The 49,252-nt window shown below is 72.2% G+C and carries 35 protein-coding genes; 10 read left to right on the top strand and 25 right to left on the bottom strand.

Annotated features, from left to right (window positions below; genetic code table 11):
• Nucleotides 1–149 precede the first annotated feature (149 nt).
• On the bottom strand, nucleotides 150–2,213 hold the full coding sequence (locus ACFVZW_RS00180) for a phosphocholine-specific phospholipase C (protein WP_384514399.1): 2,064 nt from the start codon (nucleotides 2,211–2,213) through the stop codon (nucleotides 150–152).
• A 297-nt stretch (nucleotides 2,214–2,510) separates the two neighbouring features.
• Between ACFVZW_RS00180 and ACFVZW_RS00175 the strand changes: the two genes are divergently transcribed.
• Together ACFVZW_RS00175 and ACFVZW_RS00170 are read left to right on the top strand one after the other, a co-directional pair.
• Nucleotides 2,511–4,154, top strand: a complete 1,644-nt coding sequence (locus ACFVZW_RS00175) for a protein kinase (RefSeq protein WP_384514396.1) — start codon at nucleotides 2,511–2,513, stop codon at nucleotides 4,152–4,154.
• A complete protein-coding gene (locus ACFVZW_RS00170; RefSeq protein ID WP_384514394.1) occupies nucleotides 4,151–4,792 on the top strand; it encodes a hypothetical protein in 642 nt (213 codons plus the stop codon). Before ACFVZW_RS00175 ends, ACFVZW_RS00170 begins: the two co-directional genes overlap by 4 nt.
• Nucleotides 4,793–4,917: 125 nt before the next feature.
• On the opposite strand, the gene ACFVZW_RS00165 is transcribed toward ACFVZW_RS00170, so the two are convergent.
• Both ACFVZW_RS00165 and ACFVZW_RS00160 read right to left on the bottom strand, forming a co-directional pair.
• Nucleotides 4,918–6,354 (bottom strand): DEAD/DEAH box helicase, encoded by a 1,437-nt coding sequence (locus ACFVZW_RS00165; RefSeq protein ID WP_384514392.1) that lies wholly within the window; start codon nucleotides 6,352–6,354, stop codon nucleotides 4,918–4,920.
• 148 nt (nucleotides 6,355–6,502) lie between these two features.
• Nucleotides 6,503–6,706, bottom strand: coding sequence for a cold-shock protein (locus tag ACFVZW_RS00160; RefSeq protein WP_033201600.1), 204 nt, complete (start codon nucleotides 6,704–6,706; stop codon nucleotides 6,503–6,505).
• Nucleotides 6,707–7,036: 330 nt separating this feature from the next.
• Between ACFVZW_RS00160 and ACFVZW_RS00155 the strand changes: the two genes are divergently transcribed.
• From ACFVZW_RS00155 to ACFVZW_RS00145, 3 genes are all read left to right on the top strand, one after another.
• The gene (locus tag ACFVZW_RS00155) at nucleotides 7,037–7,702 is read left to right on the top strand and encodes a GntR family transcriptional regulator (RefSeq protein ID WP_384514389.1); all 666 of its coding nucleotides are present in this window, start codon (nucleotides 7,037–7,039) and stop codon (nucleotides 7,700–7,702) included.
• 157 nt (nucleotides 7,703–7,859) lie between these two features.
• The gene (locus tag ACFVZW_RS00150) at nucleotides 7,860–9,164 is read left to right on the top strand and encodes an amidohydrolase family protein (protein WP_384514386.1); all 1,305 of its coding nucleotides are present in this window, start codon (nucleotides 7,860–7,862) and stop codon (nucleotides 9,162–9,164) included.
• A 470-nt stretch (nucleotides 9,165–9,634) separates the two neighbouring features.
• Nucleotides 9,635–10,990 carry an amidohydrolase gene (locus ACFVZW_RS00145; RefSeq protein WP_384514384.1) on the top strand — a complete coding sequence of 452 codons (1,356 nt, stop codon included), beginning with the start codon at nucleotides 9,635–9,637 and terminating at the stop codon, nucleotides 10,988–10,990.
• Nucleotides 10,991–10,993: 3 nt separating this feature from the next.
• On the opposite strand, the gene ACFVZW_RS00140 is transcribed toward ACFVZW_RS00145, so the two are convergent.
• The 14 genes from ACFVZW_RS00140 to ACFVZW_RS00075 form a co-directional block, all read right to left on the bottom strand.
• Complete coding sequence (locus tag ACFVZW_RS00140; RefSeq protein WP_384514381.1) at nucleotides 10,994–11,380, bottom strand: barstar family protein; 387 nt, start codon at nucleotides 11,378–11,380, stop codon at nucleotides 10,994–10,996.
• A 61-nt stretch (nucleotides 11,381–11,441) separates the two neighbouring features.
• Nucleotides 11,442–13,823 (bottom strand): ATP-binding cassette domain-containing protein, encoded by a 2,382-nt coding sequence (locus ACFVZW_RS00135; RefSeq protein WP_384514378.1) that lies wholly within the window; start codon nucleotides 13,821–13,823, stop codon nucleotides 11,442–11,444.
• 160 nt (nucleotides 13,824–13,983) lie between these two features.
• The gene (locus ACFVZW_RS00130) at nucleotides 13,984–15,234 is read right to left on the bottom strand and encodes an amidohydrolase (protein WP_384514376.1); all 1,251 of its coding nucleotides are present in this window, start codon (nucleotides 15,232–15,234) and stop codon (nucleotides 13,984–13,986) included.
• 77 nt (nucleotides 15,235–15,311) lie between these two features.
• Nucleotides 15,312–17,267 (bottom strand): TOMM precursor leader peptide-binding protein, encoded by a 1,956-nt coding sequence (locus tag ACFVZW_RS00125; RefSeq protein ID WP_384514373.1) that lies wholly within the window; start codon nucleotides 17,265–17,267, stop codon nucleotides 15,312–15,314.
• Nucleotides 17,264–18,019, bottom strand: a complete 756-nt coding sequence (locus tag ACFVZW_RS00120) for an ABC transporter permease (protein ID WP_384514371.1) — start codon at nucleotides 18,017–18,019, stop codon at nucleotides 17,264–17,266. Before ACFVZW_RS00120 ends, ACFVZW_RS00125 begins: the two co-directional genes overlap by 4 nt.
• On the bottom strand, nucleotides 18,016–18,978 hold the full coding sequence (locus ACFVZW_RS00115; protein ID WP_384514369.1) for an ABC transporter ATP-binding protein: 963 nt from the start codon (nucleotides 18,976–18,978) through the stop codon (nucleotides 18,016–18,018). Before ACFVZW_RS00115 ends, ACFVZW_RS00120 begins: the two co-directional genes overlap by 4 nt.
• Nucleotides 18,979–19,035: 57 nt before the next feature.
• Complete coding sequence (locus tag ACFVZW_RS00110) at nucleotides 19,036–20,157, bottom strand: peptidase M50 (protein ID WP_384514366.1); 1,122 nt, start codon at nucleotides 20,155–20,157, stop codon at nucleotides 19,036–19,038.
• Nucleotides 20,154–21,299 carry a lantibiotic dehydratase C-terminal domain-containing protein gene (locus tag ACFVZW_RS00105; RefSeq protein ID WP_384514364.1) on the bottom strand — a complete coding sequence of 382 codons (1,146 nt, stop codon included), beginning with the start codon at nucleotides 21,297–21,299 and terminating at the stop codon, nucleotides 20,154–20,156. Before ACFVZW_RS00105 ends, ACFVZW_RS00110 begins: the two co-directional genes overlap by 4 nt.
• Nucleotides 21,287–24,100, bottom strand: coding sequence for a lantibiotic dehydratase (locus ACFVZW_RS00100; protein WP_384514361.1), 2,814 nt, complete (start codon nucleotides 24,098–24,100; stop codon nucleotides 21,287–21,289). Before ACFVZW_RS00100 ends, ACFVZW_RS00105 begins: the two co-directional genes overlap by 13 nt.
• 19 nt (nucleotides 24,101–24,119) lie before the next feature.
• Complete coding sequence (locus ACFVZW_RS00095) at nucleotides 24,120–25,856, bottom strand: nitroreductase family protein (RefSeq protein WP_384514359.1); 1,737 nt, start codon at nucleotides 25,854–25,856, stop codon at nucleotides 24,120–24,122.
• Nucleotides 25,857–25,913: 57 nt separating this feature from the next.
• Nucleotides 25,914–27,878 carry a TOMM precursor leader peptide-binding protein gene (locus ACFVZW_RS00090; RefSeq protein WP_384514356.1) on the bottom strand — a complete coding sequence of 655 codons (1,965 nt, stop codon included), beginning with the start codon at nucleotides 27,876–27,878 and terminating at the stop codon, nucleotides 25,914–25,916.
• Nucleotides 27,868–30,135 carry a TOMM precursor leader peptide-binding protein gene (locus ACFVZW_RS00085; protein ID WP_384514353.1) on the bottom strand — a complete coding sequence of 756 codons (2,268 nt, stop codon included), beginning with the start codon at nucleotides 30,133–30,135 and terminating at the stop codon, nucleotides 27,868–27,870. The genes ACFVZW_RS00090 and ACFVZW_RS00085 overlap by 11 nt, the downstream gene beginning before the upstream one ends.
• 115 nt (nucleotides 30,136–30,250) lie before the next feature.
• Nucleotides 30,251–32,188, bottom strand: coding sequence for a BTAD domain-containing putative transcriptional regulator (locus ACFVZW_RS00080; protein WP_384514350.1), 1,938 nt, complete (start codon nucleotides 32,186–32,188; stop codon nucleotides 30,251–30,253).
• 511 nt (nucleotides 32,189–32,699) lie between these two features.
• Entirely contained in the window at nucleotides 32,700–32,870 is a 171-nt protein-coding gene (locus ACFVZW_RS00075) for a thiazolylpeptide-type bacteriocin (protein ID WP_376431800.1), read from the bottom strand.
• A 248-nt stretch (nucleotides 32,871–33,118) separates the two neighbouring features.
• Between ACFVZW_RS00075 and ACFVZW_RS00070 the strand changes: the two genes are divergently transcribed.
• From ACFVZW_RS00070 to ACFVZW_RS00060, 3 genes are all read left to right on the top strand, one after another.
• On the top strand, nucleotides 33,119–33,490 hold the full coding sequence (locus ACFVZW_RS00070) for a DUF2255 family protein (protein ID WP_384514347.1): 372 nt from the start codon (nucleotides 33,119–33,121) through the stop codon (nucleotides 33,488–33,490).
• A 217-nt stretch (nucleotides 33,491–33,707) separates the two neighbouring features.
• The gene (locus ACFVZW_RS00065; protein WP_384514344.1) at nucleotides 33,708–34,511 is read left to right on the top strand and encodes a VOC family protein; all 804 of its coding nucleotides are present in this window, start codon (nucleotides 33,708–33,710) and stop codon (nucleotides 34,509–34,511) included.
• 239 nt (nucleotides 34,512–34,750) lie between these two features.
• Nucleotides 34,751–35,614 (top strand): helix-turn-helix domain-containing protein, encoded by an 864-nt coding sequence (locus tag ACFVZW_RS00060; RefSeq protein WP_384514341.1) that lies wholly within the window; start codon nucleotides 34,751–34,753, stop codon nucleotides 35,612–35,614.
• Between the two features lie 235 nt (nucleotides 35,615–35,849).
• Here ACFVZW_RS00060 and ACFVZW_RS00055 read toward each other — a convergent pair whose 3' ends face one another.
• The 5 genes from ACFVZW_RS00055 to ACFVZW_RS00035 all read right to left on the bottom strand — a co-directional run bounded on the left by ACFVZW_RS00055 (nucleotide 35,850) and on the right by ACFVZW_RS00035 (nucleotide 42,656).
• Complete coding sequence (locus ACFVZW_RS00055; protein WP_384514338.1) at nucleotides 35,850–39,326, bottom strand: glycosyltransferase; 3,477 nt, start codon at nucleotides 39,324–39,326, stop codon at nucleotides 35,850–35,852.
• Nucleotides 39,327–39,533: 207 nt separating this feature from the next.
• Nucleotides 39,534–40,619, bottom strand: a complete 1,086-nt coding sequence (locus tag ACFVZW_RS00050; RefSeq protein WP_384515018.1) for a prephenate dehydrogenase — start codon at nucleotides 40,617–40,619, stop codon at nucleotides 39,534–39,536.
• Nucleotides 40,620–40,750: 131 nt separating this feature from the next.
• Nucleotides 40,751–41,785, bottom strand: a complete 1,035-nt coding sequence (locus tag ACFVZW_RS00045; RefSeq protein ID WP_384514336.1) for a ParB/RepB/Spo0J family partition protein — start codon at nucleotides 41,783–41,785, stop codon at nucleotides 40,751–40,753.
• A 47-nt stretch (nucleotides 41,786–41,832) separates the two neighbouring features.
• On the bottom strand, nucleotides 41,833–42,171 hold the full coding sequence (locus ACFVZW_RS00040) for a hypothetical protein (protein WP_384514333.1): 339 nt from the start codon (nucleotides 42,169–42,171) through the stop codon (nucleotides 41,833–41,835).
• A gap of 182 nt (nucleotides 42,172–42,353) precedes the next feature.
• The gene (locus ACFVZW_RS00035; protein ID WP_384514330.1) at nucleotides 42,354–42,656 is read right to left on the bottom strand and encodes a hypothetical protein; all 303 of its coding nucleotides are present in this window, start codon (nucleotides 42,654–42,656) and stop codon (nucleotides 42,354–42,356) included.
• Nucleotides 42,657–43,016: 360 nt separating this feature from the next.
• On the opposite strand from ACFVZW_RS00035, the gene ACFVZW_RS00030 reads away from it, so the two are divergent.
• Together ACFVZW_RS00030 and ACFVZW_RS00025 are read left to right on the top strand one after the other, a co-directional pair.
• On the top strand, nucleotides 43,017–44,015 hold the full coding sequence (locus tag ACFVZW_RS00030) for a LuxR C-terminal-related transcriptional regulator (RefSeq protein ID WP_384514327.1): 999 nt from the start codon (nucleotides 43,017–43,019) through the stop codon (nucleotides 44,013–44,015).
• Between the two features lie 497 nt (nucleotides 44,016–44,512).
• The gene (locus tag ACFVZW_RS00025) at nucleotides 44,513–45,550 is read left to right on the top strand and encodes a threonine/serine dehydratase (protein ID WP_384514324.1); all 1,038 of its coding nucleotides are present in this window, start codon (nucleotides 44,513–44,515) and stop codon (nucleotides 45,548–45,550) included.
• Between the two features lie 81 nt (nucleotides 45,551–45,631).
• On the opposite strand, the gene ACFVZW_RS00020 is transcribed toward ACFVZW_RS00025, so the two are convergent.
• From ACFVZW_RS00020 to ACFVZW_RS00010, 3 genes are all read right to left on the bottom strand, one after another.
• Nucleotides 45,632–45,844: an MbtH family protein gene (locus tag ACFVZW_RS00020; protein ID WP_362356640.1), complete on the bottom strand. Its 213-nt coding sequence runs from the start codon at nucleotides 45,842–45,844 to the stop codon at nucleotides 45,632–45,634.
• 366 nt (nucleotides 45,845–46,210) lie between these two features.
• Nucleotides 46,211–48,094: an ABC transporter ATP-binding protein gene (locus tag ACFVZW_RS00015; RefSeq protein WP_384514320.1), complete on the bottom strand. Its 1,884-nt coding sequence runs from the start codon at nucleotides 48,092–48,094 to the stop codon at nucleotides 46,211–46,213.
• Between the two features lie 467 nt (nucleotides 48,095–48,561).
• On the bottom strand, nucleotides 48,562–48,951 hold the full coding sequence (locus ACFVZW_RS00010) for a hypothetical protein (protein ID WP_384514317.1): 390 nt from the start codon (nucleotides 48,949–48,951) through the stop codon (nucleotides 48,562–48,564).
• Between the last annotated feature and the right edge of the window lie 301 nt (nucleotides 48,952–49,252).

Genomic DNA, 49,252 nt, shown 5'->3' with positions numbered 1-49,252 from the left:
CCCCCCCCCCCCGCCCCCGGGGGGGCCGGGGGGGGGCCGGACGGGGGTCCCCGGGGGGGGGGGGTGGGGGAGGTGCCGGCGGGGGGGGGGGGGGACGTCACCGGCTCCCCCGCCCCCCGTCCGCCCCGCCGCACCGCCCCCGTCCCGTGCTAGCCCGTGATGATGCCGGGGTCGCTGACGCCGGGGGCACCGGTCTCCACATGGCCGGCGAAGCGGCGCAGGAAGGTGCTGTCGCCGCTGGAGACGACCGACAGGTCGTACCAGCGCCCGCTGCCGCTCAGGTCCACGGTGTGCGTCACGGTGGCGCCCTGGGCCACGGTGAAGGTCCGAGACTGTCCCCCGTAGGCCGGGGCGTTGGTGACGGTGAGGGTGACGCCCGCGGCGCCCGCGTTCTTCATCGTCAGCACCAGGTTGCCGCCGACACCGTCATGACGGGCGGTCACCTCGGGGCCGGCCTTCGTGCCGGGTCCCCGGAAGCGGCGCAGGAAGCCCTGCGGGCCGGTGGCGGTGAGGTCGTATGTCCCCGCGGAGTACGACGTGTTCCAGGTGTCCGGCAGACTCGTGCCGGCCGCGGTGGTGTACGTCCACGGCCCGTCGGTGCGGTTCGGCGCGGTGATGTAGAAGTGGGCCCCGGCCTTGGCGCCCGCGCCGAAGGTCAGGGTGTAGCGGCCGGTGGACGGGGTGGCCGAGCCGTCGACGTACAGCTCGTACGGCAGCGGCCTGGTCGGGCGTGCCCCCGCCTCCTGGACGGGCAGGACCGGCTTGGTCGGCGGCTTCGGCACGTAGCTGGGGTGCCGCTCCTTGTCCGGCGGCTCGTAGGCCGAGGTGTCGGGCAGTTCGGTCGGCGCGGTGTCCTCGAGCGAGAAGTCGAAGGCCGAGGTGAGGTCGCCGCAGACGGCCCTCCGCCAGGGCGAGATCTGTGGCTCCTGCACACCGAAACGGCGCTCCATGAACCGGATGATCGACGTGTGGTCGAAGACCTCGGAGCAGACGTAACCGCCCTTGCTCCAGGGCGAGACGACGAGCATCGGGACGCGCTGGCCCAGACCGTAGGCGCCGGCGGCGTAGCCGGCGTTGCCGGTGAACCAGTCGAGGGACGTGTCGACGGTGGAGCGGCCCTGGGCGGCGGAGGCCGGCGGATAGGGCGGGACGACGTGGTCGAAGTAGCCGTCGTTCTCGTCGTACGTGATGAACAGCGCCGTCCTGCTCCACACCTCCGGGTTGGAGGTGAGCGCGTCGAGGACCTGGGAGATGTACCAGGCGCCGTAGTTCGAGGGGAAGTTGGGGTGCTCGGTGAAGGCCTCCGGTGCGGCGATCCAGGAGATCTTCGGAAGCCGGTTCGCGGCGACGTCGGCGCGCAGGATGTCGAAGAAACCGCCCCCGTTCTTGACGTCGGTGCCGGTGCGCGCCTTGTCGTAGAGCGGGTTGCCCGGCTGGGCGTTGCGGTACTGGTTGAAGTAGAGCAGCGAGTTGTCGCCGTAGTTGCCGCGGTAGGCGTCGTTGATCCAGCCCCAGTGGCCCGCCGCGTTCAGACCGTCGCCGATGTCCTGGTAGATCTTCCAGGAGATCCCGGCCTGCTCGAGCCGCTCGGGGTACGTCTTCCAGCTGTATCCGGCCTCTTCGTTGCCGAGGACGGGACCGCCTCCGGTGCGGTCGTTGCCGGTGTGGCCGGTCCACATGTAGTAGCGGTTCGGGTCGGTGGCCCCGATGAACGAGCAGTGGTAGGCGTCGCAGACGGTGAACGCGTCGGCGAGCGCGTAGTGGAACGGGATGTCGTTGCGGTTCAGGTACGCCATGGTGCCCGCGGACTTGGCGGGGATCCACTGGTCGTACTTGCCGTTGTTGAACGCCCGGTGGCCGCCCGCCCAGTCGTGGTTGAGCCCGGCGATGAACTGCATCCCGAGGTCGTCGGCCGTCGGGTGGTACGGCAGCACGGTCTTGGTGCCGTCCTGCTGGTGCCAGACCGACTTGCCGCTGGGCAGGGTGATCGGGCGGGGGTCGCCGAAGCCCCGGACGCCGTTCAGCGCGCCGAAGTAGTGGTCGAAGGAGCGGTTCTCCTGCATCAGGACGACGATGTGCTCGACGTCGGCGAGGGTCCCGCTCGCGCGGGCGGCGGGAATGGCGGCGGCCCGGGCGATGCTGCTGCCGAGGGCGGAGAAGCCGGCGGTGGCACCGGCTATCTGGAGAAAGCGGCGCCGATTGAGTTCCGTCATGGGTCTGAGCACCTCTGATGGATTCCGGGGGAGCGGTGGTCCGAGCGAGCCCAAGATCAGTGGGTGAGGGGACGGGGGCGTGTCGTCGACGCGTGGGGGCGCGGTACAGGACATGAACGCGGAGCATGGCGGGCGTCCCCACGGCCCGACATACCGTAGGGTCCGGCGGTGCGCGGCCGAGTGCCGTGGACGAAGAGTCCATGGAGTCGTGCGAGAAGTCCATGCGCCGCCCGTGCGCCCTTCCCGGGAACCGGCCGTGGCCGGAATCTGTCCCCATGAGGGAGGAAGGGGGGCGGAATGGACGCTTGGGTGGTCCCCGGGTACACGGAGTACCGGGAACTGGGTTCGGGCGGCAGCGGGCGGGTGGTCCTCGCCGTCCATGACGCGACCGGTGTGCCGGTGGCCGTGAAGTACCTCGGCGAACGGCTGCGGACGGACGCCGCGTTCATCCGGGGCTTCCGGGCGGAGGCACGTCTGCTCGGCGGCCTCGACTCGCCGTACGTCGTGGGTCTGTACGAGTACGTGGAGGCTCCGCGCGGCGCGGCCATCGTCATGGAGCTGGTCGACGGGCTCGCCCTGCGCGCGCTGCTGGCCCGAGAGGGCGCGACCGGCCCCGAGGCGGCGCTCGTGGTGCTCAAGGGCTCCCTGCTGGGTCTTGCCGCCGCGCACCGGGCGGGGGTCGTGCACCGCGACTACAAGCCCGAGAACGTCCTGGTCGCGGCCGACGGCTCCTCCAAGCTCGTCGACTTCGGCATCGCGACGGACCGCGGCAGCCGGCCCGGTGTCGCCGGCACCCCGGCGTACATGGCTCCCGAGCAGTGGAACGGCGAGCCCGCCTCCCCCGCCGCCGATGTGTACGCGGCGACCGCGACCTTCTACGAATGCCTCACCGGGCACAAGCCGTTCACCGGCCAGAACATCGCCGAACTGGCGCTCCAGCACCTCGACGCCCCCGTCCCCGACGCGGCCGCTCCGGAACCGTTGCGGCCGCTGATCCGGCGCGGTCTCGCCAAGGCTCCGGAGCAGCGGCCGGCGAACGCGGCGGCGTTCGTGACCGAGTTGGAGACGGTCGCCACGGCCGCGTACGGGCTCGACTGGGAGGAGCGCGGTCAGCGCAGACTCGCCGCGCTCGCGGCCCTTCTCCCGCTGCTGCTCCCCTCGAACGGCGGCGGGCAGGCCGCGGGCACGACCGCCCTCCACACGACCACCCTGCCGCCGAGCGGGGGCCGGGGTCGCGGGACGCGGCTGTGGCCGAGGGTGCTGCCTGCCGGCGTGGGGGCGCTGATCCTGGCCCTGCTGGCCGCCGTCGCCGCGCGGGCCGGGGACGAAGGAGCGGGCCGTACGACGGCCGAGGCCTTCGCCACCACGAGCGCGCTGCCGGAGGCCTCCGAGTCCCCCACCACCGCGCCTTCGGAGACACCGTCTCCGGAGACGACACCGTCGGACGCCACACCCTCGGCGTCCACCGAACCGACTCCGTCCACTCCCCCGCCGTCGCCCACGGAGACGCCGACGGCCACTCCGACCGCGACGGCGACGGTGACGCCGACGACGGCTCCGACCACGACCGCGCCTTCGACGGATCCGGTGACCAGCCCGCCCACGACCGCGCGACCGGTCGGCGTGAAGTCGGTGTCCGTCACCGGCCTGCGGCAGACCGGCGCGGGCACCGCGCAGGCGACGTTCGAGGTCGTCACGGACGGGACCGGCCCGGTGACGGTCCTCATCGGCTGGTTCACGAGTGACACCAAGGGAGCGCCGGGCGTCGCCGACGGCTCCGAGAGCCTTCGGCGCAGTGGAGCGACCCGCTACACCTTCACGCTGCCCCATGCCTTCCAGGGCGGGGGGTGCTACTGGGGTGTGCGGGCGACGACCGATCCCTCGGCCGCGAACGGCGGTTCCACGCAGCAGATCCTCACCCGGGGGTGCACGGTCTCATGAGCGATCCACGCCAGCGTCCGTACGACTCGGACGAGTACAGCGCCACGGTGCTCGGCAGCCAGTGGTTCGAACGGCCGGCGGACGACGTGCCGCCCGACCGTGTCGAGGGCGAGGTCCTGCGCTTCGGCCCCGGTGTGACCGCGGCCGTCCGGCGACAGGCCGCCGACGGTCCGACGACGGCGCAGATCTGGCACGGCGCGCTGCCCGGGCGGGCCCCCGGCGGACCGCCCCCGCGCCCGCGCCGTCGCGGGCTGGGTCGGTACGCCCTGGCCGGTGTCGTGCTGCTGGCCGTGCTGGCCTTCCTGGCCTGGCAGCGGCTGGGGCCGACGGTGTCCGTGCGCGGGGTGGCGGTCACCGCACCGTCCGAGCCGCTCGCGTGCGACGGTACGGCGGACGTCGTGGCGGTGGTGGACACGGACGGGCGGCCGGGCACGGTGACGTACCGCTGGGAGCGCAGCGACGGCACCACGTCCGAACCGCTGCGGGAGCGGCTCGCCCGCCATCAGACCCAGGCGCGCCTGCATCTGCTGTGGACCTTCCGCGGCCGGGGCGAGCACCGGGCGACGGCCAGGCTGGTGATCGTCTCACCGGCCCCGGAGCGCACCGCGGAGACCCGGTTCACGTACCGGTGCGACTGAAGACAGGCGCGACTGAAGACAGGTACGCCAGGCGCGGCAGACGCCTGGTGCGGCTGACGCGCGGCGTCGGGTGCCACTGATGCGCCAGGCGCCGGGCGCGACTGACGCCCGGCGCGGCCGAGGCGTCAGCGTCCGCGGCGGACGCGGGCGGCCTTGCGGGCCTCGGCCATCTTGCGGTCCTCGGCCGACCGCCGGGACTCGTTCTTGGCGCGGCCCGGCTTGCCGGGGACCGTGCCCATCCCGCGGAAGGGCTTGCCGCCGCGCTTGGGGCCTTCGCTGCTGGGCGCGTTCCCGGCGACGGGGACACCGGAGGGGGCCTTGGCGCCGGTGATCCGGCTGAGTTCGGCCTCGCCGGAACGGACCTGGGTGACCTGGGGGCGGAGCCCCGCGTCGGCCATGAGGCGGACCACGTCGCGCCGCTGGTCGGGCAGGACCAGCGTGACCACGCTGCCGGACTCGCCGGCGCGCGCGGTGCGCCCGCCGCGGTGCAGGTAGTCCTTGTGGTCGGCGGGCGGATCGACGTTGACGACGAGGTCGAGGTCGTCGACGTGGATGCCGCGCGCCGCGACGTTGGTGGCCACGAGGACCGTGACGTCGCCGTTCCGGAAGCGCTCCAGGGTGCGGGTGCGCAGCGGCTGGGACTTGTCGCCGTGCAGGGCGGCGGCCCGTACACCGCTGCCCAGCAGGTGCGCGGTGAAGCGGTCGACCGAGGCCTTGGTGGCCAGGAACATGATCACGCGCCCGTCGCGAGCGGCGATCTCGGTGGCGGTGGCGTACTTGTCGGCGCCGTGGACCTGGAGGACGTGGTGCTCCATGGTGGCGACGGCGGCGGCCGAGGGGTCGACCGAGTGGACCACCGCGTCGTGGAGGTAGCGCCGCACCAGCAGGTCGACGTTCTTGTCGAGTGTGGCGGAGAACAGCATGCGCTGGCCGTCGGCGCGTACGAGGTCGAGCAGTGCGGTGACCTGGTCCATGAAGCCCATGTCGGCCATCTGGTCGGCCTCGTCGAGGACGGTGATGTCCACCCGGTCCAGCCGGGCGTCTTTGCGCTCGACGAGATCCATGAGGCGTCCGGGTGTCGCGACGACGACCTCGGCCCCGTCGCGCAGCGCGGTCGCCTGCCGCCCGATCGACATGCCGCCGACCACGGTGGCCATCCGCAGCTTCAGTGCCCGGGCGTACGGCGTGAGCTCGTCGGTGACCTGCTGGGCCAGCTCGCGGGTGGGGACGAGCACGAGCGCCCGCGGCTTGCGCGCCTCGGCCCTGCGGCCGGCGGTCCGGACGAGCAGCGGGAGCCCGAAGGCGAGCGTCTTGCCGGATCCGGTGCGGCCCCGCCCCAGGACGTCCCGCCCGGCGAGGGCGTTCGGCAGGGTGGCGGCCTGGATCGGGAAGGGCGTGTCGACCCCGTGGGCGGTGAGCAGCTCTCGTACCTCGGCGGGCAGGCCGAGTTCGTCGAAGGACGCGACGGCGGGAAGGGCCGGTGTGTGGCTGACCGGCTGCGCGAATTCGTCCTTGGACGTGGAGGTACGACGGGTGCGGTCCGGGCGGACTGAGCTGCTCATGAAAACCTTTGCATGGAACCTTCGTGCCGGGAAATGGCCGGGATGTGGCGGGAAACGGCCGACAAGTCGAGAACGGCGGCCGGAAACGTAACGAGCCGGGGCCCTCACCTCTCGGGTGAGGACCCCAGCTGCGTCAGACGTGTGAAGGTCAGGCGGGGAGGATGTTCTCCGCCTGCGGGCCCTTCTGGCCCTGCGTGACGTCGAAGGTCACCTTCTGGCCCTCCTGCAGCTCACGGAAGCCGGAGGTCGCGATGTTGGAGTAGTGGGCGAACACGTCCGGGCCGCCACCCTCCTGCTCGATGAAGCCGAAACCCTTTTCCGAGTTGAACCACTTCACGGTGCCAGTAGCCATGCCATATCTCCTTCGGGGCATTACCCGGGAATCCGCACTGTGCGAATCCCGGCGTCGCGCGATGATTTCCCCGTCCGGAAACAGCACCGAAAATACAAAAAGTGCCCGACGATTCATCATCGTCAAAGGCACTTGAAGTCTATGGGAACCACAACTGCAACTGATCTCGACTGTAGCACGGCGTGGTCATCTGTGCACGGAATTCCCCATTCCGTCTTGCTCCCGGTGGAAGATCCTCCAGCGGCGAGCCAGACCCGGCCGGAGAGCCGGTGCCGCGCAGGTCGCCGGACGTATCCTCGCCCGGGACACGCCGAACGGAGGGCCGGGAACGTGGCGGACGACAGGAGGACCGGCTCGACGGCCTCGCTGAGCGCGCGGGCGCGCGAGGCCGTGCTGCAGCGGATCGTCGACCGGCGGTACGCACAGGGCGCCCGGCTCGTGGAACGCGAGGTGGCCGAGGAGCTGGGCATGTCCCGCGTGCCGGTGCGCGAGGCGCTGCGGGCGCTGGTCGCCGAAGGACTCCTCGAACTGCTCCCGCACAGCGGTGTACGCGTTCGCCGCCTGGAGCGCGCCGACGTGGAGCACCTGTACGAGGTGTGGGAACCGCTCGCCGTCCAGGCGTCGCGGCTCGCGGCGCGGGCCGCGGCGGCGGGACGCGCCGAAGGGCTCGCCGCCCTGGAGGCGACGCTGCGCCAGGCCGAGTCGGCGGCCGCGGCGGACGAGGGGACGCGCGAGGTGGCCGCGTACACCGCGTTCCACGAGGGCGTCGTGGAGCTGTCGGGCAATCCGCTGCTCGCGCGCACCATGGAGCAGCTGAGCTGGCAGCTGCGTCTGCTGTTCGGCCTGCGCGCGGAGCCCGCGCACATGAGGGCCCAGCACGCGGAGATGTACCGGCACATCGCGGCCGGTGACGCGGAGGCCGCGGGGGCGAGCACGCTCCTGCACGTGCGGGACAGCAGGGCCGTCGCGCTGCGCTCGCTCTTCGGCGAGGCCTAGGCTCTTTGTATACCAAGCCTGCGTAGGCCGTCCATCACGTCGTTCGGCCGTGCCACCTTCCAGGCATTACTCCCTCGCGAGAGCTTCACCCTGCCCCGCCTCTCGCGCTTGGTATACAAAACCGGGAGTCGCCCCTCCTACTCCCCAAGGAGCTCCCATGTGCGTCGGAGCCACGCCGCCGCCCCCCAGCAGGCTGACCCGCCGTGGCGTCCTCGCCGGTGCGGCAGCGTTCGCCGGCACCATGGCCGCGGCCGGTTCCGCGGTGGCCTCCGCCGCCGACCGCGACGGGGACTCGCCCGCCGCGGGCCGGGTCGGCGCGGGCGCCGCCGTTCGGGGCGGAAGCCTCGTCATCGAGGGCGGTACGCTCCTCGACCCGGCCACGGGTGAGGTCACCGAGAACGCCGTCGTCGTCATCGAGGACGGGACCGTGCGCGCGGGCGGCCGCCGGGGCCGGGTCACCGTGCCGCGGGACGCCGAGGTCCTCGATGCCCACGGCCGCTGGATCCTGCCGGGCCTCGTCGACGCGCACATCCACCTCAGCACCGCCGCCGAGGCCCGCGCCGCCGTCCTCAAGGGCGCGACCAGCGCGCGCAGCGGATCGACCTCCTTCTACCAGGACATCGCCGTCCGCGACCTCGCCCGGCACAGCCCCGCCCTCGCGCCCCGGCTGACCGCCGCCGGAGTCTTCGTCACCCCGGACCTCGGCGACAGCCTGCTCGCCGGCCCCGAACTCACTCCGCTCGTACGCCTCAAGGAAGGCGTGCGCTCCGCCGAGGCGCTGCGCCGTGTCGTCGAGGTGAACCTGGACCGCGGCGCGGACGTGATCAAGACGCGCGTCAACGAGCGCGCCGGGCTGCCCGAGCAGGACCCGCTCGCCCAGGTGTACTCGCACGAACAGCTCGCCGAGATCGTCGCGGCGGCCCGACGGCGCGGCAAGGGCGTGCTGTGCCACAGCTACAGCGAGCAGGGCTGCCACGACGCCGTCACGGCTGGCATCCGCTCGCTGGAGCACGGCGCGTTCGTCGGCGAGCGCACCCTGCGCGAGATGCGCCGCCGGGGGACGTACTTCACGCCCACGCTGACGGCCATCGCCGGCCTGGCGGAGTCCACGAACCCGGTCCTCGCCGAGCGGGGGCGCGCGTACCTCCCCGTCCTCAAGCGGGCCGTCCTCGCCGCACACGAACTGGGCGTCCCGCTCGCCGCCGGGACCGACTCCTCGGGCGGCATCGTGCGCCCGATCGGTCGCGAGGTGGAGCTGATGCGGGCGGCCGGGCTGCCGGCGCTCGACGCGATCCGCACCGCCACGACCGGCGCCGCGCGCCTCCTCGGTCACGAACGCACCGTGGGCCGCCTCGCGCGTGGCTTCGCGGGCGACGCGATCCTCGTGGACGGCGACCCGCTGGCCGACGTCACGACTCTGATGCGGCCGGTCCGAGTCGTACGGGCGGGCATCCCGGTCTGACCTCGACAGCGGCGCGCCGGGTCCCCGCCGGACCGCGGCCGCACGCCGGCTGAGCGGCACGGCGGCACGGCGGCACTGCAAGGCAGCACGGCAAGGCGGCCGGCGCGGCAGCGCGGGAGCGCGGCAGGGCAGCACCGGCGGCGGCACGGCGCGGCACCACAGCTCGGCGTCCGCCCCGGACGCCGCCGGCGTGTCGTGTGCCGGACACCGGCGTGTCGGTGCCCAGGCCAAGCGGCCCCCGCGCCCGCACGTTGGCCCGTACGGAGGGGCCAACGCCCGCACGATGTCCCATGGCCGCCGTGCCGACGGCCCACGTCCCAAGCCGCCGCAGGGCCGTGCGCCGTACCCCGACCCGCGACGCCGCATCCCCCACGTACACCCGTCGTCCCCGCATGCACCGCGGCCGTCCACCGCTCCCCGTCGACACCCCCGAACCCCCTTCCCCGCACCATCCCTCCGAAGGAGTCCCCATGCAGCCGTCCCCGACCGCCCCCAGCGCCCTTTCCCGTCGCACGATGCTGGCCGGCGCCGCCGCCCTGGCGAGCACCACCGCCACATGGGCCGTCGGCGCCCCCGCCGAGGCCGCGACCGTCACCGCCGAAGCGTCGGCGTCGGCGGCCACGTCCGGTGCGAAGGGACGCCGCGACAAGGCCGTGGTCTTCCGCAACGTGCGCCCGTTCGGCGCGGCGAAGCCCACGGACCTCGTGGTCGTCGACGGCCGTGTTGTCGACGGCCCGGCGCCGCGCGGCGCGCAGGTCGTCGACGGCGGCGGCCGGATCGCGCTCCCCTCGCTCGTGGACGCGCACATCCACCCCGACAAGACGACCTGGGGCGGCTCCTGGGTGTCGCGGAAGCCGGCGAGCGGCATCGCCGACTACGTCGCCCAGGACGTGGAGCTGTTCCGCGGCCAGCGCCGCCCCGTCGCGGAGCGCGCGTACGGGCTGATGGCCCACGCCGTCACCCGCGGCACGCGGGCGATGTGCGCCCACGCCGACGTGGCTCCGGCCTACGGCCTCGCGGGTGTCGAGGGCGTCGCGGAGGCTCGGCGGCGACTGCGCCACGCCCTCGACGTCCAGATCGTGGCGTTCCCTCAGCACGGCGTCGTCCGTACGCCGGGCACGGCCGAGTTGCTGGAGGAGGCGGCGCGCACGGGCGCCATCGACATGATCGGCGGCATCGACCCGATCGGTTTCGACGATGCCCTCGACGAGCAGCTCGACCTCGTCTTCGGCATCGCGGACCGGCACGGCATCGGCGTGGACATCCATCTGCACGACCGTGGCGAGAAGGGGATCAAGGCCATGCGCGGCATCATCGACCGCACGCGCGCGTTGTCCCTGGCCGGCAAGGTCACCGTCAGCCACGTCTTCTGCCTGCCCGGCCTGACCGACGGCGAACTCGGTGCCCTCGCCGCCGACCTGGGCGACCAGGACATCGCCCTCACCACGGTGGCACCGTCCGACTCCCTCGTGCTGCCGATCGCCCGACTGCGCGAGCACGGGGTGCGGGTCGGGCTCGGCTCCGACGGTGTGCGCGACTCCTGGAGCCCGTTCGGCAACGCCGACATGCTGCACCGCGCGCATCTGCTCGGCTGGGTGACGGACGTACGCCTCGACGAGGAGCTGACGAACTGCTACCGCGTCGCGGCCCACGGAGGCGCCGACGTCATGGGCCTCGCCCACGCGGACCTGGAGCCCGGCGCACCGGCCGACTTCGTCCTCGTACGGGGCGAGTGCCTGCCCCAGGTCGTGGTGGACATGCCGCGGCGCGACATGGTCGTGCACGGCGGAGTCGTCGTGGCCCGCGACGGGGAGTTCCTCGACTGAGGATCAGCGGAGCACCAGCGCTCCGGGGACCTGGGCTTCGAAGATCTCGACGATCCAGTCGAAGACCGTCGGTCCCCGGCCGGCGCGTGCCGCGTCGAGCTTCTCGGCGACCGCGGGCCTGTTGTCGGGGTGGCAGCGCTTCAGCCGGAGTTCCAGTTGGCGAGCGGTCTCCGGGTGTCCCAGCGCATGCCGGGAGTGGGCGTGGTCGTGCCACTCGACCGTGAAGTCGCCGTTCTCGGGGGTGCCGTAGCCGCCGCGGAGGCAGTCGTTGAACGCGTCGAGGTTGCTTCCGAAGTAGCCGCCGGGACCGTTGACCGCTTCGCCCATCACCCGCCAGAAGTCCTCCAGCTTCTCGATGCGCTTGCCGTCCAGTACGAAGATCGTCGTCACTCGGCAAGGCTAAGGGGTGTCCACGTGATCCGCCGGACACCCCTGGGCCTGTGCGGTTCCGTCAGCTGCCGACGTAGGCCGCGAGGTGCTCGCCGGTGAGGGTGGAGCGGTCGGCGACGAGGTCGGCGGGTGTGCCCTCGAAGACGACCCGCCCGCCGTCGTGGCCGGCGCCGGGGCCGAGGTCGATGATCCAGTCGGCGTGCGCCATCACCGCCTGGTGGTGCTCGATGACGATGACCGACTTTCCGGCGTCGACGAGCCGGTCGAGCAGCCCCAACAGGTGCTCGACGTCGGCGAGGTGGAGGCCGGTGGTCGGTTCGTCGAGGACGTAGACGCCGCCCTTCTCCGCCATGTGCGTGGCCAGCTTGAGCCGTTGCCGTTCGCCGCCGGACAGCGTGGTGAGGGGCTGGCCGAGGGTGAGGTAGCCGAGCCCGACGTCGGAGAGTCGTTCGAGGATCTTGTGCGCGGCGGGCGTGCGGGCCTCGCCGGCGCCGAAGAAGTCCTCGGCCTCGTTCACCGACATCGCGAGCACCTCGCTGATGTCGCGTCCGCCGAGGTGGTATTCGAGTACCGATGCCTGGAACCGCTTGCCCTCGCAGTCCTCGCAGGTGGTGGCCACCCCGGCCATCATGGCCAGGTCGGTGTAGATGACGCCGGCGCCGTTGCAGGTGGGGCAGGCGCCCTCGGAGTTGGCGCTGAACAGCGCCGGCTTCACGTCGTTGGCCTTCGCGAACGCCTTGCGGATCGGTTCGAGCAGCCCGGTGTACGTCGCGGGGTTGCTCCGCCGCGAGCCGCGGATCGGGCTCTGGTCGATCGCGACCACGTCCTCGCCCGCCGGGATCGATCCGTGGACGAGGGAGCTCTTGCCGGAGCCCGCGACACCGGTGACGACGACGAGCACCCCGAGCGGGACGTCGACGTCGACCTTCCGCAGGTTGTTCGCCGTCGCGCCGCGGATCTCCAGGGCGCCGGTGGGCTTGCGCACCGTCTCCTTGACGGTGGCCCGGTCGTCGAGGTGGCGGCCGGTGACGGTGTCGCCGCGCCGCAGCCCTTCGACGGTGCCCTCGAAGCAGACGGTGCCCCCCGCCGTACCGGCGCCGGGGCCGAGGTCGACGACGTGGTCGGCGATCGCGATCGTCTCCGGCTTGTGCTCCACGACCAGGACGGTGTTGCCCTTGTCGCGCAGCCGCAGCAGCAGGTCGTTCATGCGCTGGATGTCGTGCGGGTGCAGCCCGATCGTCGGCTCGTCGAAGACGTAGGTGACGTCGGTGAGCGCGGAGCCGAGGTGGCGGATCATCTTGACGCGCTGTGCCTCGCCGCCCGAGAGCGTGCCCGCCGGCCGGTCGAGCGAGAGGTAGCCGAGCCCGATCTCGACGAACGAGTCGAGGGTGTGCCCCAGCGCGGTGAGCAGCGGCGCCACCGAGGGCTCCTTCAGGCCGCGGACCCATTCGGCCAGGTCGCTGATCTGCATCGCGCAGGCGTCGGCGATGCTGATCCGCTTGATCTTCGACGACCGGGCGCCCTCGGCGAGCCGGGTGCCGTCGCACTCGGGGCAGGTGGTGAAGGTGACGGCCCGCTCCACGAACTCGCGGATGTGGGGCTGCATCCCCTCCTTGTCCTTGGCGAGCATCGACTTCTGGATCCGCGGGATCAGACCCTCGTAGGTCATGTTGATGCCCGCGATCTTCATCCGGGTCGGCTCGTGGTGGAGGAAGGCGTGCAGCTCCCGCTTGGTGAATCTGCGGATCGGCTTGTCCGAGGCGAAGAAGCCGGACTCGCTGTACAGCCGGTAGTTCCAGCCGCCCGGCTTGTAGCCGGGGATGGTCAGCGCGCCCTCGTCGAGCGACTTGGAGTCGTCGTAGAGCTGGGTGAGGTCGAGGTCGGTGACCGAACCGCGGCCCTCGCAGCGCGCGCACATGCCGCCGGTACGGCTGAAGGTCGCCTTCACCGCCTTCTTCTCACCGCGCTCGACGGTGATGGCACCCGCTGCCCGGACCGTGGGCACGTTGAAGGCGTAGGCGCTGGGCGGGCCGATGTGCGGCTTGCCGAGGCGGCTGAAGAGGATGCGGAGCATCGCGTTGGCGTCGGTGGCGGTGCCGACCGTGGACCGGGGGTCGGCCCCCATCCGCTGCTGGTCGACGCTGATCGCGGTCGTCAGCCCTTCGAGGACGTCGACGTCGGGCCGTGCGAGGGTCGGCATGAAGCCCTGGACGAAGGCGCTGTAGGTCTCGTTGATCAGCCGCTGCGACTCCGCGGCGATCGTGTCGAAGACCAGCGAGCTCTTGCCCGAGCCGGAGACTCCGGTGAAGACCGTGAGCTGGCGCTTCGGGATCTCGATGCTGACGTCCTTGAGGTTGTTCTCGCGGGCGCCGAGCACACGGATCACGTCGTGGCTCTCGGTGGCGCGCGGCGCGGGCGTCTGCGTGTTCGTCCTCTTGGCCATGCTCTTCGTGTCTCCATCTGTTGGGCGGGCCGCCTGCGCGGCCTCCGCCGGCGTCGCCCGGCTCGCGTGGACGTGCCGTCTCCGTACCGGTCACGCTAGTGGCGGGGCGGGGTCCACGCTTCTTGATTCCTGATCCGTCGCGTTCCGATCGCCGGACGTCTCAGGTGGCGGCGAACCGGTCGAGCGCCGCGGTCGTCAGCGCGGCGATCGCCGGGCGCAGGGCGGTGCGGATGTCGGGCGCGAAGTACGGGGAGTGGTTGGGGGCCGGCGGGGTGTCGGGGCCGTCGGCCGTCGCCCGGCCCCATGCGGCCGGGTTCAGCACGCCGAGCATCCAGTAGACCAGGGGTACTCCGTGCTGCCCGTGGATCCCGGCTCCGGCGTCGCCGAACAGCGGGAAGTCCTCCGCGGCCATGGATCCCGGCCAGGTCAGGGCCCGTCCCGCGCCCAGGAGGCGCGAGTGGGAGCGCCGTATCGACGCGGTGGTGCTCGGGTCGCAGCGCAGGGCCGCCGAGCGGGAGACGACGGTCACCTCGGGTTCCCTGGGGGCGCCCGCGGCGGCGCTCTCGGCCAGGACGATACGGCGTACGGCGGACAGGGCCCGGTCGAGGGACGCCTCGCTCGATGCGCGGACCCCGATGCCGAGAGCGGCCTCGTCCGGTATGACGTTGGCGGCGGTTCCGGCCCGGAGCATGCCCACGGTCAGCGTCACCTGGTCGTCGGGCGCGGTCTCGCGGGCGACGACGTTCTGGAGCCGGGTGACGATGGCGGCCGCGGCGACGACCGGGTCGACCGCCAGGTGCGGAGTGGCCGCGTGGCCGCCTCGTCCGTGCACCGTCACGTCGAGCACCGCGCCGGCCGCCGCCATCGGCGTCTCGTCCGTCGCATGCGCGACGGTGCCGGAGGGCAGGGGCGCGGCGTGCTGGGCGAGTACGGCATCGGGCCTGCCGAACCGTTCGTACAGTCGGTCGCGCAGCATGGCCTCGGCCCCGCCGAGCGTCTCCTCGGCGGGCTGTCCCACCACCACCAGGGTGCCGCGCCATCGGCCGGAGAGCCGGGCGAGCAGCTCCGCGGCCCCGGTCGCCGCGGCCAGGTGCAGGTCGTGGCCGCATGCGTGCATTGCGTCGTTGCGGCTGGCGTACGGCAGCCCGGTCCGCTCGCGGATCGGGAGCGCGTCGAGCTCCGCCCGTAGCCAGACGCGAGGTCCGTCCCCGTTGCGGAGGACGCCGACGACGCCGTGGCCGCCCACCCCCTGGGTGACGTCGCAGCCGGCCGCGGTGAGTCGTCCGGCGAAGCGGTCCGCGGTGCGGGCTTCCTGGCCGGACGTCTCGGGATGGGCGTGGAGGTCCATGTAGAGGGTGAGGGCCGGCCGCAGGACGTCTCCGGCGAGGACGAGGAGGGACGGCGGGTTCATCGGCGGACTCCGGGGAAGGGCCGGGCCTCCACCGCGGCGCGGGGAGACCCGGGTGGGGGGTGTTCAGAGGATCGGGTTCAGGGGAAGGGATGCGGAGCCCTGCGGATCTCGGCGTCGGTGAGGTCGCGGTCCCGGTGTCCGCCGCGTCGTGGCGCGGTGCGCAGCCGGGGCATCAGCAGGGCGCGCTGCCGGTTCCAGCCGAAGTCGATCGGCAGCAGCCCCGGCACCACCGTGGCGACCGTGCGCAGCCCCATCCGTTCCTGCTCGGGCGAGGTCTGGTCGACGACGATGACGTCATGGCCGGCCCGGACCAGCTCGTCCCTGACCACGGCGACGTCGTCCCGCAGGTCGCCGGTGCGGGGGCGGCCACGACTCTCCCAGTCCCGGTACACGTCGTCGAAGGAGCGGGCCTCCGACGGTTCCAGATAGCCGTGCGCGTGCTCGGCCATGCGGGGCAGCCCGTAGAGCTGGGGGTGGTCCTTCAGATGCCGTACGAGGGTGAAGTCGTCGGCCATGGCCTCCAGTTCGGCGCGGCGTTCGGCGGTCTGCCGGGCCAGGTGCGGGATGTAGCTCAGCACCTCGGACAGCGCCCCCTCGACCGCGGACCTCGGGTCCAGGGAGGCCGCGGCCGCGAAGGACAAGGTGCCGGGTCCACCGTCCCTGCGTACGCCGACCACGGTGACGGCCGGGATGGCCAGGTCGATCCGGTTGTCGAAGGCATGCACGTCGTAGCCCTGCAGGGCGGCCCGCTCGACCATGGCGGCGACCGTGGGGCTGCCGACCGACGCCAGGTCGACGCGAGGCAGCCGGACCGCGCCGTACCAGCCGTTCAGGAAGGAGTCGCGCTCGACGAGTTCGAGCAGGCCGCCGAGGACCGCCTCCTCCGGACAGCCGCCGATGGCACAGCCGTTGGAGCATTCGAAGACGAAGTCGTCGTCGGCGAGGGGGATGCTGTAGTAGACCAGCCGCGACGGCACCAGGACGGGGCGCTCGTCCCGCAGCGACCAGCCCCACTCCCAGGGGATGGGCCGGCCGGGGTCGAACGGCCTGACCATCGGGTCGTCCCGGTACGTCTCCGGGCTGTACAGGCCGCACACCGCGGGATCGATCGCCTGCGCCCTCAGGTCCTCGTACGAGCCGACGACCGGCGCGTGGCCGCCACGCCGATGGGTGCCCGCGTACCGCTCCAGGCCCTCGAGGAACGCGAGCCGACGGCTGGTGGCGAAGGAGTTCTCCTGCCCGCTCCAGGTGACGTCGTGGAGCCCCGCGTACCCCCGGACGAACGCGCTGCCGGCCACCGGGGCGGTGGTGGACGAGGTGACGTCGTTCCACGTGCCGGCCCCCAGCGCGCCACAGACCGGATTGGCCAGGGCGTCGACGGGGAGCGGGTAGGCGAAAGCCGAGCGCAGCCGGTAGGAGCCGGGGTCCGGTTTGGGACGCGGTACGGGGGTGAGCGGCCGTACCTCGTCCGCTGTCCGGGCCCGGGCTCGCGGTCCGCAGTCCGGGCAGAGCGGGTCGGTGAGCAGGGGGTAGGTCCTGACGAGCAGGTTCGCCAGGTCGATGCGGGTCACCTGGGGCAGGGCGCGGTCCGCCGGGTGCTCGGCGGGCGGCACGGGACGGGGCCCGCGCAGCAGGGCCTCGCACAGCGCGGCCACGGCGTCATGGACATGAGGGGTGAGCAGCGGCCAGGCGCCGGCGGGGCGGGGCCCGTCGAGGCCGCCGGTCTCCAGGGCGTTGCGCTCGCTGCGGCTGCGCAACCGCTGCCACCGCAGGGCGAGACAGCGCCCGCAGGCGGGTGCGGTGCCGTCTCCTCCCCACGGTCCGAGGAGCACCGCCGAGGCGCTGAGGTGAACCAGCGCCGCCGGACGGTCCGCGCTCCAGGGGTCCGGTGCCTCGGTGCCCGCACCCGCGCCGACGGCACCGAGCGGCACGACCCGTGGGGCGTCGGCGCCGAAGTGGCCCTCCAGGGAGGCCTGGAGGGCGTCCCGGGCCTCCTCCATCGGATGCGGAAGCAGCCGGGTGGCGGTGCTCATGATGTCTTCGTCCAGCGGAAGGTGCGCGCCGCGACGGCCCCGAAGACGACGGCGAACGCGACGAGTCCGGCACACCCCACACCGATGTCGGAGAGGTCCCCGCGGCCCGTCAGCGCGGCCGACACCGCGTCGTTGAGATAGCGCAGCGGCAGGATCAGCGAGATGCGCTGCAGCCACTCCGGCATGGAGTCCAGGGGGAAGAACGAGCCGGACAGGAACGCCATGGGCAGCATCAGGAAGTTGGCGATGCCGGCGACCGATTCCGGGGTGTCGGCGATGCTGCCGATGATCACGCCGAGCAGCAGGAAGGTCGTGATGCCGAGGAGCATGACGGGGATCAGCAGGGGCCACCGGGAGGCGGGCACGAGGCCGAAGCCCGGAAGCATCGCCACGCCGACGAAGAGCACCGACTGGACGAATCCCACGCCCAGGGCGAGGACGTAGCGGGACCCGATGACGGAGGACAGCGGGGCGGGCGACATGCGGATCATCCGGAGGATGTCGTCCGCGCGCCACTGCATCAGCGTGAACCCGATGCCGAAGACGGCCGCGTTGGCGACGCCCCAGGAGAGCACTCCGGAGGCGGTGTAGGAGAGGTACGAGAAGCCGCTCTCCTCGACGGCACGGCCGCGGAACACGAGTCCGAAGACGACGAGGAAGATCAGCGGGAAGGCGAAGGTGAAGAAGACGGTCGTCTTGTCCCGGACCTGGGCGCGGTAGCCCGCTGCGGTCAGGGCGGAGTAGGCGCTCATGCCTGCTGCTCCTGGTTGTTCGGGGCGAGGGGGGTCCGCCGGGCGGTGAGGTCGAGGTAGACGTCCTCGAGGCTGGGCGTGCGGGTCTGCACACCGTCCAGGCCGGTCACGGTGTCGAGGGCGGCGAGCACCCGGCCGGTGGCGCGGGTCTCCAGGACGAGGTGCCCACCCTGCACGAAGACGCCGTCCACACCGGGCAGGGACCGGGCCCGCTCCTCGTCGATCCGGCCGAGCGGGACCAGCAGTCGGCTGCTCGCGCCGAAGGTCCGGATCAGGTGCTGCGGTTCGTCGGTGACGACGAGTCGGCCGGCCACCAGGATGCCGACGCGGTCGCAGAGTGCCTCCGCCTCGTCCAGGTGATGCGTGGTGTAGACGATGGTCCGGCCCTCCGCCTTGAGGCCGCGCAGGACCTCCCACAGATCGCGGCGGCCCTCCGGGTCGAGCGAGGCGGTCGGCTCGTCGAGGAAGATCAGCTCGGGTCCGTGGACCAGCGCTGAGGCGATGGCGAGCCGCTGACGCTGGCCGCCGGAGAGGTTGTCGACCCGGACGTCGTGCTGCCCGTCGAGGCCCACGGCGCCGAGGGTGGCGTCGACGGCCGCGCGGTCCGCGCCGAACAGCGCCGCGACGGTACGCAGGTGCTCGTGGACGGTCTGCCGCACGAAGAAGGCCGAGGACTGCGTCTGTACGCCCATGCGCGGCAGCAGGGCGGTGTTGCGCGGCCAGGGCGACTCGCCGAACACCGTGACCGATCCGGAGTCGGCCTTGCGCAGCCCTTCCATGATCTCCACCAGGGTGGACTTTCCGGCGCCGTTGGGGCCGAGCAGCCCGAAGAACTCGCCGCGCCGGATGGTCAGGGAGACCCCGTCGACGGCCCTGCGGTCGCCATAGGTCTTGGTCACGTCGCCGACCGCGACGGCCGGTTGGGCTCCGGGATCTGTGAGGGGGGTGGTGGAGCTCATGCGGGTACCTCATTCATGAGTTGCGTGATCTTTCGCCGTCGGGTCGGGAGGTCGAGGTCATCGGAACAGCAGGAGGAGTACGGCCGTGCAGGTTCCGGCCACCGCGAGCAGCACCAGGACGACCGCCGTGGCGGCGTAGGAGGTGTGGATACGGCGGGCCCGTCGCGGGTACGCGGCGACCGCCTCCCGCCCGCGCCGGCGCAGGGCCAGGTAGGTCCGGGTCTCCGGGGCGAGGTTGGCGGTGCCCAGGGTGTGGCTGAGGATGCGGTACCCATCCAGCGGCGGCAGCGGGACGAGGTTGCTCAGGGCCTGCACGCAGCCGATGAAGAGCATGCCGGCGAGCGGCGGGCGGACGGGGTCCGTCGGCTCCAGGAGCGCCCACCAGAGCGCGAAGGGCAGCAGGAGCACCAGGTTGACGTGAGCGCCCGCCGCGGCCACCACCAGCTTGGACCGCAGGCCGGGCAGGAACAGGTAGTTGTCGACCGTGCAGTACATCATCATGGCCGGGAACCGCCAACGCAGCCCGATCTCGGTGACCACGCCGCCGTAATGCCGGGCGGCGATGCCGTGGGCGAGTTCGTGCAGGCAGATGCTGAACCAGAGGAAGACCGCGAACGGGATCAGCACGAGGGGCCGGGTCAGCACGTCGAGGGTTCCGTCGAGGAACGTCACCGGATCCGCGAGCACGGTGCCGATCATCACCAGAACGGCTGCCACCAGGGGCAGTTGGGCCCAGGGGCGGAGCAGCGGGGACAGCAGTCGGTGCAGGCGTCCGGCGGTCCTGTGCGCGTCCGCGACGGTCCGCCGGCTGCCCTTCCAGAAGGTGCCGGTGCGGGCGGGCGGCGGCTCGGGCGGTGCGGGGTCCGGGGATCCGGCGAGCAGTCCGCGGGTGCCGAGCAGGCCGAGCAGCCGGGTCCACTGGTCCTCGGGGAGCCTGAGGCGGAAGCGGGCCGCGTACTCGGATACGACGTCGTCGAGGTTCCGGGTGCCGTCGAGCCGGCTGATGACGAAGTGCTCCTTGGGGCCGACCTCGAACGTGGCGCCGCTGACCGGGTGTTTGATGAGGTGCACGGTCCGCGGTCCGCGCAGCACGGCCGGGCCGATCAGCACGCCGGGCCGCAGCGCGGGCCGGTAGGCGCGGGCGGCGGCGGCACGGTCGGCGTGCTCCGTCGCGCTCATGAGGCGTCCTGCCGTCCGGCTCGCGGCCCGCCGGCCGGCTCGCGCAGCACCCGGCCCAGGATGAACGCCAGGTACGCCTCGTCCCGGATCGTCACATGCAGCCGGTTGTTGGTCATGTGCATGTACGGCGAAAGCAGACGGGGCAACACTGCCGGGACATGGGTCACGGTGACCAGCGGGGCCGCGTCGGGATCCTCGGCGCGCTCCTGTCCGGTGTCCTCACGGGCCGGGCCTTCCCAGGCCGGGAAGGCGAGTTCGCCCCGCTCGGTGAGGTCCACCACCCGGTCGCGCAGCTCCAGGCAGTGCTCGGCCCAGCCGCGCAGGAACGCCGGCAGCCGGGCCAGGTCGCGGCTCGCGACGGCCTCCCTGAGCCGGTCGAACCGGGCGCCGAGCGAGGGTGCCATGCGCTCGTAGGTGCGCTCGTACTCGGTGGATCCGATGAAGCCGGTCCCCGGGAACAGCCGGTGCCAGAAGGCGTAGTACGAGTCGAGGTACTCCGCGAGCCGCTCCTCCTCGGGCAGGAAGCAGCTCGCCATCACCATCATCAGCTGGGCGGACGTCCCGAGCAGCACCGTCCGCAGGTGAAGATTCATGCTCCGGTACGCCTCCAGGACGAGGTCGCTGGAGTGCCGGAAGTGCCATTCGGCGAGGTCCACCCCGGCCGGACCGCCGTACTTGGCGTACTCGGGGGCGTAGACCTCGGAGGAGAAGGAGTTGTTCGGCCTGAGGTTCATCCGGCCGTCCGCGCCCATGTACCCGGCCCGGTCCTCGCCCGGGAACTCGATGTCGAAGAGGGCGTTGTAGAAGTCCTTGAGGAATCCGGAGTCGACCTCGTAGAGCGCCGGGCGGCTCTTCAGGAAGCCGTCGATCGTCTCCTCGGCGCGGCGGCGCACCTCGGCTTCGGCGTCGGGGCCGCTCGGCCGCAGGCGCAGCCTCACGTGCGGCCCCTCCAGCCAGTAGTTGATGAAGAAGTACCCGGACAGCAGGCCGTCCCCGGTGAGCCGGTCGACCAGCGGACGCACACAGTCGACGAGCAGCGGCTGGGGGTTGGCGGCGTAGAAGACGTGCAGCGCCAGCCAGGGCGAGGGTTCGGTGCCTTCCGGGGCCACCCGGAAGGCCGCGGGCTCGGTCAGTTCGGGCATGACGGTGCGACCTCCTGGCCGGACTGCGGGACATGGCGGGTGGTGAAGGTCTCCACGGCGAGTTCGGCCACGTGCCGGCCGCGCCGCGAGGTGACGTGGAGCCCGTCCTCGGTGGGGAGCATCTCCTGGAACGCCACCCGGGTGCCCGGCTTCCGCTCCACGAGGGCGTCGAGCGCGGACAGGGAGAGCGGGCTGTCGAAGTCGACGTAGAGCGGCTTGGCTCCGATCGGCCCCTGGCCGGAGTGGGAGACCGTGGCGAAGCAGCGGTCGGGCAGCCCGTGGGCGCGGCGCCAGCGCTGCCAGTCCAGGTAGTGCCCCTCCTCCCCCGTGCCGGGGCGCGGGGCCGGCAGGACCTCGGCGAGCGCGGTCCAGGTGCGCCGGCCGACCACCACGTTTCCGTGGCGGACCCGTGGCCTGCGGGTGACCCCGTCCTCGGCCTCTCCCTCGGGCACCCCCGCCCAGACGTCGAAGGGGGCCATGGTGCTCGGGGAGAGCAGGAGCAGGGTGCGCGGGATGGCGGGGAGCGCGATCGGCACGAGGTAGCCGAGGTAGACCGGCACGACCTCGCGGTCGAGGCGGCGGGAGCGGAGCACCAGACGACCGGCCGCCTCGTCGTGTTCGACGTAGAGGTCGTCGAGGTGGATGCGGGCCGCCTCGGGCGCGGAGCTGGTCTCGCCCGGACAGACGATCTGGTGGTCGGTGAGCCGGCCGTGCAGGTTCAGGTTGCTGGTGACCGGCCCTCCGGTGACTTCGGCGAACACGGTGCCGTCCGGACGGCGGTCCGCGATCTCCTCGCGAAGGGCGTCGGAGAGGCCGGGTGCCGCGGTGTCCGTGTCCGGTCCTGTGCCGTCGTAGAGGTGGGTGAAGCGGCTGAAGGGGAAGGCCAGTCCGCCGTAGGACTTGTTGAGGACGACGAGCTGCCGGCCTCCGTCGGGCCTGGAGAGCTGGAGATGGTGGCTCTGCGGGACGAAGTGGCCTGCGAGCGGCGCGAGTTCGGCGGCGGTCGTGGCGAGCAGGTCATCGGCCAGCTCGATCTCCTCCGCCCCCGTCGGCCCGTGGTGCTCCCACAGGGCACGCAGACCACCGTGAAAGTGTCCGCGGGCACGGTCGAGGGTCTTCATCTCGCTCTGCCCGAGCCAGTTCTCCTCGGGGACGTACGCGCCGTCCGCGTCGAAGGAGACGCGCTTGGAGGTGAACGACACGTACTGGTCGAAGAAGTCCTCGTGGAAGTCGTGGACCAGGCGCAGCAGGTCGTCGCAGCGCCCGCCTCGGCCGTACCTGGCGATGAAGAATCCGAGCAGCGTGATGCGTTGAGGGAGCGTCAGGTCGAAGAGCGGCAGAACGCCCTCGACGGCCCGCAGCGCCCGGCCGGTCTCCCCGTTCAGCACGGCGGGCCCGCAGAGCAGATCGTCGCCCGTGCTGACGTCCTCGTACAGCAAGGTCTGCGGAAGGGTCGGCTCGACCGCCCCCAGCTCCCTCTGCACTCCCAGTAGTTGACCGCGCAGGGTGCTCAGCAGGGTGCGGCTCTCGTCGACGTCGGCCTCGGGGTAGCGGGCGAGGCAGTCGGCCGGTCCGTCGAGGAGGTCGGCCAGCCGGTCGGCCCAGGGCGCCCCGAGGGAGCGCAGGGCGTCCTGGTAGGAACGCAGCGGATCGCGGCTGTGCACATCGGTGCGGAGCAGCGGCACCTGCACCATGCCGACGTTCAGCAGGGCCGACGCGTACCGCTCGCACTCGTCCCGCCCGGTCCGGTGCTCCGTCTCCAGCCAGTCCACCAGGTCCCGGTGGCGCACGACCCCGTCGTGGCCGCCGAGCCATTCGAGGAGCCGGTCCAGGGTGCCGCTGCTCCCCAGGAAGAACAGCCGGTCGCGGACCGCGTCGAAGGTGACGGCGGCGCTGTCGTCGCCCGCGGTCGTCACATGGCGGACGTAGCGGATGCGGTCGGCGTCCCGTTTCCAGCCCGGGGAGAGGACCACCGGCAGGTCCAGGCGCCGTTCGTCGTCGGCGGTGATCAGCTCGGTCAGCCGGCTCAGCACGACGACGTTGAGCCGTACGTGGCTCGTCCAGCCCTCGCCGACGTCCAGTGCGGCTCCGTCGTCCGTCGGATCGCCCGCGAAGCCGGCGAGGCCGATGGCGGTGAAGGTGCTGAAGGGGCTGGTCTTGCAGGCCGTGCGGTACAGATAGGTGAGGGCGGAACGCTCGATCTTGCGCAGACGGTTGCCCGGCCGCGCGTTCGTGTCCCGCAGGTAGGTGTCCAACCGGCCGTCGAGGGCGGGCGAGGCCAGCAGAAGGCCGCGGCGCAGTCGCTCCTCCGCCAGCGCGCGACGCAACGCGCCTCGGCTCGACCGGAGTTCACGGGCCAGCAGCTCCGCCCCGGTGGCCGTCAGCTCCGCGAGACGGGCACGATCCCGCAGCCAGCGGGCGGTGCGCTCGCCGGTCTCCCGGTCCAGCCGCGCCACCAGACGGACGGCCGCCTCGGGGTCCGCCGGCAGCCGGCTGTTGAAGATCCGCCGCCGCAGGTCGAGCAGGCCGCGACGCACCGCCGCGTCGTCCGGGCCCTCGTCGGGACCGGTGGTGGACTTGACGAGGGCGTGCAGCAGATCGCTGAGGGCCGCTCCGGCGGAGGTCAGCCGTTCTTCCTCGGCCAGCACGGCGTCGGCCCAGCCGCGGGTGCCGGGGCAGCGCAGACCGTCGACCGTCTCGATGGGCAGGCCGGCCGCGCGGAGCACGAAGCGTCCGCCGGGCTCCCAGTGGGTCGCGGACTCCGTGCCGGTGTCCGGGACGCCGGACTCTGTGGGTGTCATGGGGAATCCTCCGAGGCCGTCAGGCGATCTCGTGGTGGAAGTCGGCGGGCCCTGGCCGTTCGTGACCGAGGGCCATGATGAGCAGCGGGGCCTCGTCGCCGTCCGCGAGGCCGAGCCGCTCGACGAACGAGACGTTGTCGAAGCCGAGGGCGACGCCGGCACCCAGGCCCAGTGCGGAGGCCGCCAGGTAGAAGCTCTGGGCGACGGCTCCGGCGGTGCCGACGGCGAGCCGGTAGCCGCGGTCGCCGACGGCGTCGAGGACGGCGGTGGTCCGCACGGTGGGCACCAGGACCGCGCCCGCCTGCTCCAGGTTGTAGTTGGCCAGGAAGTAGTTCGCCTGAAGGAACGAGCCCTGCGGGCCGCCGGCGACCAGACGCAGGTCGCCACGGTCGGGGTCGTACGCGTACGCGCCCTGCTCGACGCCCTCCACATGATTGACGAAGGCGTAGAGCCTGGCGAGCCGGATCTCGCCGTACGGATCGGTGTCGCCGGCCAATCGGGTCTCGGCACAGGCCGCGAGGACCGCCGACAGGTCGCCGGTGGAGACCCGACGCCGGGCGTCGAACCTGCCGAAGCTGGAGCGACGGTCGCGCAGAACCCTTCGTACGCCGGTGTCGGGCAGGACCGGCGCCGTCAGGGCCACACGGGCTCCGTCGCCGTCGTCCGGGAGGGCCGCCGCGGCGGCCAGGGAGCCGGGGGCGGGTCGGGAGAGGGCGCCGTCCAGGGTGGCCGCGTGCATGTCCCGCAGCGTGGTGAAGTCCAGCAGGGTGCGGGAGCGTTCGACGTCCCGGTGCCGGACGGCCGGCCGATGGCGCGGGTCCGTGGGCGGGGCGTCCGGGCGGGCGGTGCGCCGCGCGGGCCGCGGGCCGTCCCAGCGCAGCGGCACGACGGCGAACACCGCCTCCTCCTCGCCCGGTACGCCGAGCAGTTCGTTCAGCCCTGGTTCGTCGAACCACAGCACGGGGGCGAGGCGCAGTCCCCGGGCCGCGGCCCAGATCCGCCAGGTCTGCACCAGTGTGCCGAGGTCGGTGGAGACCACGTGGAAGGAGAAGCTGTTGTACTTGAAGGAGTTCTGCCAGTACTTGACGCCGAGGATCAGGTACTGGTCGGTGTCGAGGGCCTCGGCGGGCGCGTCCGGGCCGAGGGCGGTGCGGACCCGGTCAGTGACGTCGCCGGCCAACAGGCGCTGCAGGGCGTGCCGGTGGACATCGTAGTAGTGGAGACCGGGGGTGAGGGGGCCGGAGGGGCCGGACGCCCAGTGGACGCTCACCGGGTAGAGCCCGCCACCGCCCGCGGTACCGCGTGACCAGTTGGCATGCGTGTAGAACGGCAGCCCGGCGAGGTCGGTGTTGGCCTGGATGCCGAGGCGGCGCCCGGTCAGCCCGTACGAGTCCTTGAGCATCGCCGAGAGCAGCGGAAGGCTGAACCCGCGCGGGCCGTCGGCGTCCTCGGCGGTGGTCGGATCCGCGGCCGCGCGCGGGTCCTTGGCCGCGCGCGGGTCCTTGGCGGCACGCGGGTCCTTGGCCGCGCTCGGGTCCTCGGCGGCGCCACGGTCCTTGACGGCGCTCGGCAGCAGGCCCGGTGCGATCGGGACGTCGGCGAGGTCCTCCGTGCCCGGCAGGGCGAACGCCTCGGCGTTCGGATAGAACTTGCCCCTGCGCGGACCGTCGGCCCAGTTCACGACATGGTCCGTGGGCTCCATCGGCACACGGCCGCGGTGCAGGATGGCGTGCGCGTACTCATGGGCGTACCCCATGGGATCCCCCTTTCCTCGGTTCTTGGCGCGCTCGCGCCGGGACGGACAGGCGGCCGGTCACGGGAACGGGTGCGGGCCGGGGTTGAGTTCGGCCTCGGTCAGGTCGTCCGGCCGCAGCCCCGCCTCACGCAGCGCGGTACGCATCCGCGGCATGTGCCGGGCTCGCTGCCGCGTCCAGCCGAAGTCGAGCGGGAGCAGGCCCGGCACCAGCACTTTCACGGTGTGCAGGCCCAGCGCGCGCTGCTCGGGCACCGTCTGGTCGACGACGACCACGTCGAATCCGGCGGACGTCACGGCGTCCACCGCGGTGATCAGGTCGTCCCGTACGTCCGTACCGGAGCCGTCGGCGCGGGACCATCGCAGATCGGCCACGCGTCTGCGCTCGGGGGCGTCGGGAGCCGGGGCCGGGCGGAGCAGGAAGTCGGCGTGGCGGCCCATCTCCGGCACCGCGTAGACCAGCGGATGGTCGTGGAGGCTGGTGATCCTCTCGAAGTCCTCGGCCATGGCGCGGTACGCGGCCTCGTCGCGCCTGAAGCGCTGGAGCAGCTGTACGGAGTCGGTGGCGATCTCGCACAGCGCCGCGGTGAGCGCCGCCTCCGGGTCGAGGGAGGCCCCGGCCCCGAAGCACATCCGGGCCGGGCCGCCGTCGAACCGCTCGGCGACCGCGGTGACCACGGGGACCGGGAAGGTGATCCGGGTGTCGAAGAACCTGGCCCGGTACCCGTACATGGCCATCCGGTCCACCATGACCCGGGTGCGCGGGTCGGCGCTGGTCGCCGGGTCGATCTCGGGGAGCGGCTGCATCCCGTGCCAGGCGAGCAGGAAGGCGTCCCGCTCCAGGACCTCCATCAGGCCGCTGAGCACGGCCTCCTCCAGACTGCCCCCGGAGGCACAGCCGTTGGAGCTCTCCTGCACGAACCGGTGCTCGATCCCTGGCTTGTGATAGAAGGCGAGGATCTCCGGGACGGGACGGGGCAGCGCGTCCCGCAGCGACCAGCCCCACACCCAGGGGACGGGACGATCCGAAGTGAACGGCGGCACCCACGGATTGGCGCGGTGGAAGTCGTCCGTGTACAGGCCGGTCTCGCGCGGGTCGACGGCATGCGGCCCGAGTTCGTCCAGGGACGCGGTCAGGGTGAGGGCCCGGCCGCGGGCACGCATCCCGGCGAAGCGCTCCAGTCCCTCCAGCACGCCGATCCGGGTGCTGGCGTGGTACGTGTCGGCGTGACCGCCCCAGAAGGTCTCCCGCAGATAGTCCCCGGAGCGGCTGGAGAAGCAGCCCACGGTGGCCGAGGTGGTCGGCGAGGTGACGTCGCAGACCACCGACGGCCCGACGGCGCCCCAGTGGGGGTTGGCGAAGGCGTCCACCTGGATGCCGTACGCGTCCACCGGCCGGACCCTGCTGACGCCCGGCCGGTACGTGGGCGCGGGCCGCAGGACGAGGGCGGCCGACTCCGCGGTCACCGGTTGCGGTGTGCCACAGCCGGGGCAGTCCGGCTCGGGCACCAGCGGATGGTGCCGGACGGTCAGCTTCTCCAGGTCCACCAGCCATACGTCGGGGAACGGCCGTCGGTCGTCCCGCGGGGCGGCGGCGATCCGGGCGATCAGCGCGGCGACGGCCTGCGCGGCGAACGGCACCCGGTACGGCCAGGACCCCGCCTCTCGTGTGTGGCCGCGCAGTTCGATGCCCTCCCGCAGCCCCACCGAGCGCACTCCCTGCCAGCGGCGCCGCAGACAGTCGGCGCAGCCGGTCCGTCCCTCCGCCGGCCAGGGTCCGACGATCGCCTGCCGGCCGTACAGGTGCACGGGAAGCGTGGAGCGGTCGACGCCTTCCGCGCTTGTCGGGCCGGCGAAGGCGTCCCGTACACCGAGGGCGGAGACGGTGATGCCGGGAGGCCGGTGGCCCGGCTCCGACGGCAGTTCCGTCAGGGCGTGACCGAGTTCCTCGGCAAAGAGGCGACATGCCTCGCGCCGGGGCTCCTCGGCCTCGTCGACGGTGGCCTCGACGACGTCAACGGTCATCGTCGGCCGCCTTGGTGAGCAGGACCCGGACGGTGTGGATCCCGGCGGCGGGCAGGTCGGCGGCGTGCGTGGGCACGACGAAGGCGTCCCGCCCGGCGGCGGCCAGGCGTTCCAGCACGTCCGTCCAGGTCGCCTTGGACGGTCCGGTGGTCGAGGCGCCGTCCTGTGCCGTGACCGGAATCAGGAAGGCATCGAGGTCGGCGAGGAGCGGGGCACCGGTGTCGGGCGCGCCCAACACCCCCTCCGCGGCGAGCTGCACGGTGCCGAGCAGGTCGCGCAGGGCGTCGGTGGCCGCGGCCGCCCGGTCAAGGGCGGCGCCGGTGGCCCAGCGGCCCGCCGCGTCCTGATCCGCGGTCCGGGTCCTGGCCAGCACGACGGACACCCCGGTGTGGTCCTCCTCCCCGAGGTCGAGGAGTTCGACGGCGAGGCCCAGATGCCCGGCGGAACGCAGCAGGAAGGTCGCCTCGGGGACGTCGGTGAAGTCGGCGGGGTCGATCACCGCCGTGCGCCCGGCCCCGCGTACGGATCGCTGCAGCGCGTCGTGGGCGATCGCGGAGAGCAGACCGGCCGCCGCGGCCTCGGGCAGACCGTCACCGGCGCCGGCCCCGGCGCGGGACGGCTCGAACCGGCGGTCCTGGTTGTCCGGACCGAAGGGCCGCACGGCGCCGGCCGGCACCCGTGTCTCCTCCTTGGTCAGCAGCGACGTGGCCAGGACCCAGGAGGCCACCGGATCGCCCCCGGCACCCGTGGCCGTGGTCAGCAGGTCCGGGTGCACCGCTTGCGGCGAATCCGTACGGTCCGCGCGGGAGTCGACGTCCGGCGCCGGCACGGCCGGTACGACGTGCTCGGCGTAGACCTCGGCGGCGACGTTGAGGGCCCGTAGGCGGGCGCCCGCGGTGTGCTGGACGTCGAAGGCGGCGACGGTTCGCCGTCCGGCCGCTCCCAGACCGATCTCCACGGCACCGACCTTCAGCGGGGTCTGGGTGACCGGATCGTCCGCGTACCGCGTGAAGACGCCGACGGACGGTCGGACCGCGAGCGAGCGACGGTCGAGCTCGGCGAGCGGCCCCTCGGTCGCGCCGTCGTCCGGAGCGGCGGCGACGACCGGCTGGAAGGCGGGCCGCTCGGGGGCCTCGGTCAGGTCGACGGGCTCGGGAGGGCCGGACCGGGTCGGGCAGAAGGGGCAGCGCGGATGGGGCAGCAGCCGTTCCGCCAGGACATCGAAGGAAGCCATGTCCTGGAGCAGCACCTGTCCCCGGGTTTCGGCGGGCAGTGCCCTGGTGACCAGCCGGAACACCTCGTAGCCGAGCAGATTGCCGAGCATCGCGGCGAGCGGGCCGCGCGGCGCGGGTCCGCTCGCGCCCTCCCCCAGGGCCAGACCGCTCCAGAGGTCGGCCGCGACGGCCGCGTCCCCTGTCGCGCCGAGCCGTAGAGCCGCGCACGCCAGGCATCCCGCGGAGTCCGGTTCGCTGACCGGTCCGACGACCGCCCGGCCACCGAAGGTCCAGGCGGGGAGCAGGAAGCGGCCGTCCGGAACGCCCTGGCCGAGCAGGGCGATCGCGGTCCGGAACGCGTCGCGGCCACCGGTGGCGACCACCACGTCGTACCCCTCGTACGCGTCCCAGCCAGCCACTCCGCCGGAGCCGGCGTCCGGCAGCACCGCCACCTCGACCGGGCTGCCCTGCGCGGTGAACTCCTCCGCCTCCGCCCGGAGCGCGCCGAACTCGGCGGCGGTGGCGGGCACTTCGGCCCTAGTGGACTCCACACCGACCGCGGCGCAGCCGTTGCGAATCAGGGAGAGTGCGCACCAGCGGGCGACCGGGCCGTCGCCGAGCACGGCGACGCGCGTGTCGCGGAACGCGGCGAATCTGCTCTCGGAATCGTCGGCGTAGTGGTCGATGTACGCGATCTGCCGGGCGAAGCGGGCGGCGACCGCCGGTTCCACCGACGCGCCCTCGCCGGACTCCGCGGGGTCCGGCACGGGCCGGGCGAATCCACGGGCGTACAGCGCCTTGACCAGGCCGCCCACCATCGCCTTCTGCGGGTCCTTGAAGCCCGCGCAGATCTCGGCCACGGTCCGGCGCCCGTCCATGTGCGGGACGAGCAGAGTGACGAACCGGTAGGCGGACGGGGAGTTGAGCTGGAAGCCGCCGTCGGCGTTGTGGAAGATCACGCCCTGGGGTGTCTCGGTGAACAGCACGTCGCGGCGCACCCTGGGACGGGTGTCGGCGGTCTCCTCGTACGGCGTCGTGGGCATGCGGGGATCGCACCTCCGGGTCGGGGCCTGTGGGCCGCTCGTTCTGAAAAGGCGGGACATGCGGGGTGTACGGGGCGCGGCGACGAGGCCGCTTCGCACGGAGCGGGGCGGACCGTCAGGTGGCTCCGGACGGGAGGGCGCGCCGGGCCGTGGCGACGACGGCCTGCGGGGTGCCGCCGGGGCGGGCGGCCCTGTGGAGCGCGTGGGCGCGGAACAGCGCGTTCATACGGAGGGTCCCGGGCTCGTCCTCTTCGAGGAGCCCGTTGTCGAGGAGCCGCTCCAGCAACTCCTCGGCGTCGGTCTCGGGCACCGAGAGGGCAGTGGCCACGGCGGGTGCGGTGAGCCGCCCGTTCACCCGTGCCAGCCTCAGGTGCGCGTCGGCCAGCGGGGCGGGCAGCCGACGAAGGGCCTGGTCGAGGGCGAGCGGTACGGACATCCGGGGGTCGTCGGGCAGCGCCAGCCGGGCGGGCAGGTCCCGCCGCAGCCATGCGGCGTAGTCCGCCAGGGGCATCTTGGGCCGGGTCAGCAGCCGGGCCCCGACGATCCGCAGGGCCAGCGGCACGTGCCCGCACATGTCCGTGAGGGTTCGTGCGGCCGTGGTCTCGGACGCCACCCGCTCGTGCCCCAGGACGGTGGTGAGGAGCGCCGAGGACTCCTTCGGCGGCAGGGCGCCGAGTTGGAGCACCGCCGGGCCGTGCGTGGCGACCAGGGCGGCCAGTCCCATGCGGCTGGTGACGACGACGGCGCCCGCCGCGGTGACGTCGAGGAGTCCGCGTACCTGGTCCGGGTGCACGACGTCGTCGATTATCACCAGGCACGATCCGGGGGAGGCGCCGGAGGGGAGTACGGAGCGCAGTTCGGCGGCCGCCTCGTCGACGGGTCGCGGCGTGCCGTCGGGTCTGCTCAGCGGCAGCAACACACCACCTGCGGGGTAGCGGTCGGCCACCAGGTGCGCGGCGTGCAGCGCCAGCGCGGTCTTGCCGATGCCAGGGCCGCCGGAGATGACAGCCGACACCGGGGCGACGTCCGTCCGCCCGTCCGGCCGGCCGCCTCCGCTCAGGTGGCGCACCAGGTCGGCGGTCTCGCGGCTGCGGCCGGTGAAGCCGGGGACGTGGGGCAAGCGGGGGCCCGGCGCCTGGGCGGACCGGTGTGCGCCGCCGAGCGGTCGGGGCTCGGCCGGGGACGGGCGGCCCGGCTCGTGGTGCTCGGCCGGAGCGGTGCGTCCGTGCTGCCGGCCCGCGGCGCCGGCCGTGGCGTCGCTCTCCGCCGGGGCCGTATGCGACGTCAGCACCGCTGTGGTGGGCTCCAGGGCCGGGCCCATGGGTTCGTCGCCGCGCAGGATGGCCAGTTCCAGTCTCTGCAGTTCCGTGCCCGGGTCGACGCCGAGTTCGTCCCGGAGGTGCGTCCTGATCCTCCGGTACTCGGCCAGCGCCTCGTTCTGTCTGCCCACGCGGTAGAGCGCCCGCATCAGCTGGGCGGCGAGTCCTTCGTGCTGGGGATGGGCCCTGGTGGCCTCCCAGAGGTCCACCAGGACCTCGCGACATCGCCCCTGGTCCAGCTGGATCTCGCAGACGCGTTCCAGGACGCGCAGTCGCTCCTCGACCAGCCGGGGCACCTCGTCGCGATGCAGGAGCTCGGAGGGGACGTTGGTGAGAAGGGGCCCACGCCACAGGCCGAGTGCCGTGCGCAGCAGGGGAAGTTCGGACTCTCCGGCCCCGTCCGCCTCGGAGGTCAGGCGGCGGAAGTGCAGCAGGTCCAGGGTGTCGCCGTCGGCCGGGAGGAGGTAGCCCCCGGCGACGGCGACCACTGCCTGCGCCTCGATGTCGTACTTCGCGAAGAGGCGGCGCAGGCGCAGGACGCAGCTCTGTAACGCCGCCTTCGCCGTCGCCGGCTGCTCCTCGCCCCAGACGGCCTGCCGGAGACGGGACGTCGGGACCACCTCGCCGGGCCGGACCAGCAGCGCCGCCAGCAACGACGTCGGCTTGGCGGGCGGAAGGACGACCACGTCACGCCCGTCGGTGATGCTGAGCGGACCGAGCAACTGGAAACGCACGAGTACCCCCGTTGACCGTCGAACACCTGCCGAACCGGCGGTCGACCGGCCCTTCAGGGAAGTACGTCCTGGCGCCACGGAGCATGCGTGAAGGCGTCTTCACCAAACATTCGGTCGTGTGGCAGTGGTGAGTGTCTACTGGCGTAGATCGCCGGTCAAGGGGGGCTGCGAAGGAGCGCGAGGGCGGGGCCTCCGGAGTCGCTGCAGCAGCGTCACTGGTGACGGGCCTGTCGGCGTCGCACGACGAACTGCCTTCCCCTGAAGGCGAGTTCGCGGTGACGCGGCGTTCCCCGAGCGTTGTCGCGGTTTTCACGCCGACTCGGTCGGCGGAGACGGCGAGGCGCACTGCCGGCTCGGCCGGCCGGAGACGTCCTCGGGGGTGCCCGGCACGGCCGGCCGGACGTGAGGGACGCTGCCGAGGCCGGTCCTGCGGGCACGCGGAACGCCCGCTCGGCGCCCGCCTCCCGATGAGAGAGGGCACCGACCGGGCGCGATGGCACCGGCTCCGAGGTCAGGCGGAGCAGGAGGTGGTGCTGCAGGTGGAGCTGGAGGTCGAGGTGGAGCTGGTGCTCGTGCAACCGGCCAGCACGACCTCGCTGGCGTCCGAGTAGTCGGAGATCTCGAAGGTCTCGGCCTCGAGCTTGAGGATCTCGTCCGCGAGGGTGCTCAGGTCGTTGTTCATGGTGCCTCCCGATGAGTGAGGGCGCGGATCGCCATGACCGGCGACCTCGTGGGTACCGGTACGGGACCATTCCAGCGAGCCCCGCTCACCGTTCGGCATGCCTCCCGCTGACATCCCGCTGGCACGGCGCGCCAGCGGACGATCCTGGGCGCGGCTCGGGGAACCCGCCGTCCCCCGACGAGCACGTCCACGCCCGCGCGGGCAGAGTGACGATCACGGAACAGGACACCGACCCCCGGGAGACCGCCATGACGGAATGGACCGATGCCGAACTCGAACGCATCGGGGCGGCCGAGGAGATCGACCTCGAATCGGAGCGCGGCGACGGAACGCTGCGCGCCCCCGTCACGATGTGGATGGTGCGGGACGGCGACGGCATCTTCGTCCGGTCGGTGAAGGGCCGTGAAGGCCCGTGGTTCCGCGGCGCCCAGACCCGGCACCAGGGACGCGTCCGAGCGGGCGGCATCACCAAGGACGTCACGTTCCGGGACGCCGACCCCGCCGTGTACGACCGCGTCGACGCGGCCTACCGGGAGAAGTACGGCCGCTATACAGGCATCGTCGACACCGTCCTGACCCCGCAGTCCCGCGCGGCCACCCTCCAGCTCGTACCCCGCTGAGCGGACGGACCGGCCCCGCCGCGCGCCCGAACGGCCCGTACAGGCCACATCGTGCGCACCGTGCGGAACATCGGCGCATGCCGGCCGCCGCGCTGTCGCTCGCAGCTTGCGCCTCGGCCGTCCGGAGGCGTCCTCGGGAGTGCCCGGCGCGGTCGGGCGGCGCGGGGCGGCGGCCCGTGCCAGGCTGAGGGCATATGGGCTGCGAAAGGACATTTCCATGATCACCACCGACTTCGTCCCCGGCTCCCCCTGCTGGATCGACCTCGGCGCCCCCGACGTCCCGGCCGCCGCCGCCTTCTACGGCGCCGTGCTCGGGTGGGACTACGAGTCCATGGGGGAAGGGGAGGACATGGAGGGCGGGATGTTCCGGAAGGACGGCAAGATCGTCGCCGGCCTCGGCAAGCTCACCGAGGAGGGCGCCCGCTCGGCCTGGATGATCTACTACGACGTCGCCGACGCCGATGCCACGACGCAGGCCGTCGAGCGCGCCGGCGGCACGGTGCGGGTGGCGCCGAGGGACCTCGAGGAGTGGGGCCGGATGGCTCAGTACAGCGATCCGCTGGGAGGCCAGTTCGCCGTCTGGCAGCCGGGATCGAACACGGGAGCCGAGCTGATGGACGAGCCGGGCTCACTGTCCTGGACCGAGCTGTACACGACCGACGCCGCGGCCGCCAAGGAGTTCTACGGCGGTGTCCTCGGCTGGCAGTTCGGCGACATGGAGCTGCCGGGCGGAGGAGGAACGTACAGCCTCATCACCCCCGCCGGCCTGCCCGAGGAGCGGATGCACGGCGGCCTCATGGAGATGCCCGCCGAGAACCTCGCGCTTGCCGACGGACGGCCGTACTGGCACCCGGTCTTCAACGTCACGGACTGCGACGCGGCCGTCGCCCGGGTCACCCAGAACGGTGGCACCGTCCAGATGGGACCTGATGACGCGGAAGGTGTCGGACGGCTGGCCGTCTGTGTCGACCCGGCGGGCGCGGACTTCGTCGTACTGACCCCTTCGCCGAGTGCGACCTAGGAACGGCCGTATCCGGTGGGCCGGTTCGCACGGCGCCGCGGCCGGCCGTGGTCGCGGCCGCGCGGGGCCGCCGACCCGTCCGCGTCAACAGGCGACCTCGCCCCCCCTCGGGAGAGTGTGCCCGGTTACCGTCAAGATCTGCCGCACCCTAGGGTTCTGACCTGCTGTGACACCAAATGCCCCTCCCATGGGGCCGGTCGACCGCACCAGCGTGTGCGGCCCGGAACAGAAGGACGCCATTGGCTGCCGACCGGCCCGACGACAAAGATCCGGCCCGCGCGTTGGGCCGGGCGCTGCGCGAGCTGCAGCGGCGCTCCGGGTGCACGTTGCGTTCCCTCGAGAAGAGCGTCCGCATCAGTGCTTCGTCACTGTCCCGGTATTTCCGCGGCACCACCGTTCCCCCGTGGGCGACGGTCCGCGACCTGTGCAAGGCCCTCGACGGCGACCCTGCCGACTACCGGCTCCTGTGGGAGGCCGCAGACCGGAGCCGGCGCAGACCGGTGCAGGGCTCCGGTCCGCAGGCCTCGGACGCTCCGAAGGCCGGCGACGGTCCGCCGGACGCTGCCCGGTCCAGGGCAACGCGCCGCCGTCTCTCCCTCTGGGGCGGGCGCACGGTCTGGGCGGTGGCCGGCACCGGCCTCGGGCTGGCACTGGGAGCCGCGAGTGCCGCACTCGTACAGTGGCAGTCCCTCACCCCCGGCGAGGGCGCACCCCCGGCCGCGCCCGGCGCGTCCGCCGCGGCGGACGTCCACCGGATCTTCGTGAGCCGCGCGACAGGGGCCTGCCTCGACGACAGCCTCGACATGGGCACCCGTTCCTACGCCTGCAACGGCATGTCGTACCAGCGCTGGACCGTCCGCACGGCGGCGGACGGCAGCGTGCAGCTCAGGAACCACGCGACGGGAGAGTGCCTGGACCACCATCCCGACGGACTGCGCACCGTGCCCTGCGGACCGTCCGCGTCCCAGCGGTGGACCGTCAGCGCCGGGGACGACGAGGCGGTCGAGGTCAGGAACACGACGACCCGAAGGTGTCTGGACGACAGCGCGGGAGGCGTCCAGGTGTTGTGGTGCGACCGGACCACCCGTCAGAAATGGGCCTGACGCCCGGCCCGCTCGGGGTGCTGCCGAGGCGTGGCCACGCCACCTCCACGGCGTCCAGCTCCGTGCGGTGTACCCCCTTCGAGCGGCGAACGGTGTTCCACCCTTCGCCCACCGTCCACTCGTCCCAGCCCACGTACGGGTAGTCGACGGCGCCGACGGCCGCGCCGTTCACCTCCAGCAGCCCGAGCAGTGCCCGAAGCGGACGCCCCGGGCCCAGGCCGTCCGCCGCTCGCTCCTACCCCGGCAGGTCCGTGCCCCGGACGGCCGGGGCACGGCCGGGCCGGGGTGGGAGCACCCCCAGGACCAGGCGGGCGGCAGCCGCCCAGGTGACGCGGGAGGCGAGGCGGCTGCGAACGAAGTGCATCCGCTCGAACGCCTCCTCCCGGCCGGCCAGGCATGTCTCGATCCGCGCGGCCCACGCCTCGGCATCGGCGTCGAAGTTTCCGGTGACGGGGACGATCAGATGGTCGGCGTCCGCGCCGAGGTGCTCGCGCAGCAGCTGTGCGAGGCCGCTCCTGTCGCTCACCAGCACCGGCACCCCGCGCAGGATCGCCTCCTGTCCGACCAGGCCGAACCCTTCCGACCGCGAGGGCATCACGACCAGCCCGGCCCGCAGGATGTCGGACTCCAGCTTGCGGGGGTCGGCCGCGTAGGGGCGCACCACCACGGGCAGGCCGGGGCTGCCCGACCAGGTCTGGATGAGCCGCTGCTGTTCGTCGGCCAGCTCCAGCGGCGCGCCGCGGACGAACAGCTCGATCTGCTCCCCCGCCGTCCTGGCCCGCAGATCGTGCACCAGCCCGCAGGCCCGGGCGGCCAAGTCGACCCCCTTCAGCCGGACGTCCTCGGTCCGGCCGACGAACAGCACCTTGTGCAGGCCGTCGGGCGGGGGCGTGCGCCGCGCGGAGGTGTCCACCGGACCCGCGGAGCCCCTCCCACCGGCGAACGTCGACACATCGAAGCCCGGGTCGAGGCGGAGGGGTTCGAGGACTCCGGAGCCCCAGAGCTCGTTGTCGAAGCGGCGCTTCAGCGCCGGGCCGACGGCGACCACCCGGTGGGCGGTGGCGCCCAGTTCGCGCTCGATCTCGGTGCGTTCCTCCGCCTGCCGGGCGCGTCCCCCGCTGTCGCCCAGCTTGTGCCACTCGATCTCGTCCGGCGCCATGTGGACGAAGTGCAGCCGTCGGGCCCGTGGGAAGTAGTCCTCCGTCAGGTGGGCGGCCGCCGGTCCGGTGATGCGGGCGTGTCCGATGACCAGGTCGGGCTCCATGCCGTAAGGGAGCGCGGGCCGGCGCGTGAGCCGACCGTAGTCGGGGGCACCCGGCGCGCCCGCGTGGGTGAGTAGGGTGACGCCCTTCTCCTTGGCGTCGGTCACTTCGGAGGCGTCGGCTTCGAGCACGACGCAGAAGACCTGGGCGCCCGCGGCCGCCAGCGCCGCGCAGAGGTGCCGGTTGAAGGTGCTCAGTCCGCCGCTGCCGGAGGACCATTCGGTCGCGACGACCAGCACGCAGGGCCGCTCCGAGAGAACACGGGCGGCTGCGCCTTCGGTGTCCGTCACGGGGGCTGCCGCCGGTCCCGCCCCGGTGCCGGAATGCGTGTCGGCGTGGTGCCGCGAGTTCTCGGTGCCGGGCGAGGAGCCGGTCGAACCGATCGCTCCGCTGTCGCTCAGAGCCCGGAGCAGGGGCTCCGGGTCCGCGTGACTCACGTAGGCGCCGTCCTGCAGCATCTCGCCGAGGATCCGGCCGGCCGCCGCATGCGTGGCGAGGTGCTCGAGGATGTACGGGTCCGCGGCGTCCCAGTCACGCCCACCGTTCTCTCCGAGGGGCACCCGGCGAGCCAGTCCTCGAGCCATGCACCGCTGCTGTTCCCGGACGTCGCCGGGTGTCCTGAGGTACTCGGCCAGTTCGAGGTGGAAGAGCCGGTGGACCGGGGTTCCGTCGGGTCGGGTGCTGCCGACCACCAGACTGCCGGCCCGTTCACGAAAACGCCGCAGGTCGTCGAGGGTGCAGGGGTCGCCCGTCAGCTCCTCGACCAGCGGTGCCCACAGGTGGTCCGGCAGGCCCGCCCCGTACGCGTAGGCGAGCGGGCACAGGACACGCGCCGCCCGCGCCTCGCCGATGCCGAGCCCCTGAAGCCAGCTCCTGAACAGTGAAGGCAGGTCCTCGAAGCGGGGCGGGTCGCCCTCCGCCGCCAGGGCACGGGCCGCCAGGTGCACCCTCAGGAAGGAGTGGTCCGCCCTGCGGGCGAGCTCGTCCGCGTCCGCCTCCGTACGGGCGGAGTGGCCCGGAACCTGGGCCAGCAGACGGTGGGCGACCTGCCGCACGGCGGCCTCGTCCCGGTATTCCGGAGCGTCCAGGTCGAGGACCTCGAAGTCCGCTCCGAGGGAGTCCAGATGGCTCCGGCGCGTTCCGACGAGCAGCCGCACCGCGGGCATCCCGCCGAGCGACCGTACGAAGTCGACGAGCGCGCGGTCGTACGCGGACGGGGCGATCTCGTCGAGTCCGTCGAGGACGACGACGACCGGGTCGGTCCGATCGGCGAGCGCCGCGCGTACCTGCCGCGGGGGTGAGTCCGCGGGGAGCCCGAGCGCGGTCGCCAGGTCGGCGGCGAGGGACTGCAGCCCCTTGATGACGCGGCCGGTCAGTGGGATGACGGTGAGCCCCGGCGGTGGCAGGGTCTGGGGAGCGGTGTTCAGCCGGGCCGGGCTGTCGGGGTCGGTGAGGGCCAGGAAGCGGCCGAGAAGAGCGGTCTTCCCGGAACCCGGAACTCCGGTGACCGCGATCGGCGGAGCCAGCCCGCCGGGCGACCGCACCCATTCGGCCAACCGGGCCAGGGCGCTCGTACGCCCGACGAAGAAGTCGCCCGGCTCGGCACCGTGCGCCACGCCACGGCTGCGCGGGTCGAAGTGGTCGCGGTGCTCGTGCCGCAGTCGGGCCACACCGATCGGGTCGAGGGAGTCGCGCGGCAGGTCCGGCACGTAGAGGGGGTTCGGGAAGAACGGCTGTGTCTCCTCCGGCCTGAACCCGTAGTACGAGGGCTCGATCCCGGCCCCCTGGCTCCGGAAGTGCCGGCGGATGCCCTGCATCACGTCGGTGAGGGGGAGGAAGCGTCGCCGCGGCCCGAGGGACGGACTGGTGAGCGCGTCCTCCCACGCGTCCACAAGAGACCCGGGGTGCCTGTCGCCGAGCCTCCTGGTGTGCGTGACGACGTGAAACGCGCTGCCCTGGTGCCGCTCGACGCCGTCCGGTACGGATGCCCGCCCCGCCGCTGGATCGAGGTGGCCCGTGCCGCACACGTCGAGGACGGCCAGGGCGCCTCCGGCATTGCTGTCGGCGAGCATTCCGACGAGGTCGTGGGCGGCCATGGACGTGTACGGAAGCCCCGGCTCGCTGTCCGAACCGAACAGGCGGAGTCGCTGGCCGTCGACCGAGCCGTAGCCGGCGTAGTACACGGCCAGCACGTCGTCCGGCCCGAGCCGGGACTCCCGGATCCACCGCAGGACCGCGGACCGCAGCTCGTCGGCCTGGGGTGAGGCACCCAGATCCGTGAGGACGCGCTCGTACCCGAACTCCGCGAACAGCTCGGCCATGCGGTCCGCGTCCCGGCGGGCCTCCGGAAGGTCCCGGAGGCGCAACGAACGGTAGTGGTCGACCCCGATGGCGATCAGACAGCGCCGCCCCGCGCCCGCACCGCGGCGGCCCATGTCGGTCCCGTTCACGCTCGTCCCCCTTGCTCCGGCACGCGAGCGGACAACCCCGTCACGCCCTGCCGTTCCCCGCCCGCTCCCCGCGGGCCGACGCTGGTACGCCGTACCCCCGACCTTAGGACAGACGGGGGCGCCGCACCGCGCCCCACCGGCAACTCGCGGCGGACGAAAGCACGTTCACCACCCCTGCCGCGGAGGATGCCGTGTTGTCCGCGCCGTTCAGTGGGCCATCACCGTGCTCGGCACCCTCAGGCTGTTGCGGAGCCGGTCGGCGGATTCGGCGGTGACCAGGAGTTCGACCAGGCCGGAGATCTGACCGGGGGCGTGGTCGATGAAGACGTCCTCGATGTTGACGCCCGCCGCGCCCACGTCGGTGAAGAGCCGGGCCAGTTCGCCGGGCTGGTCGCCGATCAGCACGGAGACGGTGACGTAGGTGCCCTGGGGTGCACCGCGCTTCTGGGGCAGTCGGCCGTGGCCGGCGCATCCGCGGTTCAGCAGTCCGGTCAGTGCCGCGGCGCCGGTGGCGCGGCCGGCTTCGTCGTCGACGGCCAGGGCGCGCAGGGCTCCGACGGCCTCGTCGAGGTCCTGGGCCAGTTCGTCCAGGATGTCGGCGACGCCATCGGCGTTGGCGGAGAGGATTCCGAGCCAGAGCTCGGGGTCACCGCCCGCGATGCGCGTGACGTCCCGTACGCCCTGACCGGACAGGCCCACCTCCGCGTCGGTCGCGTGTTGCAGGCGGGCCGCCATGAGGCTGGCGACCAGGTGTGGGGTGTGGGAGACGAGCGCGACGGCCCGGTCGTGTCCGTGCGGGTCCATGACCAGCGGGGTCGCGCCGCACAGGTCGAGCATGCTCCGTACGGTCCGCCAGGTCTCGGCGGAGGTGGTGGGGGTCGGTACGAGCGCCCACACGCGTCCTTCGAAGAGGTCGGCGCGGGCGGCCAACGGCCCTGAGCGTTCCCCTCCCGCCATGGGGTGGCCGCCCAGAAAGGTGCGGGTGTCGCAGCAGGCGGCTTCGATGGCGTCGAGTGCCTGGGCCTTGACGCTGGCCACGTCGGTGTAGGCGTGGGCGATGCCCCGGCGCTGGGCGTCGGCGAGGGTGGTCGCGATGTCCGCCGGAGGGACGGCGAGCACCGCCAGGTCGACGGTGCCGGGTGGCTCTTCGGCGTGGCCCGCCCCGAGTGCGGCGGCTGTCAGAGCCGCCATGGGTTCCTTGTCGCTCAGGTAGACGGTGACGCCTTTGGCCGACAGGGACAGGGCGATGGACGTGCCGATCAGGCCGGCGCCGACGACGACGGCAGTGCGCAACATGGTGTGCCTCATCTGTTCTTCGACAGCAAGGACTCGACCGGTCCGGTCGCGTGGGGTGCCCGTGGGAGAGCGGGGGTGGGGAAGTGACTGCTTCACGCCATCTCGACGCCGGGGCCCGGGTTCGGGCACTACTCGGGCGCGGGCTGGTTCGTGAGGTCTTCCGCGAACAGCTCCCAGATCTCGGCGTAGCCGTGGACGAGCTCCGACATCTGGGCCTTGCAGTGGGCGGGGACGCTCTCCACGAACCGCTGGCGGTCGCGGGCCACCAGGGCGGCGGCATCCAGCATGCGCAAGATGTGACGGCCCATCTCGTTGAGCCGCATCGAGGGGTCGCGGCGCAGGATGTCGAAGATCGATCCGAGTTCGGCGGGTGATCTGGTGGCGGCCGTGCGGCGCTGCGGCGGCCGGTAGGCCGACTGCTCCGGGGATGTCTCGGCGGCCGTGTGACCGCGCTGGCGGGAGGGGACGGGGTCTTCGCCGCGCATGACCCGGCTGCGGACGTCCGCGACGGTCGCGGGCGAGATGCCTGCCTGGCGGGCTATGGTCCGCAGCGAGGCTGTGGGGTTCTGCTTGACCAGTTCGCCGGCGAGCCTTCTGCCATGGGTGGAGTCGACGGGCCGGGAGCGGCCGTCGAGCCCGATCCTGCGGTCGGGCTGGAGGAGCGTGCCGGCGGCGTTGTGGCGTATTTCCGAGACCTTACGGGCGGACAGTCCGGCCACCGCGGCGACGGCCCGGTCCGACCATTCGGGATGTGAGGCGAAGATGCGTTCAGCGGCGGCGGTGCGGTCCTCCAGGGACAGCGGGCGGCCGTGGGAGACGTTGAGGGCTACTGCGAGGAGATCGGCGTCGGTCGTGTCGCCGTCGAAGTAGCGGACCTTGATGAACATCTGCCCGTTGGCCTGGGCGGCTCGCAGGCGGTGGACTCCGTCGACGACCCGCATGGTCGGACGGTGCACGAGGATCGGCGGGAGTTCCGCCTCGACCTCGGCGAGGGTTCTGGTGTATTCGCTGTCCACGCCGCCCATGCGGGGGGTGTGGGTGACGTGCAGTTCGTCCAGGTGGGCGAGTTCTACGGTTCCGTCATTGAGGCTCTTGTCACGCAGCGCGAGCAGGTATTCCGAACTGCTGCGTGTGCACGGTCTTTCGAGTTGCTCGGCTGTCATGGCGACACTTTCTGGTCGTGCGTGCGTTGCGGGCCGGGGCAGGTGTCCTACTGCCATCCGGAGTCCCGTACGTCGCCGGTGGTCGGGGGGGCCTGCCAGCCGGAGTCGTCGTTGTCGTCGTCGCCCTCACCGTTGGTCGGGTTGGGCGTCTGCCAGCCGGAGTCGTCCTTGTCGCCGTCGCCCTCACCGTTGGTCGGGATGGGCGTCTGCCAGCCGGAGTCGTCCTTGTCGCCGTCGCCCTCACCGTTGGTCCCGGCGAGCTGCTCTCTCTGCGCGTCGGCGGCGGTGACGATGGTGGTGTCGGTGGCGTCCGCGGCCCAGGCGGCGGGTGCGCCCAGGAGAAGGGCACCGGTGGCGACGCTGCTGAGAATGAGCTGACGAATCATGGTGTTTCCCTGTCCTGCTCGGGGGGCTTGCTGCGATGAACATGAGTGTTCTCCGCGGCCCATTGGGAGCAGAAGGGGCTTCGAGACGGGCAAAGCGGCCTTGGCACATTCAGTCCAGCCCGCCCGCCACTGGAGGCGTCAATTCCGCCCTCTTTGCAGGGAAGTTCGATCGACCAGTGCGGCTATTCGTCCAGGTGGGGACGGAACAGCGGTACCTCGGCGGACACCAACTCCCACCGTGCGAGGGGCGGATGGGCCACGACGGCGCGTATCCAGGCCAGCCGGCCGGCCGCTTCCGCCCTGTCCAGGGTCGGCGCATGCACGTAGACGCCGACGACCGGGGAGGGCGTGGCGTCGGCGTGCACGCTGACGTGCTCGATTCGGTCCGCGTCGACGTCGCGCGCCTGCATCAGCAGGGCCGCGACGGACTCGGGCAGCCGTTCGCCTTCGGGGTGCGGGAGAAGGCGGAGGTGGACAAGATACACAGGGAGAACCTTCCCGAGGGAAAGCGGAATCTCACGTACAAAGGAGCAGTAAGTGCGCTGACGGTGGCGAACCGGTATCGCCCGAAGGATCGTTCTGGTGCCCCGGCGGACGTCCGCAAGGGCGTCGGGTCGCATCTCGCGGAGCTGTTCGCGGGCCCTGACTCAACCCACTTCCACGGAGAGGGAACAGGGCGGCCGACAACGCCGTTGGAAACAGCGGGAGTGGAGGGAAATCCTGATGCCTCGAACCTCGCCTCTCGGTTAGGGTTGGCAAGAACGTCCCTCGAATGCGTGTACGCAACCGTGGTGCGCTCGGTTGCGTCTGCCTGGACTGGAGTACTCAACGGAGATGGAAGCCAGATGCTGATCAACCTCGGGCTCGACGCCGTCGCGGAGACTGTCTACCGAGGGATGCTGGCGAATCCCGGCGACTCCCTCTCCGAGCTGGGGAGCCGGCTGGACATCCCCGAGGACGATCTGCGCGGAGCGCTGGACAAACTCAGCGAGCTCGCCCTGGTGCGGGCTTCCTCGGACGACCCGAGTCAGGTGCATGCGGTCGACCCCCACCTCGGCATGGAAATCCTTCTTGCGCGCCAGCAGGCCGAGTTAGCGGCCCAGCAGCAACGTGTCGAATCGAGTCGCGCGGCGGCCGCCCGACTCATCTCCGAGTTCGCACACGAACATTCCTCCCGCTCCAATGCCTCTGTCCGATATCTCGAGGGTGTCGATACCATTCGGGACTACCTCGCAGCCCTGAACAGTCAAGTCGAAAAGGAATTCCTTACTTTTGCCCCCGGGGGCGCTCAGACAGCGGCGAACATGCAGGCGTCGCGCCCACTCAACAGACGGTTGCTTGAGCGGGGAATCAGTATGCGCACGATATACCTGGACAGCATTCGCCGCGACCAGCCCAGTGTTGAACACGCAGAATGGCTCACATCCAACGGTGCTCATGTCCGGACCGCTCCTTCGCTGCCCAACCGGATGATCATTTGCGATCGTCGGGAAGCCATCATCGCCACCGACAGCGACAACACCGAAATGGGCGCGGTCGCCATCAGTTCACCCGGCCTGATCTCCTCCTTGTGCGCACTGTTCGAGAGCGAGTGGCGCTCCGCACAGCCGCTGGGCGTCACGCCCGCGCAACAGCCGGGCGAACTGACTCCGCAGCAGGTCACGGCGCTGCACCTGCTGGCCCAGGGGGCCACGGACGAGTCGATCGCGAAGAAGCTCGGCGTCTCTCCCCGTACGGCACGGCGCATTGCCACGGGACTGCTCACGCATCTCAACGCGCGTAGTCGCTTCCAGGCCGGCGTCCACGCCGTGCAGGAGGGTTACCTTCCGACTTCCCCGGAATGACCGATTGAAGCTGAACATCCCATTGATCAGGGCTTGTTGACTCTCGCCACTTTCACCCCCTCTCCGGACCCTGACCAGGCCTGGGGCGCATGTTTGGCTGACGTCCGAGAGCGGCGGTCGCTGCTCAACAGCGATACAGGACGGTTTCGTACACGGGCAGTCCCGTTCCCGCCCACGTCTGTCCGAGGTCCCTGCGCACCCTGCCCGCGCGGCGCTCCGGCGTCGCCCGCCGGCGATCGCCCCTCGGCTCCCGTTCTTCCTCGGGGACTCCCCCGCGTAAATCATTCCGCCCTCCGCCGGAATATGGACACGTGCGTGTTCCGGAATGAACGCAGTAGATTCAACGGCCTGGGGCGGACTCCTGCCCCGCCAATTCACCGGCGCGGCCGACGGACTTGTCCGCCGCTGTACGGCGCCTTCGCGCAGCCGGCCGCAATGCTGCGCTGCCCGGTGACCTTTCCTCAACGATCCGGTGACACATTCACGAGGGGACACCCATGTCCGATCACAGGAGCGGTCTCACCGTCGGCACCACCCTGCCGAGGCTCTCCCGCGCCGACGTCGACCGTGCCGCACTGCGCCTCGCCACAAGGGTTCTGCGCACCCCCGTCATCCGTAGCGACCAGCTGGACGCCCTGTGCGGCGCGCGGCTGTGGCTGAAGGCCGAGAACCTCCAGCGCGGCGGGTCCTTCAAGGTTCGCGGCGCGCTTCTCGCCGTCGAGGAACTGGCCGTCGCCGGTAGTCGGGGTGTGGTGGCCCAGAGCACCGGCAACCACGCGATCGCGGTGTCCCTCGCGGCCCGCGCGCACGCACTGCCCACCCTGATCGTGCTGCCGTCCGACGCGCCCCCCGCCAAGGTCCGGCGTATCCGGGAGGCCGGCGCGCAGGTGGTGTTCGCGGGGACGACACTCGCCGAGCGCGTCACCGCCGTCGAGGACCTTCGGGAGCTGCACGGCTACGACGTCGTCGACCCCTACGAGAACCCGCAGGTCGTCGTCGGCCAGGGAACCGCCACGGCCGAACTGCTCGACCAGGCCGCCGCGGAGGGCGTCCGCCTGGACACCGTCGTCGTCCCCGTCGGCGGGGGCAGCGCCCTCGCGGGTGCCTGCCTGGCCTCGTCCGGGCACGGGGCGGCCGTCGTCGGCGCGGAGCCGGAGGCCGTGCCCGCCTTCACCGCGGCGCTGCGCGCGGGCGTGCCGGTCACGGTGGACACCCTGCCCACCATCGCCGACGGGCTGCGCCCCGACCGTATCGGCGCTCTTCCCTTCGCCCTCGCCTCCCCCGTCGCCGAGCGGGTGCTGACCGTTTCCGAGGAAGCGATCACCGACGGCCTGCGCGCCGCGCTGCTGCGGGCCCGGCTGCTCGTCGAGCCGGCGGCCGCGACCGCACTGGCCGGAGCGCTCGAGTACGCGTCCGGGCCGGGCCGGGGCACCGACATCGGAGTTCTGCTGTCCGGCGGGAACGTCGAGCCGGGCCTGATCTCCACCGTGCTCGCCGGCCCGACCGGCCTCGCACACAGGGCCGTTGCGAGCTGAGCGCCCGCCACGCGCGCACGCCTCGGCCCGAGGACGGTCGTCACCGTCTTCGGGCCGAGGTGTGCGTGCTGTGATGCCGGACTACTTGCCGGCCATGGCCTCGATAAGGCTCTTGGGGCGCATGTCGGTCCAGGACTTCTCTATGAAGGCGAGGCAGTCCTCCCGGCTCGCCTCGCCGTACACGGAATTCCAGCCCTCGGGCACATCCACGAAGACGGGCCAGAGGGAGTGCTGCCCCTCGTCGTTTACGAGGACCAGGTAGCTGGCATTGGGGTCGTCGAACGGATTCGTCACCACACTGTCCTTTCTCAGGCGAACAACTCTGATCACGCCGGTGACCACACCCATGGGCCAGGTGCAGGAATTCCACACGTACGCGATCCACAATTCAGATCTCGCGGAGTGCCACGGGTCCGCGGCGATTCACTATGACTCGCTTCGCATCGAGCCGACAACACCCCTCGGGCTGTGCGCCACATCGGCTGCGACCAACGGACCACGCAGGGCGTGCGGGGGTGTTCAACCGCGACTGCGCGTCAGTTGAACACCCCTGAGCCTCTTGCCAAAAGACGCTCTGCCTAGTAGCAGGCCGGCCACGTTGCTCGTCGGCGGGCACGCTGTGCCCACGTGGGAGTATCCACGGAATTCATGGAAACCGCGTCAGGCCGATCGCTGTATGTCAGATTCCGCCTCCTGCTCCTTGAACTGCGTGTGGTAGAGCGATGCGTACTGGCCCCCCTGTGCCAACAATTCCTCGTGCGTGCCTCGTTCACGAATGCGGCCCGCGTCGACGACCAGGATCTGGTCGGCCTCCCGGATGGTGGAGAGGCGGTGTGCGATCACAAGCGACGTACGACCAGCCAGCGCGCCCTTGAGGGCCCGCTGGATCGCGGCCTCCGACTCCGAGTCCAGATGCGCGGTGGCCTCGTCGAGGACCACGATCGGGGGCGACTTGAGCAGCAGCCGCGCCAGGGCGATCCGCTGCTTCTCGCCGCCCGACAGCCGGTGCCCGCGGTCACCGACGACGGTGTCCAGACCGTTCGGCAAGGCCGAGATCGAACCCCAGATCAGCGCCGCCCTGCAAGCCTCGACCACCTCCTCCTCGGTCGCATCGGGGCGCGCGTAGAGGAGGTTGGCGCGGATCGTGTCGTGGAACATGTGCGTCTCCTGGCTGACCACGCCCACCGTCTCGCTCAGGGACTGGAGCGTCACGTCCCGCACATCGTGGCCACCGACCCGGACGGTGCCGGAGGTCGCCTCGTACAGCCGGGGCACCAGCTGGGTGATCGTGGTCTTGCCGGCGCCGGAGGGGCCGACGAGTGCCGTCAGCTGTCCGGCCGGAGCGGTGAAGCTCAGCTCCTTGAGGATCCAGGCGCTGTCGCTCCGGTCCCGCTCGCGCAGCGCGATCGGTTCCAGGGAGGCCAACGAGACCTCCTCGGCGGTCGGGTAGCGGAACGAGACCCGGTCGAACTCGACCTCCAGACCACCGGCCCCGGCGTCCGCGCCCCCGGCCTGCTCCTCTCCTACGGAGCGGAGCGCGTGCGCGCCGGGCTTCTCGGCGACGAGGGGCTTCAAGTCCAGGATCTCGAAGATCCGGTCGAAGCTGACGAGCACCGTCAGCACCTGGATCTGCAGGCCGGAGAGCTGGTTGATCGGTCCGTACATCCGGAACAACAGCGTCACCATCGCGACGAGCGTGCCGATCTGGAGCGTTCCGGCGATCACCAGGTTTCCGCCGAAGCCGTACACGATCGCCGTCGTCATCGAGGTGAGGACCGTGATGACGATGAAGAACATCCGGCCGTGCACGACGTTCAGCGCGGTGATGTCGCGGACGCGGCCCGCCTTCTCCTCGAAGAGCGCCGCCTCCGAGGCCGGCCGGCCGTACAGCTTGGCGAGCTCCGCGCCCGAGACGTTGAAGCGCTCGCTCATCATCGAGCCCATCTCGCCGTCGAGGTTCATCCGCTCGCGGGTCAGCCGCTGGAGCTTGCGGCCGATGATGCGGGCCGGGAAGAGGAACAGCGGCACCATCGCCAGGGCGACGAGGGTGATCTCCCACGACAGGTAGATCATCGTGCTCACGACGATGGCCAGGGTCAGGAGCGCCGAGACCGCCTGTGTCAGCAGTGAGGTGATCGCCTGCCTGGTTCCGGCGATGTCCGTGTTGAGCCTGCTGACGAGCGCTCCCGTCTGCACCCGCGAGAAGAAGGCGAGAGGTTGCCGCTGCACATGCTCGAAGACCTCGGTCCGCAGGTCGTAGACGAGTCCCTCGCCGATCCTGCCCGAACAGCGGGCCTCGACGTAGAGGACGAACGACTCCATCAGGGCCAGCAGCACGATGCCGAAGGCCAGCATCACGACGATCTCGAACTTCTTCGGCACGATGCCGTCGTCGATCATGAATTTCAGCATCAGCGGGCTGGCGGCGGTGATCGCGCCGCAGGCGATGCTCGCGAGGACCAGGACCGCCAGCTGCTTCCGGTAGCGAACGGCGTACGGGACGATGCGCCGCAGCGTGCCCGGCCTGATCTTCTGGCGGCTCATCCTGTCTTTGTCGAGATTGTTTCCGGAGGTAAGTCTTGGGCCGCCTATGAGGGCCATGGAGAAAACTCCTCGCTTGTGGGTGTGAGAGCCCTTTCCGTCCGATCGGTAGGCGGTGCGGCGGCCTGAAGGACGGCCGCCGCGGACGCGTTGCGGTGGAGTGGGGTGCCGTTGCCGGCCCCCGTGCGGAGGCGCGGGCGGAGTGCGGGGTGGGTTCGTCCCCGAGCAGGTGGAGCCGGCGCGCCGAACGTGTAGGCGCAGGTATCCGGGTTCGGGTGTGGGTTTCGCGTTGTGCGCACAAGGCGCTCGGGGCCGCCGCGGATGGTGGAGACGGCCGCCTCGGAAAGCGGCTGGAAGGGCGTCGGAGTGGTCGTGGTTGTCACCATGGGCATGTGGGTTCTGCGCTTTCTGTCGCCCAGGGAAGTCCCTTGTCGAGAGGCCCCGGGTCGGTGTGGCGAAAGGCCCGCCCGTCAGCCGTTGTTCTCCGGCTTCGGGGCGTCGTGGATGACCTCCTGCGCGTAGAAGGCCTTGACGCGGGAGAGGAATCTGCGGCGGCTCGGCTTGGCGGCCGTGCCGGGGCGCGGGCCCGGGTCGAGGGCGTCGAGGATCACCTTGCGCCGGATCTCGGCGACGGCGATGGCGTCGAGGGCTGGGGCGGCGATCGGCAGCGATGCGGCCTCGCCGGACGGCGCGGACGGCGCCGGGGCGACGGCCTCGGGAGCCGGAGCCTCGGCCTGCGGCGCCTCGCCGCACGGCCGGGTGGTGCCGGCGCGGTGCTCCGGCTCGGAGGTGGAGGCGGTCGAGGGGGTCGAGGGGGTCGAGGAGTTGGAGGTGGTCGAGGAGGGGATCGCGATAGACATGGGAAATACGCCTTCTGTCGCCAGGAACGGATTGATGTGGGGTCGCTGAATCGCCCCCGAACCGAACTGAGTGGTCGAGCCGTCGGCGCCCGGGGTCGTGGAACCATCGGGCAGTGGGCCGTCGGGCTGTTCGGGGGCTTGGACCCGCAGGGCCTGTGTCTTCAGGGCCTTCGTAGTCGTGCCTTGCCTGCGCGAGCGGAGACCCCGCTCGTTCCGGGGGCGGGGGGCGGGGGGTGGGGGCGCGCGCGGGGCCCCCCCCCCCGGGCGCGAGGGGGGCGCAGCGGCGCGCGCCGCCGCGCCA

The organism is Streptomyces sp. NPDC059567, assembly GCF_042735655.1.
Taxonomy (GTDB): Bacteria; Actinomycetota; Actinomycetes; order Streptomycetales; family Streptomycetaceae; genus Streptomyces.
The sequence above is the reverse complement of the archived record's forward strand: the minus strand, read 5'-3'. Positions and strand labels throughout refer to the sequence as shown.

What these genes read in the sequence shown, in the direction of transcription:
- ACFVZW_RS00180 (WP_384514399.1), bottom strand. Translation starts at nt 2,213, where the DNA reads ATGACGGAACTCAATCGGCGCCGCTTTCTCCAGATAGCCGGTGCCACC.
- ACFVZW_RS00175 (WP_384514396.1), top strand. Translation starts at nt 2,511, where the DNA reads ATGGACGCTTGGGTGGTCCCCGGGTACACGGAGTACCGGGAACTGGGT.
- ACFVZW_RS00170 (WP_384514394.1), top strand. Translation starts at nt 4,151, where the DNA reads ATGAGCGATCCACGCCAGCGTCCGTACGACTCGGACGAGTACAGCGCC.
- ACFVZW_RS00165 (WP_384514392.1), bottom strand. Translation starts at nt 6,354, where the DNA reads ATGAGCAGCTCAGTCCGCCCGGACCGCACCCGTCGTACCTCCACGTCC.
- ACFVZW_RS00160 (WP_033201600.1), bottom strand. Translation starts at nt 6,706, where the DNA reads ATGGCTACTGGCACCGTGAAGTGGTTCAACTCGGAAAAGGGTTTCGGC.
- ACFVZW_RS00150 (WP_384514386.1), top strand. Translation starts at nt 7,860, where the DNA reads ATGTGCGTCGGAGCCACGCCGCCGCCCCCCAGCAGGCTGACCCGCCGT.
- ACFVZW_RS00145 (WP_384514384.1), top strand. Translation starts at nt 9,635, where the DNA reads ATGCAGCCGTCCCCGACCGCCCCCAGCGCCCTTTCCCGTCGCACGATG.
- ACFVZW_RS00135 (WP_384514378.1), bottom strand. Translation starts at nt 13,823, where the DNA reads ATGGCCAAGAGGACGAACACGCAGACGCCCGCGCCGCGCGCCACCGAG.
- ACFVZW_RS00130 (WP_384514376.1), bottom strand. Translation starts at nt 15,234, where the DNA reads ATGAACCCGCCGTCCCTCCTCGTCCTCGCCGGAGACGTCCTGCGGCCG.
- ACFVZW_RS00125 (WP_384514373.1), bottom strand. Translation starts at nt 17,267, where the DNA reads ATGAGCACCGCCACCCGGCTGCTTCCGCATCCGATGGAGGAGGCCCGG.
- ACFVZW_RS00120 (WP_384514371.1), bottom strand. Translation starts at nt 18,019, where the DNA reads ATGAGCGCCTACTCCGCCCTGACCGCAGCGGGCTACCGCGCCCAGGTC.
- ACFVZW_RS00115 (WP_384514369.1), bottom strand. Translation starts at nt 18,978, where the DNA reads ATGAGCTCCACCACCCCCCTCACAGATCCCGGAGCCCAACCGGCCGTC.
- ACFVZW_RS00110 (WP_384514366.1), bottom strand. Translation starts at nt 20,157, where the DNA reads ATGAGCGCGACGGAGCACGCCGACCGTGCCGCCGCCGCCCGCGCCTAC.
- ACFVZW_RS00105 (WP_384514364.1), bottom strand. Translation starts at nt 21,299, where the DNA reads ATGCCCGAACTGACCGAGCCCGCGGCCTTCCGGGTGGCCCCGGAAGGC.
- ACFVZW_RS00100 (WP_384514361.1), bottom strand. Translation starts at nt 24,100, where the DNA reads ATGACACCCACAGAGTCCGGCGTCCCGGACACCGGCACGGAGTCCGCG.
- ACFVZW_RS00095 (WP_384514359.1), bottom strand. Translation starts at nt 25,856, where the DNA reads ATGGGGTACGCCCATGAGTACGCGCACGCCATCCTGCACCGCGGCCGT.
- ACFVZW_RS00090 (WP_384514356.1), bottom strand. Translation starts at nt 27,878, where the DNA reads ATGACCGTTGACGTCGTCGAGGCCACCGTCGACGAGGCCGAGGAGCCC.
- ACFVZW_RS00085 (WP_384514353.1), bottom strand. Translation starts at nt 30,135, where the DNA reads ATGCCCACGACGCCGTACGAGGAGACCGCCGACACCCGTCCCAGGGTG.
- ACFVZW_RS00075 (WP_376431800.1), bottom strand. Translation starts at nt 32,870, where the DNA reads ATGAACAACGACCTGAGCACCCTCGCGGACGAGATCCTCAAGCTCGAG.
- ACFVZW_RS00070 (WP_384514347.1), top strand. Translation starts at nt 33,119, where the DNA reads ATGACGGAATGGACCGATGCCGAACTCGAACGCATCGGGGCGGCCGAG.
- ACFVZW_RS00065 (WP_384514344.1), top strand. Translation starts at nt 33,708, where the DNA reads ATGATCACCACCGACTTCGTCCCCGGCTCCCCCTGCTGGATCGACCTC.
- ACFVZW_RS00045 (WP_384514336.1), bottom strand. Translation starts at nt 41,785, where the DNA reads ATGACAGCCGAGCAACTCGAAAGACCGTGCACACGCAGCAGTTCGGAA.
- ACFVZW_RS00040 (WP_384514333.1), bottom strand. Translation starts at nt 42,171, where the DNA reads ATGATTCGTCAGCTCATTCTCAGCAGCGTCGCCACCGGTGCCCTTCTC.
- ACFVZW_RS00030 (WP_384514327.1), top strand. Translation starts at nt 43,017, where the DNA reads ATGCTGATCAACCTCGGGCTCGACGCCGTCGCGGAGACTGTCTACCGA.
- ACFVZW_RS00025 (WP_384514324.1), top strand. Translation starts at nt 44,513, where the DNA reads ATGTCCGATCACAGGAGCGGTCTCACCGTCGGCACCACCCTGCCGAGG.
- ACFVZW_RS00015 (WP_384514320.1), bottom strand. Translation starts at nt 48,094, where the DNA reads ATGAGCCGCCAGAAGATCAGGCCGGGCACGCTGCGGCGCATCGTCCCG.
- ACFVZW_RS00010 (WP_384514317.1), bottom strand. Translation starts at nt 48,951, where the DNA reads ATGTCTATCGCGATCCCCTCCTCGACCACCTCCAACTCCTCGACCCCC.